The organism is Algoriphagus jejuensis, from assembly GCF_039523455.1.
Classification (GTDB): domain Bacteria; phylum Bacteroidota; class Bacteroidia; order Cytophagales; family Cyclobacteriaceae; genus Algoriphagus; species Algoriphagus jejuensis.
Genome location: NZ_BAAAFI010000046.1, coordinates 57,672 through 115,342 on the forward strand (window position 1 = coordinate 57,672; position 57,671 = coordinate 115,342).

Annotated in this window: 52 protein-coding genes (2 of these 52 cut by a window edge); 21 read left to right on the forward strand and 31 right to left on the reverse strand. The window is 48.4% G+C overall.

Annotated features, from left to right (window positions below; genetic code table 11):
• A protein-coding gene (locus tag ABD031_RS18710) for a hypothetical protein (protein WP_343854189.1) crosses the window boundary here: on the reverse strand, positions 1-376 show its 5' portion. It extends 194 nt beyond the left edge of the window; the window shows 376 of its 570 coding nt (coding positions 1-376); the start codon lies at positions 374-376; its stop codon lies off the left edge, out of view.
• A gap of 230 nt (positions 377-606) precedes the next feature.
• On the opposite strand from ABD031_RS18710, the gene ABD031_RS18715 reads away from it, so the two are divergent.
• Both ABD031_RS18715 and ABD031_RS18720 read left to right on the forward strand, forming a co-directional pair.
• Positions 607-1,050, forward strand: a complete 444-nt coding sequence (locus ABD031_RS18715; protein WP_343854191.1) for a YybH family protein — start codon at positions 607-609, stop codon at positions 1,048-1,050.
• 21 nt (positions 1,051-1,071) lie between these two features.
• Entirely contained in the window at positions 1,072-2,751 is a 1,680-nt protein-coding gene (locus ABD031_RS18720) for an amidohydrolase (protein WP_343854193.1), read from the forward strand.
• 83 nt (positions 2,752-2,834) lie between these two features.
• Here ABD031_RS18720 and ABD031_RS18725 read toward each other — a convergent pair whose 3' ends face one another.
• Complete coding sequence (locus ABD031_RS18725; RefSeq protein WP_343854195.1) at positions 2,835-4,469, reverse strand: carboxylesterase/lipase family protein; 1,635 nt, start codon at positions 4,467-4,469, stop codon at positions 2,835-2,837.
• 96 nt (positions 4,470-4,565) lie between these two features.
• On the opposite strand from ABD031_RS18725, the gene ABD031_RS18730 reads away from it, so the two are divergent.
• Together ABD031_RS18730 and ABD031_RS18735 are read left to right on the forward strand one after the other, a co-directional pair.
• Positions 4,566-5,267, forward strand: coding sequence for an NUDIX hydrolase (locus tag ABD031_RS18730; protein WP_343854196.1), 702 nt, complete (start codon positions 4,566-4,568; stop codon positions 5,265-5,267).
• 26 nt (positions 5,268-5,293) lie between these two features.
• Positions 5,294-6,838 carry a carboxylesterase/lipase family protein gene (locus ABD031_RS18735; RefSeq protein WP_343854198.1) on the forward strand — a complete coding sequence of 515 codons (1,545 nt, stop codon included), beginning with the start codon at positions 5,294-5,296 and terminating at the stop codon, positions 6,836-6,838.
• Positions 6,839-6,986: 148 nt separating this feature from the next.
• Here the strand turns inward: ABD031_RS18735 and ABD031_RS18740 are convergent, their stop codons facing one another.
• The 4 genes from ABD031_RS18740 to ABD031_RS18755 form a co-directional block, all read right to left on the reverse strand.
• The gene (locus ABD031_RS18740; protein ID WP_343854200.1) at positions 6,987-8,324 is read right to left on the reverse strand and encodes an AGE family epimerase/isomerase; all 1,338 of its coding nucleotides are present in this window, start codon (positions 8,322-8,324) and stop codon (positions 6,987-6,989) included.
• 75 nt (positions 8,325-8,399) lie between these two features.
• Positions 8,400-10,283: a TIGR00341 family protein gene (locus ABD031_RS18745; RefSeq protein ID WP_343854201.1), complete on the reverse strand. Its 1,884-nt coding sequence runs from the start codon at positions 10,281-10,283 to the stop codon at positions 8,400-8,402.
• Between the two features lie 41 nt (positions 10,284-10,324).
• The gene (gene scpA / locus ABD031_RS18750; protein WP_343854202.1) at positions 10,325-12,445 is read right to left on the reverse strand and encodes a methylmalonyl-CoA mutase; all 2,121 of its coding nucleotides are present in this window, start codon (positions 12,443-12,445) and stop codon (positions 10,325-10,327) included.
• Positions 12,442-13,833 (reverse strand): methylmalonyl-CoA mutase family protein, encoded by a 1,392-nt coding sequence (locus ABD031_RS18755; RefSeq protein ID WP_343854204.1) that lies wholly within the window; start codon positions 13,831-13,833, stop codon positions 12,442-12,444. The genes scpA and ABD031_RS18755 overlap by 4 nt, the downstream gene beginning before the upstream one ends.
• A 366-nt stretch (positions 13,834-14,199) precedes the next feature.
• On the opposite strand from ABD031_RS18755, the gene dnaA reads away from it, so the two are divergent.
• A complete protein-coding gene (gene dnaA / locus ABD031_RS18760) occupies positions 14,200-15,615 on the forward strand; it encodes a chromosomal replication initiator protein DnaA (protein WP_343854205.1) in 1,416 nt (471 codons plus the stop codon).
• Between the two features lie 94 nt (positions 15,616-15,709).
• On the opposite strand, the gene ABD031_RS18765 is transcribed toward dnaA, so the two are convergent.
• Genes ABD031_RS18765 through ABD031_RS18775 form a run of 3 tightly spaced genes read right to left on the reverse strand, consistent with a single transcriptional unit; the run spans position 15,710 to position 17,857 of the window.
• A complete protein-coding gene (locus ABD031_RS18765) occupies positions 15,710-16,462 on the reverse strand; it encodes a DUF3298 and DUF4163 domain-containing protein (protein ID WP_343854206.1) in 753 nt (250 codons plus the stop codon).
• 4 nt (positions 16,463-16,466) lie between these two features.
• Positions 16,467-17,456 carry a methylmalonyl Co-A mutase-associated GTPase MeaB gene (gene meaB, locus ABD031_RS18770; RefSeq protein WP_343854208.1) on the reverse strand — a complete coding sequence of 330 codons (990 nt, stop codon included), beginning with the start codon at positions 17,454-17,456 and terminating at the stop codon, positions 16,467-16,469.
• The gene (locus tag ABD031_RS18775; protein WP_343854209.1) at positions 17,453-17,857 is read right to left on the reverse strand and encodes a hypothetical protein; all 405 of its coding nucleotides are present in this window, start codon (positions 17,855-17,857) and stop codon (positions 17,453-17,455) included. The genes meaB and ABD031_RS18775 overlap by 4 nt, the downstream gene beginning before the upstream one ends.
• A gap of 54 nt (positions 17,858-17,911) precedes the next feature.
• On the opposite strand from ABD031_RS18775, the gene ABD031_RS18780 reads away from it, so the two are divergent.
• Genes ABD031_RS18780 through ABD031_RS18790 form a run of 3 tightly spaced genes read left to right on the forward strand, consistent with a single transcriptional unit; the run spans position 17,912 to position 19,529 of the window.
• Positions 17,912-18,454, forward strand: coding sequence for a CopD family protein (locus ABD031_RS18780; RefSeq protein WP_343854210.1), 543 nt, complete (start codon positions 17,912-17,914; stop codon positions 18,452-18,454).
• A complete protein-coding gene (locus ABD031_RS18785) occupies positions 18,451-19,083 on the forward strand; it encodes an SCO family protein (RefSeq protein ID WP_343854212.1) in 633 nt (210 codons plus the stop codon). The genes ABD031_RS18780 and ABD031_RS18785 overlap by 4 nt, the downstream gene beginning before the upstream one ends.
• On the forward strand, positions 19,080-19,529 hold the full coding sequence (locus tag ABD031_RS18790) for a c-type cytochrome (protein WP_343854213.1): 450 nt from the start codon (positions 19,080-19,082) through the stop codon (positions 19,527-19,529). Before ABD031_RS18785 ends, ABD031_RS18790 begins: the two co-directional genes overlap by 4 nt.
• Here the strand turns inward: ABD031_RS18790 and ABD031_RS18795 are convergent.
• Positions 19,526-19,948, reverse strand: coding sequence for a hypothetical protein (locus tag ABD031_RS18795; RefSeq protein WP_343854214.1), 423 nt, complete (start codon positions 19,946-19,948; stop codon positions 19,526-19,528). The genes ABD031_RS18790 and ABD031_RS18795 overlap by 4 nt on opposite strands.
• 124 nt (positions 19,949-20,072) lie before the next feature.
• Between ABD031_RS18795 and ABD031_RS18800 the strand changes: the two genes are divergently transcribed.
• Positions 20,073-20,894: an aminotransferase class IV gene (locus ABD031_RS18800; protein WP_343854216.1), complete on the forward strand. Its 822-nt coding sequence runs from the start codon at positions 20,073-20,075 to the stop codon at positions 20,892-20,894.
• A 128-nt stretch (positions 20,895-21,022) separates the two neighbouring features.
• Here ABD031_RS18800 and ABD031_RS18805 read toward each other — a convergent pair whose 3' ends face one another.
• Genes ABD031_RS18805 through ABD031_RS18830 form a run of 6 tightly spaced genes read right to left on the reverse strand, consistent with a single transcriptional unit; the run spans position 21,023 to position 25,240 of the window.
• Positions 21,023-21,460 carry a hypothetical protein gene (locus ABD031_RS18805; protein WP_343854217.1) on the reverse strand — a complete coding sequence of 146 codons (438 nt, stop codon included), beginning with the start codon at positions 21,458-21,460 and terminating at the stop codon, positions 21,023-21,025.
• Positions 21,461-21,485: 25 nt separating this feature from the next.
• Positions 21,486-22,796, reverse strand: coding sequence for an ABC transporter permease (locus ABD031_RS18810; RefSeq protein ID WP_343854218.1), 1,311 nt, complete (start codon positions 22,794-22,796; stop codon positions 21,486-21,488).
• Positions 22,783-23,421 carry an ABC transporter ATP-binding protein gene (locus ABD031_RS18815; RefSeq protein ID WP_343854220.1) on the reverse strand — a complete coding sequence of 213 codons (639 nt, stop codon included), beginning with the start codon at positions 23,419-23,421 and terminating at the stop codon, positions 22,783-22,785. The genes ABD031_RS18810 and ABD031_RS18815 overlap by 14 nt, the downstream gene beginning before the upstream one ends.
• Before the next feature lie 3 nt (positions 23,422-23,424).
• On the reverse strand, positions 23,425-24,600 hold the full coding sequence (locus tag ABD031_RS18820) for a hybrid sensor histidine kinase/response regulator (RefSeq protein WP_343854221.1): 1,176 nt from the start codon (positions 24,598-24,600) through the stop codon (positions 23,425-23,427).
• Positions 24,601-24,652: 52 nt separating this feature from the next.
• Positions 24,653-24,898 carry an ATP-binding protein gene (locus tag ABD031_RS18825; RefSeq protein ID WP_343854222.1) on the reverse strand — a complete coding sequence of 82 codons (246 nt, stop codon included), beginning with the start codon at positions 24,896-24,898 and terminating at the stop codon, positions 24,653-24,655.
• Positions 24,899-24,955: 57 nt separating this feature from the next.
• A complete protein-coding gene (locus ABD031_RS18830) occupies positions 24,956-25,240 on the reverse strand; it encodes a hypothetical protein (RefSeq protein WP_343854223.1) in 285 nt (94 codons plus the stop codon).
• Between the two features lie 203 nt (positions 25,241-25,443).
• On the opposite strand from ABD031_RS18830, the gene sucD reads away from it, so the two are divergent.
• From sucD to ABD031_RS18860, 6 genes are all read left to right on the forward strand, one after another.
• On the forward strand, positions 25,444-26,325 hold the full coding sequence (gene sucD / locus ABD031_RS18835; protein ID WP_343854225.1) for a succinate--CoA ligase subunit alpha: 882 nt from the start codon (positions 25,444-25,446) through the stop codon (positions 26,323-26,325).
• 122 nt (positions 26,326-26,447) lie between these two features.
• Positions 26,448-27,902, forward strand: coding sequence for a DUF294 nucleotidyltransferase-like domain-containing protein (locus ABD031_RS18840; RefSeq protein WP_343854226.1), 1,455 nt, complete (start codon positions 26,448-26,450; stop codon positions 27,900-27,902).
• A 242-nt stretch (positions 27,903-28,144) separates the two neighbouring features.
• Positions 28,145-30,472, forward strand: a complete 2,328-nt coding sequence (locus tag ABD031_RS18845) for a glucosamine-6-phosphate isomerase (RefSeq protein ID WP_343854227.1) — start codon at positions 28,145-28,147, stop codon at positions 30,470-30,472.
• 99 nt (positions 30,473-30,571) lie between these two features.
• Positions 30,572-31,432 carry an ROK family protein gene (locus ABD031_RS18850; protein ID WP_343854229.1) on the forward strand — a complete coding sequence of 287 codons (861 nt, stop codon included), beginning with the start codon at positions 30,572-30,574 and terminating at the stop codon, positions 31,430-31,432.
• A gap of 738 nt (positions 31,433-32,170) precedes the next feature.
• Entirely contained in the window at positions 32,171-35,374 is a 3,204-nt protein-coding gene (locus ABD031_RS18855; protein WP_343854230.1) for an error-prone DNA polymerase, read from the forward strand.
• A gap of 186 nt (positions 35,375-35,560) precedes the next feature.
• Positions 35,561-36,019, forward strand: coding sequence for a hypothetical protein (locus tag ABD031_RS18860; protein WP_343854231.1), 459 nt, complete (start codon positions 35,561-35,563; stop codon positions 36,017-36,019).
• Positions 36,020-36,238: 219 nt separating this feature from the next.
• Here ABD031_RS18860 and ABD031_RS18865 read toward each other — a convergent pair whose 3' ends face one another.
• The gene (locus ABD031_RS18865; protein WP_343854233.1) at positions 36,239-38,761 is read right to left on the reverse strand and encodes an ABC transporter permease; all 2,523 of its coding nucleotides are present in this window, start codon (positions 38,759-38,761) and stop codon (positions 36,239-36,241) included.
• The gene (locus ABD031_RS18870; RefSeq protein WP_343854234.1) at positions 38,754-39,431 is read right to left on the reverse strand and encodes an ABC transporter ATP-binding protein; all 678 of its coding nucleotides are present in this window, start codon (positions 39,429-39,431) and stop codon (positions 38,754-38,756) included. Before ABD031_RS18870 ends, ABD031_RS18865 begins: the two co-directional genes overlap by 8 nt.
• Before the next feature lie 245 nt (positions 39,432-39,676).
• Between ABD031_RS18870 and ABD031_RS18875 the strand changes: the two genes are divergently transcribed.
• From ABD031_RS18875 to ABD031_RS18885, 3 genes are all read left to right on the forward strand, one after another.
• Positions 39,677-40,354 carry an arylesterase gene (locus tag ABD031_RS18875; RefSeq protein WP_343854235.1) on the forward strand — a complete coding sequence of 226 codons (678 nt, stop codon included), beginning with the start codon at positions 39,677-39,679 and terminating at the stop codon, positions 40,352-40,354.
• 198 nt (positions 40,355-40,552) lie between these two features.
• Positions 40,553-42,295: a GMC family oxidoreductase gene (locus ABD031_RS18880; protein ID WP_343854237.1), complete on the forward strand. Its 1,743-nt coding sequence runs from the start codon at positions 40,553-40,555 to the stop codon at positions 42,293-42,295.
• 3 nt (positions 42,296-42,298) lie between these two features.
• Complete coding sequence (locus tag ABD031_RS18885; RefSeq protein ID WP_343854238.1) at positions 42,299-43,003, forward strand: gluconate 2-dehydrogenase subunit 3 family protein; 705 nt, start codon at positions 42,299-42,301, stop codon at positions 43,001-43,003.
• 457 nt (positions 43,004-43,460) lie between these two features.
• On the opposite strand, the gene ABD031_RS18890 is transcribed toward ABD031_RS18885, so the two are convergent.
• The 12 genes from ABD031_RS18890 to ABD031_RS18945 all read right to left on the reverse strand — a co-directional run bounded on the left by ABD031_RS18890 (position 43,461) and on the right by ABD031_RS18945 (position 53,589).
• Positions 43,461-44,060 (reverse strand): porin family protein, encoded by a 600-nt coding sequence (locus ABD031_RS18890; RefSeq protein ID WP_343854239.1) that lies wholly within the window; start codon positions 44,058-44,060, stop codon positions 43,461-43,463.
• Positions 44,061-44,106: 46 nt separating this feature from the next.
• On the reverse strand, positions 44,107-44,502 hold the full coding sequence (locus ABD031_RS18895; RefSeq protein WP_343854241.1) for a response regulator: 396 nt from the start codon (positions 44,500-44,502) through the stop codon (positions 44,107-44,109).
• Positions 44,503-44,628: 126 nt separating this feature from the next.
• On the reverse strand, positions 44,629-46,017 hold the full coding sequence (locus ABD031_RS18900) for a sodium-dependent transporter (protein WP_343854242.1): 1,389 nt from the start codon (positions 46,015-46,017) through the stop codon (positions 44,629-44,631).
• 40 nt (positions 46,018-46,057) lie between these two features.
• Complete coding sequence (locus ABD031_RS18905; RefSeq protein ID WP_343854243.1) at positions 46,058-46,987, reverse strand: SDR family oxidoreductase; 930 nt, start codon at positions 46,985-46,987, stop codon at positions 46,058-46,060.
• Positions 46,965-47,813, reverse strand: a complete 849-nt coding sequence (locus ABD031_RS18910; protein WP_343854244.1) for a peptidylprolyl isomerase — start codon at positions 47,811-47,813, stop codon at positions 46,965-46,967. Before ABD031_RS18910 ends, ABD031_RS18905 begins: the two co-directional genes overlap by 23 nt.
• Positions 47,810-48,751, reverse strand: a complete 942-nt coding sequence (gene hemC / locus ABD031_RS18915) for a hydroxymethylbilane synthase (protein WP_343854246.1) — start codon at positions 48,749-48,751, stop codon at positions 47,810-47,812. Before hemC ends, ABD031_RS18910 begins: the two co-directional genes overlap by 4 nt.
• Positions 48,748-49,656, reverse strand: coding sequence for a 30S ribosomal protein S6--L-glutamate ligase (gene rimK, locus ABD031_RS18920; RefSeq protein ID WP_343854247.1), 909 nt, complete (start codon positions 49,654-49,656; stop codon positions 48,748-48,750). Before rimK ends, hemC begins: the two co-directional genes overlap by 4 nt.
• Positions 49,653-50,093 carry an ATP-dependent zinc protease family protein gene (locus tag ABD031_RS18925; protein ID WP_343854248.1) on the reverse strand — a complete coding sequence of 147 codons (441 nt, stop codon included), beginning with the start codon at positions 50,091-50,093 and terminating at the stop codon, positions 49,653-49,655. The genes rimK and ABD031_RS18925 overlap by 4 nt, the downstream gene beginning before the upstream one ends.
• A gap of 4 nt (positions 50,094-50,097) precedes the next feature.
• Positions 50,098-51,237 (reverse strand): DNA polymerase III subunit, encoded by a 1,140-nt coding sequence (locus tag ABD031_RS18930; RefSeq protein WP_343854250.1) that lies wholly within the window; start codon positions 51,235-51,237, stop codon positions 50,098-50,100.
• A 12-nt stretch (positions 51,238-51,249) separates the two neighbouring features.
• Positions 51,250-52,446 carry a GlmU family protein gene (locus ABD031_RS18935; protein WP_343854251.1) on the reverse strand — a complete coding sequence of 399 codons (1,197 nt, stop codon included), beginning with the start codon at positions 52,444-52,446 and terminating at the stop codon, positions 51,250-51,252.
• Between the two features lie 69 nt (positions 52,447-52,515).
• Positions 52,516-52,761, reverse strand: a complete 246-nt coding sequence (locus ABD031_RS18940; RefSeq protein WP_343854252.1) for a type B 50S ribosomal protein L31 — start codon at positions 52,759-52,761, stop codon at positions 52,516-52,518.
• Positions 52,762-52,977: 216 nt separating this feature from the next.
• On the reverse strand, positions 52,978-53,589 hold the full coding sequence (locus ABD031_RS18945) for a carboxypeptidase-like regulatory domain-containing protein (RefSeq protein WP_425542799.1): 612 nt from the start codon (positions 53,587-53,589) through the stop codon (positions 52,978-52,980).
• Positions 53,590-53,726: 137 nt separating this feature from the next.
• Here ABD031_RS18945 and ABD031_RS18950 point away from each other — a divergent pair, with 137 nt between their 5' ends.
• The 3 genes from ABD031_RS18950 to pruA all read left to right on the forward strand — a co-directional run bounded on the left by ABD031_RS18950 (position 53,727) and on the right by pruA (position 56,518).
• Complete coding sequence (locus tag ABD031_RS18950) at positions 53,727-54,110, forward strand: ArsR/SmtB family transcription factor (RefSeq protein ID WP_343854254.1); 384 nt, start codon at positions 53,727-53,729, stop codon at positions 54,108-54,110.
• Between the two features lie 8 nt (positions 54,111-54,118).
• On the forward strand, positions 54,119-54,814 hold the full coding sequence (locus ABD031_RS18955; protein WP_343854255.1) for a YjjG family noncanonical pyrimidine nucleotidase: 696 nt from the start codon (positions 54,119-54,121) through the stop codon (positions 54,812-54,814).
• Between the two features lie 69 nt (positions 54,815-54,883).
• Complete coding sequence (pruA, locus tag ABD031_RS18960) at positions 54,884-56,518, forward strand: L-glutamate gamma-semialdehyde dehydrogenase (protein ID WP_343854256.1); 1,635 nt, start codon at positions 54,884-54,886, stop codon at positions 56,516-56,518.
• A 311-nt stretch (positions 56,519-56,829) separates the two neighbouring features.
• Here pruA and ABD031_RS18965 read toward each other — a convergent pair whose 3' ends face one another.
• Positions 56,830-57,671, reverse strand: partial view of a CHRD domain-containing protein gene (locus ABD031_RS18965; protein ID WP_343854257.1) — the 3' portion only. Its footprint extends 127 nt past the window's final position; 842 of the gene's 969 nt are visible here — the last part of the coding sequence; its start codon lies beyond the right edge, outside the window; the stop codon is at positions 56,830-56,832.

The following is a 57,671-nucleotide window of genomic DNA, read 5'->3' on the forward strand; positions in this document are numbered from 1 at the left end:
TGTTTAGAACTCTTTCATCGAAATCCAATTCAATGGAACTAGATTTTGTTTCTCGATACCAGTAAGAAAATGAACTATAGGAAGGCTTTGGTTCGCTTGTTGAGAAACCACGTTGTATTCTCCACAAAGTGTCTTCAAGAAAAGGCTCGCTTGGATATACAAAATATTCAAATGCGCCTTGTACAATATTTGTATCCAATAAATCTTGAATATCAAATGAAGAATTGATATGCGGAGAGAAACTCAGCTCACGTTCATAGTCTAACTCCTTGGAAAGGATGATTCTGGCAGTTCGTTTTTCAAAATCAAGGAAGATTGATTGCCCACCCATTTTCTTATACCAATGCGAGAAAGGAATTGCTGTGAATACCTGCATTTTTTCCTAAATCAGTTTACCCAAGGTAGCAAAGAGATTCAAATTTAGTCTTCCATATTTCCTTTGGTCCCGTCATAACCAGCCTAATTTACATTTTTCAGGCAGCGAAAGGTTTTGTTTTGGAACGGTAAATCCATTTTGCCATCAACGTTTGACGGAGGAACCCGAGCACACCACACCAAAAAGATCATTTGATTTTTCTGTATATTTCTCCATACAATCGGCCGAAAATGAAAACCTTAATCCTCTTCCTTCTTCTATTGCCCACCCTTGCTTTCTCCCAAATCAAGCCCGATGAAAGAGAAGCCGGGGTAAAAATCCACACGTTAATCGAGCAGTACTCCCAAGCACGGGAAACCAGAGACACGGTTCTTTTAAAAAAAATCCTGACTGAAGATGTGGACCAATTGGTTTCGAACGGCGAATGGAGGAATGGCCTCCGAGCAGCGGTCGATGGGATGCTCAGAAGTTCTACTGCAAATCCGGGAATCCGAAAGCTTAATGTGGACAAAATCAAATTTCTCAGTGATGAAATCGCCTTGGTAGATTGCAAGTACATCATCACCGATCCGAGTGGAACCGAACGAAATCTTTGGAGCAGCTTTACGGTGATTTTTCAAAAGAAAAGCTGGAAAATCTCTGCAATCAGAAACATGAATCCCACAGGGGACTAGCCAGTCCGCATTCCTACTTTCATGAAAACACTCTTTCATTTCATTCTGGCTCTTGCCCTTTTTTCTTCCTGCAAGACCTCTACCGACCCGCCAACTTTAATCTTAACTAACGGAAAAATCTGGACAGGCGAGTCGGACTCCTCTTTTGTAGAAGCGATAGCAATCCGAGGAAACACCATCCTGGAAACCGGCGACTCGGAATCTATTTCAGCGCTTGCCGGATCTGAAACAGAAGTCATCGACTTACAGGGCAAATTGGTCACTGCAGGATTCAACGATGCCCACATCCACTTCTTGGGCGGTTCTATGGGACTGACGCAGGTTGAGCTATCGGCTGCGGAAACCTTCAAGGAAGCCATGACCAGTATCCTCCAATTTATCGAGAGCAATCCCGACAAACCCTGGATCACCGGTAGAGGTTGGCAATATACTTTTTTCGAATCAGGTCTTCCGGATCATGAATCGATGAAAGCGCTCGACATCGATCGACCCGTGTTCATTCGCGCGTACGACGGCCACTCCGCCTACGCCAATCCGAAAGCACTGGAACTTGCCGGGATCACTCCCAAAACGACGTTCGAAGGTTTTGGCGAAATCGTCAAGGACAGCAAAGGCAATCCGACCGGAGCGCTGAAAGAAAATGCAATGGGACTGGTCGGAGATCTGGTACCGGAAACCAGTTTTGAGGATCAGTTGAATGCCCTGCGAAAAGGGATGGCATACGCGGCATCTCTTGGGATCACATCCATCCAAAACGCCAGTGGATCAGAAAATGACCTGCGTCTTTTCCAGAAACTGCACGAAAACGGGGAACTAACCCTTCGGTATGCAGCTGCATTCTCTGTGCAAGAAAAAACGAGCGATGCAGACCTTGCCCGGTTCAGTTTTCTCAAAGACAGCGTCGGCACTGCCAATCCCTGGATCCGGGCCGATGCGATCAAGTTCATGATAGATGGCGTCATCGAAGGCCATACCGGCGCGATGCTGGAGCCGTATTTCGATATTCCCAACGATGATCCGCTGGCTCTCGGCCAGCTGAATTTCACCCTTCCCCGGTACCAAGAACTAGTCAAAATACTAGACGCAAAAGGCTTCCGACTTTATACCCACGCCATCGGCGATCGGGGCGTTCGTGAGGTTTTGAATGCCTACGAGCTGGTCAACTCAAACGGAAAAAGACACCGGATCGAGCATATAGAAACCATCCATCCTGACGACATCGCCCGCTTTGCGAAAGCTGGAATTCTGCCGAGTATGGAGCCAATCCATGCCGAACCCGGCACCACGACAGTTTGGTCAAAGGCTGTTGGGGAGGAGCGTTTGCCCTATTCTTTCGCCTGGAGGTCACTCTTGGATGCGGGAGCGGAGTTGGTATTCAGCAGCGACTGGCCAGCCTGCATCAGTCTCGATCCAATCCGCGGCATTCATGATGCTGTCAACCGTCGCAATCCCAAAGGCTACCCGGAAACCGGCTGGATACCCCAAGAGAAAATCACCATCTACGAAGCGATGAAAGCCTACACATCCATGGGCGCGTATTCTTCTTTCGAAGAAGAGCGAAAAGGCTTCCTCAAAAAAGGTCACCTCGCGGATTTGGTTGTCTTTTCTCAGGATCTATTCTCTATCGACCCGATGAAAATCGATGAAACCGAGATTGAAATGACGGTTGTGGACGGTAAAAAAGTCTTTGAGCGGAAATAGAAAAAGGCCGGTTTCCCGGCCTTTGAATTGAAAACTTAAAGAATTAAGCTACTGTAAATGGTGATTAACAACCGCTTCCCTTTTTACTTTTCGTTTTTATAATAACGGTCATGGAAAAGATATCTTGCATCATTTGGTGCTTTTATCTCCCTTGACTCGGTATCAATCACCATCACTGGAGGAGTCGGGTCACCGGACTTAGCAGCTGTCCAGACAGGAACTCCTTCGCCGTTTGGATTCCCTGTTTTCACAAAATTCGTGAAGAAATTCAGGAAAGTCTCGGAGGTTTTGAAGTCATCCTTTGTCCAGGCGTATTCCTTGACCAAGTGCAGATTTCCCATGGCATACTCGATCTCGGCAGCATGTGGCGCACCCACTGGCTTCGGTGCCGGAGGTGCAGAATCGGCACTTTGCGTACCTCCTGCCAATCCTGAAACCCGGCTTTTGTCAACGAGTTCCGGACGGATTTTACTGTACAGATAGCGGTAAACCGGCTGGCTGCTGTGATTGCGATGCAGGTCAAACCACCTCCAAGTGCTGTATACGATAAATCGATCTGCTGCCAATGCCGTCGCAGACAGCTCCACTTGCTCGGGCGACTCATGCGGATGAAGCGTCAAAACTTCCTCCCAGCCTTCAGGATAGGATTCTTTTACTTTTGCGATGAAAGCGTCTTTGGTATAAGGCTGCCCCTGCATAAAAGCCATCCCCGGTATCTCTGCCGAGTTCCATCCGAGCAACAAGGGAACCTGGGCCTGCTCTCCAGCTTTAAATGTCTCAGGCAGCGTCTTGGTCAAAAAGTAATTGTCAACGACGACCGGAAAACCGAATCTGCCATCTTCCTGATATATTTCCAGCAGGTCCTTTGCTGACATTTTTCTCGCTTCAGCGATAGATTTGACTCCAGCTTTCGACAGAAAATCCCTCCCCGACTTCTCAGCTTCAGCCAATGAAACCGGTGCTAAAGTCGGATTGATCCCCGCTCCGCTTTCCCCTATAGCGCCATGAATCAGATTCCTAGAAAGCGGCGAAGCCATCTGATAGGAAACCGAGATCGAACCTGCTGACTCTCCGGCAATGGTCACCTGACTAGGATTGCCGCCAAAAGCCGCAATATTGTCCTTCACCCACTGCAGGGCCAGCGCCTGATCCAGCAAACCATAATTGCCGGAGCCTTTGTAGCTCGCTTCGGCACTGAGTTCGGAATGCGCCAAAAAGCCAAAAATCCCCAGCCGATAATTTACCGTCACTACGACCACCCCTTTTTTGGCCATGGACTCGCCGTTGTATCGAGGTTCCGAAGCATCTCCGGCTACAAACCCTCCACCGTAGAAGTATACCAAGACCGGCAAATCTTTACTGTTTCGTTTGGCTGGCGACCACACATTCAGTGTCAAACAATCCTCGGACACACCATCCGACCAGCTGTTCATCTCTCCAAACACCAGTCCTTGTACAGGACGCGGGCCAAACTTCTTGGTTTCCTTCACACCTGTCCAAGAAGCCGGAGGCACGGGCGCTTTCCAGCGGAGTTCACCCACGGGCGGCTTCGCAAAAGGAATCCCGAAATAGGTTGAAATCCCGTTGGTGACGTTGTAATTCCCTTCAATAACTCCATCTTTAATGGTAGCTTGGACGGGGAGGGAATTATCCGTTTGGGAAAAAGCCAGCGACGTCCCAAAAAAGAAAAGTAAAACGGCCTTTAGGTATTTTTTCATGGTTTGCAGGTTTTGGATTCTATTGTTACAAATGGAGACAATAATAGTTGCTTCTCCAGAAAAATCCTAGTTACTTAGACCGGAATTAGATCAAACATGCCCTTACCAGACTCATCCCAATACATTCCCCATCTCGCTTTTGACTCTGTAATCTTTGGTTTTTCCAAAGGAAAACTCAAGATCCTCCTCATGGAATACCACGCTACCGGCTGGCTGGCGCTACCAGGCGGATTCGTCAAAAAGGACGAAGATCTGGAAAATGCTGTCAAAAGAGGACTCTTCGAACGAACCGGATTGACAGACATTTATCTGGAGCAATTTCACACGTTTGGATCGATGGAACGGGCGCAGCCGAATTATATGAAGACCATCCTTCAGGCTAACGGTCATCCCGTACCGGACGACTATTGGATGCTGGACCGATTTTTCTCTATCGGCTACTATGCGCTGTTGGATTACGAGAAAGTCAACCTCACCCCCGATGCGCTCTCAGATTCCATTGCTTGGTATGAAGTCGAAACACTTCCCGAGTTGATCTTCGATCACGATAAGATTGTCCAAAAAGCACTTCAAACGCTTCGGGAAAACCTAGATCGAAAACTCATTGGTGGTAATCTTCTTCCGGAAAGGTTCACCATGAACGAGCTCCAATCGGTCTATGAGGCGATCTTGGGAGAAAAGCTGCGCCGTACCAGTTTTCAACGTAAATTACTCAGCCTAAACATCTTGGAAAGGCACGAAAAACTCTACACCGGCAAGAGCCATAAGGCTCCGTATCTCTATAGTTTCAAGCGTTGAAAATACGTTGATCAAACCCAAAAGCCATGAAAAACGCCATGTTACTTTTGATAGTATCCGCAGGACTCCTCTTTTTTTCCTGCGAAAGTAAAGTCGACAATCTCTTGATTTCTGTCGAATCGGTACCTATCGAGGGTGGTCTGATTTCCGGCAAAACCGACTCCAGCGGACAGGTCAAGATCTTCAAGGGAATCCCGTTTGCAGCTCCTCCAGTCGGTGACTTGCGTTGGAAAGCTCCTCAATCAGTCCTTCCGTGGAAAGGCATCAAAGCTTGTGTCGATAACCCTCCGGCACCGATGCAGAATCCCCCCGTTCCGTTTTTTGCTTGGTCTGAGGAGTTTCTCATCCCAAAAGAGCCCATCTCTGAAGATTGTCTCTACCTAAATATTTGGACCGCTCCGGAAAAATCCGGTGAAAAGCGTCCCGTCATGGTGTGGATCTATGGGGGTGGGTTTAACTCCGGAGGCAATTCCGTCCCGCTTTACGACGGAGAGGATCTGGCCAAAGAAGGCATCGTGGTCGTCAATCTCAATTACCGAGTCGGCATGTTGGGCTTCTTTGCCCATCCCGAACTCAGCTCAGAAAGCCCCGATCAAACCTCCGGCAACTACGGCATATTGGATCAGATTGCGGCTTTGGAATGGGTGAAGAAAAACATCAGCGCTTTTGGCGGAGATCCGGACAACGTCACCATCGCCGGACAGTCCGCCGGTGCTTTCAGTGTGAATGCATTGGTCGTGTCCCCTAAAGCAAAGGGACTTTTTCACAAAGCTATCGCCCAAAGTGGAGGGATGTTCAACCGAGGAACAGGATTGGTTTCCGGATTAGCAGGTGCGGAAGAAAGTGGCAAAAAATTGCTCGACACGCTGGGAATCTCGTCCATCGCTGCGCTGCGGGAGATTGCTGCAGACAGCATCCTGAAAATCCGAGGCAGATTCAGTGTTGTCATCGACGGCAAAGTCGTGCCGGGTGTAAAGCAAAGTTTTGAAGAGGGCACTTTCTCAGATGTCCCGCTGCTGACGGGTTGGAATGCAGACGACCGGGTCTCCGGAAATCTCCCAGTGACGCCGCAAGAGTTTAAAGCCAATGCAAAAAAACAATATGGCGGCCGTGCCGGAGAGTATTTGGAGCTTTTCCCAGCGGACAGCCCCGAGATCCTAGCTGAAACCCAAAACATGATGGGCGGACTTTTCTTTGGCATGCAAAACTACACCTGGGCCAAGATGCAAAGCGAAAAAGGCCAAAAGGACGCGTACATGTACTATTTTACCCGTATTCCCCCAGGCGAGCCCAGCTTTGGGGCGTTCCACTCGGCAGAGTTCAGCTATGCCCTCCACACGCTGAGAAACTGGAACAAGCCCTTTGAACCAACCGATTACGATCTGGAAAAGACCATGTCAGGGTACTGGCTCAACTTCGTGAAAACCGGCAATCCAAATGGAGAAGGCTTGCCAGAGTGGCCAGTCTTTGACCCAGAAAACCCAATGGTCAATGAACTTGGCGCTGAAGTCAAAACACGCGCTTTGCCATTTTGGCCACAGATGAAGTTTATGGAGAGTTTGAATAGGTAGCTCACCGGGTAATCCTGTTTCTCGAAAAGTATCATAGCACACCGCTTTCTCCACTGTGGTGCTTCCACGAAGCTCGACTTGCGCTTCCAAAATAAATCCGGAAATACAGGAAGCTTGCCCGCCTCTGACTACTTACAATTATTACTATTTATTCTTCCTCCATTTTCCTCAGTCGCTCAATCACCGCATCTAGAGATCGATAATGGTGATAGATTCCTTTCCAGATATGGCCCTTGTTGGCGGTCTTGAGCTCAGGTTGTTGATCTAGCCCACCTGCATACCAATCTCCGTATTCGTGGTCGATCAAACAGGCATCGGTGTAGCCCCAGAGCTGGAGAAACTTCCCATAGTAGTCGTTGGGGTCCTTGGGATATAGCTCGTGAAACAATAGGAGAGAATTTAAACCTTCTGCCTGAGCCCACCAGTTTTTGGTAGACCGAGTCACTCGATAGCCGTCTTTGAAATAATAGCCTTCATCGTAAAACCCGCCTTTTTCATCATCCCATCCCAGCTTCAAAGCCTGATCCACCATCTTTTTGGCGACTTCCAAAGTCCGCAGGTCGTCCTTTAAGCCGAGAACATGGGAAGCTTCCAACATCAAAAACGCCGTCTCCACGTCATGCCCAAAAGATACATGGTCCAGCTGGTGATGCGCCTCAATCACCGCTTCAGCCGAATCGGCAAAGCTCACCGGCTTCCAGTCCGGATACAGAAACAAAGTCAAATGCCCCTGATCGGTCACAATGCTATCCCGGATCAAGATCAGCATTTCCTCCAATCTACTTCGGAGCATATCATCCGGCCAAACCTGGTATAACTCTGCGAATGCCTCCAACAAATGAATCGAAGAGTTCTGATCCTTGTAGCCCAAGTCAGAAGAACTTGGCGTGTCCGCAGGCCGAACTCTGGGCTTCCCGTACCGATCCAAATGCTGGAAATATCCCTTATGCACGGGATCGTGTGCTCCCGAGTCCAACCAATAGAATGCCTTTTTGGCAAGATCCAAGGCTTCTGGATCGCCGCTTTGATTGTAGTAAGCAGCCAGGGCAAAGATGCCGAAAGCGTTGCCATAGGCGGTTTTAGCAGAGTCGCCTTTGACATTTCCTTTTTTATCCAAAAGCCAAAAGAATCCGCCGTTTTCCGCATCCCAAAATTTGTCCCTGAGGAAAACAAAGCCGTGCTTGGCTCCTTCGGAATAATGCGCTACCTCAGGATAGCGCTCAGCCGCTTTGGCATTGGTCCAGACATGGCGGGATTGGGTCACGATCATCTTTTCCTGATCGCCGACGGGCTTGAAGTCATAGGAAAAAGCGCTCAAAAACCCTCCATCCGCAATATCCATTGCCTGGGGATACCACTTATCCAGCACTTCCGTACGGAGATGATGCTCAATTTGATCGGCTAGGTGGGCATTGGTATCTTCCTTTTGGCAGGAAAAATGAATGACTACCAATGCGAGTATTACCGGAAAAGTAAGATTTTTCATAAGGTGTCTTTTTCTAATCTAGTACTGACCACCTCCGTATCCGTCAACTGCGGAAACAGAGCCAAGTCCAATTCACTATTTGATCCGAATCCCAAGGGTAAGCTCCAGATCGGCCGAACGACCGATCTCCTCTTCAATCTCCCGCTTGATTTCCTTGTAGTCGATGGCTTTCAATTCCCTTTCTGACAGGATGGTTGCGGAGATGCGCAGGGGATTCAGCGTAATGACCTTGACCTCACGAAGAAGGCCGTGCGGAATGCGCTTGCCGCTGAGTTCTTGAATTAGCTTATTTTCCAGCACCATGTTCCTAAAGCTGAAGCCCAGGGGAGTAGTCACCAAAACGAAGAAAACCAAGCTGATCAACAGGCCTTTTTTAGCAACGCGAAAAGGACTAAAACCCAACACCAGAAAGGTCAAGGCGGCAGCCATCACTATCCCCGCGAGGTTGGTCGCCAGCAGCAGAGCAGCTCCCCCAAAGACATTCCATTCGCCCCAGCCGAGACCTATACCAGCCACTGCCAGCGGCGGCACCAAAGCAACCGAAATAGCGACTCCAGCTAGCGTCTTTGCAATCTCCTCCTTGGCATGGGCATAGGCGCCCGCTACACCCGACACCAACGCGATGCCCAAGTCGAGTAAGTTTGGCCTGATCCGCGACAGGATCTCCGAGTTGACACCGTCCAAGGGAGTGAGCCAGGTAATGAACACCGCGAAAAACAAACCGATCAAAATCCCCCAAAACAGTGTAATCAAGCTCGATTTGACCAGAATCCCATCTTGACGGAGCGCTCCCATGGCCAGGGAAATAATCGGCCCCATCAGAGGAGCCAAGATCATCGCACCGATCACGACTGGCGAAGAATCGGCAAACAATCCGAAAGTCGCAATCAGCGTGGACAGCGCCATCAAGACCAGGTAATTGGACGAAGTCTGGGCGTTTTGCTTCAGAAGGGTAAAGAGACCCTTGAATTCGTCGGTAGTGGCGTGTCCTACCCAGGGCAGGTAGCTGCGGGTCAGTTCCTCCCGAGATCTTCCGGTCGGCAACTTACCTAGATTGAGTTCTTTCCGCTTTGGGGTCTCGCTCTTTTCGTCCGAGAAGCCCGTCTTGACCCGGGGCTTTTGCTCGGAAATCTTAATCGAAAGCTTCGACGCACTCCCCTCTTGTCCATCGAGCCCATAGCTGAGCTCCGAGTCCATGCCCTCGATTTCCATCGCTTCTGCCGACCAGTAGCTGACAAACTCAGGGATGCTGCCACCCTTGATGGGAAAGAAGAGATTTTGCAAGCCAAAGCCAATGATGGAGAAAAGGCTGCGCGGGGCAAAAGCGATCACATGCAGGTAACCGTCACTCAAACCGGAGTCTTTGATCAACCTCTTGAATACCAAGCTGGACTCGTTGTGCCCCACCACCAATACCCCCATCGCGGCGACTTCCAACTTCTTTTCCTCCTCTTGATTTTTGATGGTGATGCGATAGTTCTGAAGCTTCACCCTTCGGAAAAGATTCAAAAAGCGGGAAAGCCGGTTTTTGAAGGCACTGAAGAAATGATAGTCGCCGGGATCGTAGAGGACACTGAGCGACTTGCCGATCACCAACGAGTTGATACATACCTTCCCGTCCACTTCCAGGACATCCATCGAATCCGCGTCCTGCTTTTCCAAAAACAACTTAAATGCATCAGACTTGGAAGAGGGGATCCCCAGCGCTTTTCGTACTTGGACAAGTTTGGGATGGGGGAGAAAACCGAGTACGGGAGTTGAGCTGTCCGCCTCCTCGATGACCTGCATAGCCTGCTCGTCCGACACCCAAAATAAGAGGCAATCCTCTTCTCCAAAATCCCCCAAAGTAAATTCCGAAAAGGTCAGGGTTCGACTGGGGCTGGGATCCAGTTTTTCGGTGAATGAGTCGATCTCATCCTTTTCGAGTTCCTGGTCATATACCAACACGTAGTCTTGCATCAAAAATCAATTTAGAAAAAACGAAAAAATAGATTTGGCGTCTAGGATTTCATCAACTTATCCAAAATCTCCGTCGCCGCTTCTGAAAGTACTGTCCCGGGGCCAAATACGGCAATAACACCGGCATCAAACAAAAACTCATAGTCCTTTTGGGGAATCACGCCGCCGGCGACAACTTGAATATCCTCCCGTCCGAGTTCTTTCAAAGCTCCTATCAACTGCGGCACCAAAGTCTTGTGCCCGGCAGCCAAAGAAGAAACACCAACCAAATGCACGTCATTTTCGACAGCCTGCTCGGCAACTTCCTGAGGGGTCTGAAAGAGCGGCCCAATATCCACGTCAAAGCCCAGATCCGCAAACCCCGTGGCAATCACCTTGGCACCACGATCGTGTCCGTCTTGACCCATCTTGGCGACCAAGATACGGGGACGGCGCCCCTCCATCTCGGCAAATCGGTCAGATAATTCTTGTGCCTTCTTGAACGAATCCTGATTTTTCACCTCTGCTGAATATACGCCCGAGATGGTTTGGGTCTGGGCTTTGTGCCTACCAAAAGCTTTTTCCATCGCCAGGGAGATTTCACCTAAAGTAGCTCTTTTTCGAGCTGCATCTACTGCCAAGTCCAATAGATTACCGTGTCCGTTGTGTGCTGCGTCGGTGAGCAAGTTGAGACTTTTGTCCACTTCAGCTTGATTTCTGCTGGATTTGACTTGGTTCAAGCTTAGGATTTGAGCTTCCCTCACAGACTGATTGTCTACGTCTCTGACCTCGATTTGACTCTCCTCATCCACTTGATAGCGATTGACTCCGACGATGACATCCTTCCCGCTATCGATCCGAGCCTGTTTTTTTGCCGCTGCCTCTTCGATGCGAAGCTTCGGGAGCCCTGCTTCAATTGCCTTGGCCATTCCACCCAATTTCTCCACCTCTTCAATCAGTGTCCAGGCTTTTCGCGCCAATTGATCTGTTAGATATTCCACATAGTAAGAACCTCCCCAAGGATCCACCACTTGGGTGATTCCTGTTTCCTCTTGAAGCACCAACTGCGTATTTCTGGCAATTCGAGCAGAGAAGTCCGTCGGCAAAGCAATCGCCTCATCCAGGGAATTGGTATGGAGAGATTGGGTATGTCCCATGACCGCTGCCAGGGCCTCAACCGCAGTACGGGTCACATTGTTGAAAGGATCTTGCTCAGTGAGCGACCAGCCTGAGGTCTGACAGTGCGTACGCAAGGCCATAGATTTCGAATCTTTGGGCTCAAATTGCTTGACAATCTTAGACCAGAGCAATCTTCCAGCGCGCATCTTGGCGATCTCCATGAAGTAATTTATCCCAATCCCCCAAAAAAAGGAAAGTCTCGGAGCAAAACCATCGATATCTAATCCCGCCTTGATCCCTGCTTTTAAGTATTCCAGCCCGTCCGCCAGGGTGTAGGCCAACTCCAAATCCGCTGTTGCACCGGCCTCCTGCATGTGATAGCCGGAGATTGAGATCGAGTTGAACTTCGGCATATTTCTGGACGTGAATTCAAAGATATCGCCGATGATGCGCATGCTTGGTTGCGGTGGATAGATGTAGGTGTTCCGCACCATAAATTCCTTCAGAATGTCATTCTGGATAGTCCCCGAAAGCTGTGCTGGCTTTACCCCCTGCTCTTCTGCCGCCACGATGTAAAACGCCAATATCGGGATCACCGCGCCGTTCATCGTCATGGAGACAGACATCTCACCCAATGGAATTTGATCAAAAAGCAGCTTCATGTCCTCCACCGTATCAATGGCCACCCCAGCTTTGCCCACGTCTCCCTGCACTCTCGGATGATCCGAGTCGTAGCCCCGATGCGTCGCCAAGTCGAAAGCGACAGATAGGCCTTTTTGCCCGGCCGCCAGATTTTTCCGGTAAAATGCATTGGACTCCTCTGCAGTGGAAAAGCCCGCATACTGCCGGATCGTCCATGGCCGCTCAATGTACATGGTCGCATATGGCCCGCGAAGATAGGGCGGCTCGCCTGCGGAAAAGCTCATATGACTGAGCGCGGCGATCTCTTCAGCGTCAAATTGGGCCGGAATCGAAATCTGCTCCGGTGCTTCCCATGCGGAAATCTGAACCCGATCGGAGTCGATGTGCGTCGCAGCCTTCCAGTTTTTCAAGTCAGGTCTCATCCGTCGGATTGGTTTTGCCATTCAGCCAAGTACGTCGCTCTTGTCGGCTTGAGTTCGTAGGATTTTTCTTCGAAAAACTCGAATTCCAAGTCATTTTTGAGATTGCCGGAGGCAACAAATTTATTGACTCCGATCTTTGAGATCTGCTTCTCGGAGACAGCATTCTGGATTTTCTCCCGGTGTGATTTCACCTTAGAGTGGATCTCTGTGGATTTCAAGACCGCAAGCCACCCGCCTTTTACCTCCAGATCTCTGAGGCCCTGCTGAATCTCAGCGAGGATTTCCGCCTGTATTTTTTCCAAAAAGAAAGATCCCGATGCCGGATCAATGACCTTGTCCAGATAAGCTTCTTCCCTCAAAATCGAAGAGACGTTTCTGGCGATTCTTCTTTCCAAATCATTTGCACTTTCTTCGTGTAGAGGGCTTGTCCAGAGCAAATTCACTCCACCAAGAACAGCCGCCATCGCTTCATACGTTTGTCGGATCAGGTTGGAATTCACATCCAAGATCGACTTTGACCAATGAGCCGTTTTGGCAAGCAAGATCAAATCACGCTCAGCCAACTCGATTGAATACAAGCTACCTAGCGCATCTGTCGCCATTCGAAATGCTTTCAACCGAGCGATCTCTCCGAAGTGGTGATCAGCAACCGCCACGTCCAGCAACATATTTTGAAATACTTTCGCTGGGCTTTCCCCGCTCAGATCAATCAGCTCGATCAATTCCCCCAAGCCGAAAACTACCGCATCGATTGGGTTTCCACCAGACTCGGAGTAGCGTGAAGTTTTTACCGCAAAGGATCTAAAATTGGGAAAGGACTCAGTCAACTCAAGTAACTCCTGAAATATCTCTATCGCCAGTTCGTATTCCCCATTATGATCAAACACCAGATCTGACGGACTCCATAGCAAGCCGCCCGTAACGTTATCAGAAGGTACATCGAGACTTTCTATCCAAGTAAAAAAAGTGTTTATCGCAGCTATCGGGTTCCCGATCGGTTGGATCAAAATCGGAATGTACTCCGGTTTTACCCCTTTCAGGATTTCCGATAGATCCTCAAATCCTGAAAGATGGAGCACCAGTCCTTCTGCTCCATTTTGGAGCGCACGCAGAACTGAATCCACCGAATCGCCGGGAAACACACTGACCATATTGGCCCATTGCCTGGGAGGCATGCCCGGAATCTCCGATTCCTTTTGAAATCTGTGCTGGACTGGCGCCTTTCCCTGCAAATCCTCCGAAGTATAGAAAGGCTCGACCTCAATTTTCTCCCAAAGCCTTGACTTCAGGCTAGAATCAAAATCCTTTCCGCGCAAATCCTGGACTACGCGTTTTTCCCAATCCCCTTTCGCTGAAACAGAAAACTCATTGAACAAATTTTTGGTCATAGTGGGTTGGTAAGAGTCTATTTTCAGGTAGAATCAAAAATAACGAATGCCCTGAGAATTGCCTTTGGAAAATCAAATGAAAATCCAACTAGGTGTTCTAAATCCCAACTTCCTGATTTTCAAACGAAAATTAAATCAGTAGAATTTCACAGAATATACCACAGGAAGTTTGCTTACAACAATCTACTACAGTAGTATAAAATCGGAATAAAATTAGCAGCCAAATATAATTTCGAACCGCGCTAAAATTCTCCTATTTTTGACTTTTTCAAGTCTTTGGCGATTTTTTATTTAGGTTAAATTTCCACAAATTTGACACCCTGCTTTCGCTCAGGGTTTACCAAAATACAAGCAAATCTTTTCTAAATGAGTTTGGAAGCTAGCGCCGTATGGAATGAGTGTCTGCGTGTTATAGAACAACATGTCAACGAGCAGAGCTTTTCAACTTGGTTTAAACCCATCAATCCCGTCAAACTGGAAGGGTCGAGTCTCACGATCCAGGTTCCCAGTCAATTTTTCTACGAATGGCTGGAGGATAACTACGTGCACGTACTCAAGCTGGCGATCAAGCACACCCTCGGGCCTGCCGGTCGTCTGGAGTATGCGGTAGTAGTGGACAAGGGGAACTCATCCAACCAACCCATAGCTGTTTCGTACCCGCAGGGTAATTCCAACTCAAAGAAAGCACCAGTACAGCAGGAAGTGAAGACACCTTTTGAGATGCAATCGCTGGATGCGGAAATGCTGACCAAAAGTAACCTGAACCAAAACTATACCTTTGGCACCTATATAGAAGGGGACTGCAACCGACTCGCCCGCTCGGCAGGTTTTGCTGTGGCAAGCAAGCCCGGCATCACGTCTTTTAATCCGCTGATGGTTTACGGAGGAGTGGGTTTGGGAAAAACCCACCTGGTGCAGGCAATCGGCAATGAGATAAAAAACGGGCCGGAAGATAAGTTTGTGCTTTATGTTTCTTCCGAAAAATTTGTAAACCAATTCATGGACTCCATCAAAGATGGTAACGTGAAGAGCTTCACTAATTTCTACATGCAGGTGGACGTCTTGATCATCGACGACATCCAGTTTTTGGCAGGAAAAGACCGAACCCAGGAGATGTTTTTCCACATCTTCAATCACCTGCATCAGAACAAGAAGCAGATCATCATGACCTCAGATTGTCCGCCAAGAGATCTGAAAGGGCTTGAGGAGCGTCTGCTTTCCCGTTTCAAATGGGGTCTGACAGCTGATCTTCAGATGCCGGATTTCGAAACCCGAGTGGCGATTATTCGGAAAAAAATGCAGTCCGAGGGAATCATCATACCTGACGATGTGGTCGAATACCTCGCTTACTCTGTGGACACCAACGTCCGGGAACTCGAAGGAATTCTGATTTCCCTGATTGCGCACGCGTCTCTGAATCGCGTCGAAATCAGCCTCGAGCTTTCAAAAACGGTGATCAAAAACTTCATCAAGGACATCGAAACGGAAGTTGGGATCGAGTTCATCCAGAAATCTGTCTCCGAATACTACAGCATCCACCTCGACGACCTTAAGGCAAAAACGCGGAAGAAAGAAATCGTGATCGCACGTCAGGTGGCGATGTATTTTTCGAAAGAATTCACCAACCACTCTCTCAAATCCATCGGTTACCACTTTGGAGGTCGTGATCACAGTACCGTCATCCACGCCGTCCAGACAGTCAATGATATGATCGAAACGGACTCCGGATTTCGCAATTCAGTCAATGAACTGAAGAAGAAGTTTAAGATGAGATCCTATTAAGGTCAAAAGATCGGAGACCGAAGAATCCCAGTCAAAGGCTAATTTCATTTTTTTTGCTGAGCGGAGTCGAAGCATCTAACTTCAGATCTACCCCCTACCAGCGGACAATATCACCCAACTCTTGTTTGGTAAACTCCAGGTGGGTATCTCCCATCGCATAGGGCCCGATCTCATACGGCACGTAAACGATCCAAAATTTGTCGTCATCAAATCCCATCGCGTTGGCCAAGAAAAAACCAGTTTCGGGAAGAAAAAAACGTCCGTCATCGGTTAGGCTCACTCCATCTGCCATTTGGTGGAATTCGCGAAATTTCTGCTCTGCTACGGCTTTCAGTTTCTCCTGATCCCGAATCAACAGGTCTTGTGACAGATAGGCTCCGGTGACTGCATTCAGATTTACAAAATCCTCTCCGTGATTGGGATGTGCTCCTCCCATATACGACATCCATCCAAAGTGTATGCTAACGGTACTGTCGGATTCGTAGGAAACCTTGCCCTCCACGTCTATTTCATAGCCCCAAGGAGTATCGGGAAATTCCCGCATCTGCTCCTCAAACATCCCGAAATATCCGGCAATCAGCGAGTCTCTACTCATCGTAGGATCGTCGCCAAACATAATATACTTGCTGACTTCGTCGTGGATTGTTTGATTTACCTGATCCGAATTTTGACCCCTTGCCACCGGCCAAACAATCCTTAACGTAGCACAATTGTCTCCGATACATTTCTCCGTGTTTAGCGAGTCCAGACCAAAAGACAGTGGATCCTGCGGCGGTTCAGACACCACATTCTCCTTTTGAGCGCAGGAAAAAACGGGAAGCAGAAGAAAAAAAAGCAGAATTCTCATAAAATCAATTTTTGGAAAATAGCAGTTGGATTAGTCTTTTGGCGAGGGTACCGGGATTGAGTTCGCCCGACTGAACCTTAGGACGCTGTAGAGTTAACTCATTTTTGACATCGGGGTTTCCCAAAAAAGCCAAGCCCAACAAAACCCGAACCTGATCATCCAGCCAGTCAAGCCGTTGCTTCGCGCGGTTATTTTCCCAGAAACCACTGGCCTTCATCTTACTTTCGAACTCGTTGATCATATTCCATACCTCCTCAAGTCCAGTGCCAGCAACAGAGGAAGCCAAGATTACCGGTGGTGACCAAGAGTTTTCTGACAAAGGAAAAAGATGAAGTGCGTTTTGATAAGCTGACTTGGCTTTTTTGGCTGACTCCAGATTATCTCCGTCGGCCTTGTGTATCACCAGACCGTCGGCCATCTCCATGATTCCTTTTTTGATTCCCTGCAGTTCGTCCCCGGCACCGGCGAGCATCAGCAGGAGAAAAAAGTCGACCATATTTTTCACGGCTGTTTCACTCTGCCCCACCCCGACTGTCTCAACCAAGATCAGGTCAAAGCCTGCCGCTTCACAAAGTAGCATTGCTTCACGGGTGTGGCCGCTGACACCACCCAGTATGGTCCCGGTGGGACTCGGCCGGATAAATGCCCGCTTGTCGGAGGCCAGATTTTCCATACGGGTCTTGTCGCCCAAGATGCTCCCCTTGGTCAGTTGACTGCTGGGATCGACGGCGAGTACGGCGACTTTTTTGCCCTGATCCAAAAGCAATCTCCCGAAGGCCTGGATAAAGGTGCTTTTGCCTACGCCCGGCACGCCCGTGATACCAACTCGGATCGATTTTCCAGTAGCAGCCATCAAGGATTGAATCAGCTCCGAGGCCAAAGCCTGATCAGTCTCCAGGGAACTCTCTACCAAAGTGATCGCCTGACTTAGGATCACGCGGTTACCGGATAATATTCCGCTTCGGTACTCCTGTAGCTCCAGTCTTTTTTTCATTGGACTTCGGAGGTAAATCGGCCTTCGCCCATGGGTGTTTTTTCAAACTTTGCAAGCAGATAGGGCTGCAGTTCCTCCGGAAAAAACGGCTCTTGAGGACTGAGAGAAACCTTTTCGTCTATGTCAGAAGTAAAGAAAAAAACCAATGTTCTTCCGTACTTGGTGTGCGGCTGGGCGTCGGCAAACTCCCGCATCCATTGTATGTCCGTATCCAGCGCCCGGATCGCATACACCCTAAGCACGGGCCCGGTGTTGTTTTCATTTCTGTAAAAACCCAACTCCTCAAACTTCCCTTCGAAAGCTTTAGTGCCGGGATTTGAAAAACTGGATCGGACGATTTGCACCAGCAAGATCAGTACGATGAATCCAAGGAGATAGAAAATGACTCGGTTGCTTTTCAAAAACTTTAGCGGGTTTGTGGGCTTTAGGCCTTAATTTAGCCCAAAATTCTGACAATGGGTTTCGAGTACGTCAAGGCACTTCATATCATCTTTGTAGTCACCTGGTTTGCAGGGCTTTTTTACATCGTCAGACTGTTTATCTACCAGACCGAAGCGCTACAAAAACCGGAGGCGGAACGAAACATCCTCAAGCCACAGCTTGACCTGATGGCAAGCCGGCTATGGTACATCATCACTTGGCCATCGGCGGCGCTAACGCTGATTTTTGGAACTTGGGTACTTAGCTACCGTTGGGGCTATATGGAGTTGGGCTTTATGCATGCCAAACTTGGATTTGTGTTTTTGCTGTACTGCTACCACGGTTTCTGCCACGTGCTTTTCAGAGAACTTCAGGCAGGAAAAGCCCGCTGGACTTCTACCCAACTCCGGATTTGGAACGAAGCCTCGACGATCTTGCTTTTTGCAATTGTCTTTCTGATCGTTCTCAAAAGTACACTGAGCATGATCTGGGGGCTGGCCGGATTGATCGGATTAGGCATCACGCTGATGCTCGGTATCCGGCTTTACAAAAAATATCGACTTAAAAAAGAACAATGAAAACACCTAGCATTTTTCTTGGACTGGTACTTCTGGGGGCCATTTCCTGCAAACCCGCGTCGGAAAACTCAATCGGATCGTCCGAGCTTCCCATCTTGGGCGAGCGGTATGCGGATGAAAACCAAGACACCGTTTATCATGAGATCGCAGACTTTGCTTTTGTCAACCAGATGGGCGACACAGTCACCAAAGCCGACATGGCTGGAAAGATCTACGTAGCGGATTTCTTTTTCACTTCCTGTCCGACCATCTGCCCTATCATGAAAAAAGAGATGCTTAGGGTATATGAGGACTACAAATCCGACCCAAACTTCAAGATCCTGAGTCATTCGCTCGACCCCACGTTTGATACACAAGCAGTGCTGAAAGACTATGCTGAAAAGCTTGGAGTTTCGGACGCCTCCACCTGGAACTTCCTGACCGGCGATCAGGAGAAAATATTCGAGATCGGCCAAACCAGCTATCTGACCACAGCGATGGCTGATCAGCTGGAACCGGGAGGATTTCTGCACAGTGGAGCGTTTCTTTTGGTAGATGGCAATGGCAGAATCCGGGGAGTCTATGACGGCACCAAGTCCGATCAAGTCGATCGGCTGATCTCTGACATTCCAAAACTGCTGGAAAAATGAGAATCCCGATTTACCTGACCAGCTTGCTGTTGGCCTTTTCCTGTGCTCCAAAAGCCAGTAGTGAAGAAAACACCCTGGCACAAATATCAGATCCAGCTGTGATGCAATATGCGATTCCCGGTAAGGCGCTCTATGAATCCCATTGTGGGAATTGTCATCAGGCGAATGGAGAAGGCTTGGCAAAACTGATACCGCCAATCAGGGATGCGGACTATTTCAAAGCGAGCATTCCCCGCACCGCTTGGATCATCCGCCACGGTCAAACGGGAGAAATCAATGTAAATGGCGAAAAATACAATCAAGCCATGCCTCCGAATCCCAACTTGAAACCGCTGGAAATAGCACAAATCACGACTTATCTATATAATATCTGGGGAATGGAAGAAGGAGTCATCTCGGGAAATGACATTGAATCCTATCTGAAAAATAGGCCTGACAGTTACTAATCCGCCAAGAGCGAGTCCGCTTTAGCTAAAGCATCTTTGATGTCCTTATTGACCTTTGCTATCAAGACCATCTGCGCTTCCAAGTAAGCCTTGACCTCTTCGGGGGTCTTTCCGTCATCCTCGATTTCATACTGGCGCATCCAGACAAACATGTTCTCGTAGGCCTGGTTTAGCTCAAGAGCTAGCCCTTCGAGATTCTTTACCTGATCGCCATCTACTGAATCCATCATGCTCAGCTCCCCGGCTTTTTGAAGTGCCTTTTTCTCAAAGGTCTTGAGCTGTCCGAGCTTGGGCATCACTTCATCGTGTACCGCGATCACCTCAGCCCTCTTTTCCTTGTTCAAATCAATCTGACTTGGTCCACAGGCGGAGAAAAAAATCAACAAACTAAAAACCAAACCAATACGAGTATACTTCATCAAAGTAGAATTTACTTCTCAAATATACAATTTTATCTTGTTATAGTTAAAAGCGTGAATCCTTTTTTGTTTCTCTAAATAAAACAGTTTTTGATGTTATTTTTGAGTACTAAAATCTTCCAAAATGAAACCATTCTGCTTTGCTGATGGAAACATCATTCCAACCGAATCGGCCACCATCCATCCTATGGATCTTGGCATGATTAGAGGATTCGGGATTTTTGATTTCTTTCGAACAACTGGTCACAGCCCCCTTTTCCTCGAGGATTATCTAAACCGGTTTACCACATCGGCGGAAAAAACCCACCTACCTTTATCCTACAGCCGGGAGCAGCTTCGTACCATCGTCAAGGAACTGATCGACAAAAACAATTTGCTGAACGGTGGATTGAGGATGCTCCTGAGCGGCGGAGTATCTGAAAACCACTTTTCGCCGGCAAAGGGAAAGCTTTTCATCTTCGCAGAGTCGCTCTCGATGCCCTCGGAGGAAAAATACCAAGAAGGCGTCAAATTACTTACCTTGGAATATGTAAGACCGATAGCCGACATCAAAACCACCAATTACACACTCCCTGTCTGGCACAGTGTCCATTGGAATCGACTTGGCGCAGAGGACGTCCTGTATCACTGGAACGGTGTGGTCAGCGAAAGCTCCCGCAGCAATTTTTTCATTGTAAAAAATGGGGTAATCCACACCCCAGACCAGCATATCCTGTTAGGTATCACGCGGAAAAAGATTTTGGAAATCGCAGGAAATGTAATAATCCGACCGATCTCCCTAGCGGAAGTCTGGGAGGCAGACGAAGCCTTTATCTCCAGCACCACCAAGGTACTCTTGCCGGTCACTCAATTGGACGACCGAAAAATCGGTAGTGGTAAGCCAGGATCGGTCACCATGGGAATATTGGAGAAATTCAGAAAGCTGGAAAAAGAAACAGTAGTCTAGAAAACAAAAAAACAGGTTAAATACCTTAGGCGAAAGTACAAATCTGTGCATCCTTGGCTTTCATTCCTGTCGGTACTTTATCAATCCATCCTTTGCGCAGCATTAGACTAGTACGGTAATCCCTGCGCCTACTCCAAAATCAGCCTCGCGTCTTTGAGAATATACATGAGTTTCTCCGGATCCTTGGCATTCAAAGTCAGCTTGCCACGAACTTTGACCCGCTTGGAGGTGTACTTGATCGGGTTGGTCAGCATGACTTCCATCACCGTCTCAGGCCCCCCGGATCCGCAAAAAAAACATTCTGCCAAAGGAAGACTCGAAAGGATAATATGTTCAGGTTTAAACATCCCTTCGAACGGTATGATATAGCCATCTGCCTCGACTTCTTTGCCTTCAAGTTTCTTAATATTGTCAGAGAAAACCGGAACATACAATTCCCCAAACTGATCTTCGCTGATCTTGTAGGACACTTCAGTAAGGCTTTTCCAAACTCCCTGAGCCTTAGATACAGAGCCAAACAAGCTCACTATCAATCCAAAAACCAGAATAAACCCCCACTTTTTCATATCATTTTCCAATTTTGCCTGCTAGTTACGCCTTTGTCAGTTGCTTTGCAATACTTGTTTGATAGGCCGACCAGGCAGGGATCAGGGACGCCACTATCCCTACACACAACGCATAAGTGATGATCCAAAGTTCTTCTTTGAGAAAAATCCAAGGCTGAATCGCCGCTATTACGCTTTGTTCATTTTGGCTGACCAGCAGCCAGAGAAAGCTGTGTCCCAAGACTATGCCAAGAACCGCTCCCAGAAAGGTCAACATCAATCCTTCCAGAAAAATCAAAACCAAAAGTTGAACTCTGGATGCGCCTAAGGCTCTCAGAATTGCCAAATCATATTTACGCTCTTTCAGTGAATTGTAAAGCGCAATGAATATCCCCAATCCCGCGACTACAATCAGCACGATCGCCAGCCCCTGAAGCAATCCGATACCTACACCCAGCAGCTCAAACAAGCGCGACATCTCAAAAGACGGGGAAGCCGCCTGCATGGAAGTCCCCGAATTGATCATCCTTGGCAACTGAATCGCAGCCATAGGATTGCGATATTGAATAAGTAAAGTCGTCACTTCCCTGTCCTCATCGGAGACTGGAAATCCGGTTTTTGAGACTGGCTGATCGAATTTCCCATCGTGATCCATTTCATCGGATTGATCAGACTCAAGCGAATCAGAATCAATCTCTGCAATCGCTACCGAGTCTACGGTGGCCGTGGATTCCTCCGTTTCCTCGTCATGTGAATACCAAACCGACTCGATGCTGGTCAGGATCAGTCTATCCACTACATTGCCTCGGGGAGCTAGAATCCCGGACACTACAAAGTTGTGCTCATCATGCTCGTGGCTGCCGACGCTGATCCCGTGGCTTGAGGCAAATTCATCACCGATCTTCAATCCTGTTTTGACCGCTGCAGCTGCACCCAATACAACTTCAAAGGGCAACTCCCAGGTCTTTCCCTGGGAAAAAGTGACGCCATTCATTTCCAAATAATCCTGATTGGTACCGACGATACGGAGCCCTTCGAGATTGTCTCCCAAAGCCATTGGAATAATATTTTTTATCAGTCGGTTTCTGGACAGTTTTTTTGCCTCTTCGATCTTGATATTTCCCGTAGGAAAATCAATGTGGTAGACGGAAGAAAGAATCAATTGAAGCGGGCTGCCTTTGGCCCCCACCACCAGATCGATTCCTGCGGCATCCTGGGTCATCTTCTTCTCAAACTGATCCTGGATCAAGAGCAAAACAGTGATAATCGCCAAGCCCAAGGCCAGTAAAAATATATTCATCCCGGTGGAAAGCGGTCTAAAAGTCAGGTATTTCCAGCTGATCTTAAACAGATTCATGGGCTTTGACTTCGATAAAGTTGGAGATGTGATTTCTGACGCGCTGGTCGTGTGTAACGATGACCAGGGCCGCGCCGATCTTGGTCGCCTGGGTTTTGAGTAGGTGGATTACCTTTTCGGTATTTTCATCATCCAGGCTGGAGGTAGGTTCGTCAGCGAGGATCAGTTTCGGGCTATTGGCCAAGGCCCGGGCGATGGACACTCGCTGGCCTTCGCCCTCACTCAGGGTCTGTACGGCGGATTCCGCTTTACTGTCAATCCCCAATTCTGAAAGTAAACATCTAATATCCTGCCCTTTCTTTTTGCTGAAAAAATGGGCCAGCTCTAGATTTTCCCGGACATTGAGTGCCGCGATAAGATGCGGTTTTTGAAACACGATTCCGATATTTTTCCCCCGAAACAAATCCATCTCCTGACCAGAAAGCGCAGAAAGGCTAGTACCATCCAGGTTAACTTCTCCCTTCAGTGGGATATGCAACCCCGCCAAGAGATTGAGTAAAGTAGTCTTCCCGCTGCCGGATCTACCGAGAACCAGCAACGCTTCGCCTGCGTCTAGCTTGAATTCCGGAAAAGCAATCTGAGCCTGCCCTGGATGAGCAAAGTGCAAAACGCTGGTCTTTAACATAGGCTAATTTACTGGAATCGTGACAAAGAAGGTCGTCCCTTTATCCACCTCGCTTTCGAACATAACTTCTCCACCGAGCACATCTAGACACTTTTTAACGATGGAAAGACCAAGCCCGGAGCCTTCGACGATGCCCACATTTTTGGCACGAAAAAAACGGTCAAACAACTTGTTCTGCTCCGATTTGGGGATTCCAATGCCCTTGTCGACGATCTCGGCAATAATTCTATTCTCGCAAAAACGGATATTAAACTCTACCACTCCTCTTTCTTTTGAATATTTAACTGCGTTGGAAAGTAAGTTTTCAAAAACCTGGTAAAGGAGTTCGGGATCAGAGGTGATAGTTTTCGGCATTTCCCCAATCTTGGATCGGATGGTTACCTCGTTTTCGATGCCGGCGTTGACCGTATCTATAAGTTCCTTCACAAAAGCCCCCGTGAACATCTTCTTGGGCCTGTATTCCAGCTTATTTTCATCCGCTTTGCCAAAGAAGAGAACGCTGGTCAGCAGATTGTTCAAGGCCCGGACAGAATGCTCGATCTTAAAAGCATGCTTGCTAATCTTCATTTTCAAAGGATGCTCTTTTTCAGCATAGATCTGCAATAGCTGAGCTGAACTAAGAATCGAAGTAAGCGGTGTCTTAAAACCATGAGAGACGTTCAATACAATCCGAGACTTGAGCTCATTAATCTCGCGTTCCTTTTCCAATGCTTTTATGAGCTCTTTATTCGATTCATAAAGCTCCGCGGTTCGCTGTTTTACTTTCTCTTCGAGTTCGTTATTAAGTTTCTGGAGTTCTTTTTCCTTGCGATCCTTGAAAATCGCCAGCTCAATCACCATGTTTAGCTCCCTGATATTGAAGGGCTTAATGACATAGGCACTGGGATTGGTACCGACGACCTTGTTGAGCGTCTCGGCATCTGAGCTCGCACTCAGGTACACGACTGGGATATCATACTTTTCGTTGATGATCTCGGTCGTCTTGATCCCGTCGAGTTCACCCGCCAGATTGATATCCATCATGACGATATCCACGAAGTTTTCTTTCAGTAATTCGAGTGCTTGCTCTCCAGTGTCCGCAATACCCACGATCTGGTGGGAATTTTTTTCAAGGGCTCGCTGGAGTAATAGTGCGGAAACTGAATCGTCCTCGACTATGAGGATTTTTAGTGTAAACATGAGCTAAGTCGAAGAAAGGGATGGCGGCATATAGGGTTTGAAATTACAAAAATTACGCATCGGGCAATGGAATTTCGACTAAGACTTTTGCACCCTCGTCTTTCGCGCTCCAAATCCGGATTTCTCCATCCATGAGTTCCACTGGCATTCTGGTGATGCTAAGACCAAGCCCAGTACCCTCAATTAATCGATCATTTCCTTTGCGCTCTTGCTCAAAAGGGTCAAACATCTTGCGTTGAAACTCTGTCGAAATCCCGATTCCGGAATCGATCACTTCCAGCAACAGGTAACTTATCACTCCGCTGAGATATCACTGAAATTTCGTCCGCTTCCGTGTATCTGGTCTAGTTGCTGATCAGGTCGATGAGGGCCATTTCAAGAAGTCTCCGATCCAAATTGGCTCGAAAGGAAGGCCCAGAAATCTGAATTCCAAGTTCAGGGTTTTTCTCCTTGCGGCCAATTTGAGTGGCAGGATGATCGACTCCAAGTACTCCCTCATCCCGGTTTGAGTGTATAGTACCGGCATTTTGTTAGCTTCAATTTTTGCGATATCCAGGAGATAATTGATCGTCAACAGCCGCCGCTCGCCGCATTGGAGGATAACATCCAATTGGGAAGAAGTTCTAAATACGGGTTCCATTCATCTTGATGTGTTGGGCCCCACCTTGTGCGGATTTTAATGATTGACATTTTGGTAGCGAAGAAAGTCTTCATCATCCTCTCCAGTCTATATCGAAAGGAGGAAAAGATTTTTCCCGGCAAATTACCCTTGAGATTGTTTCGCATTTCTTTTGTCGGCGGGTGGTTTCTTTTATTTTTGTGCCAAACTTTAAAAATCGAAGCATGAGTGTACTAGTCAATAAATATTCCAAGGTAATCGTTCAGGGGTTCACCGGGTCTGAGGGCTCATTCCACGCACAGCAAATGATCGAATACGGCACTAACGTAGTCGGCGGCGTGACTCCGGGCAAAGGCGGTTCTACCCATTTGGAAAGACCTGTTTTCAATTCCGTAGAAGAAGCAGTTCAAAAGACCGGTGCTGATGTTTCCATTATTTTTGTTCCGCCTGCCTTTGCAGCTGATGCGATCATGGAAGCAGCAGACGCAGGCATCAAGGTGATCATCACAATCACGGAGGGAATCCCAGTCGCTGACATGATGATCGCCAAGCCGTATATCAAAGAAAGAGGCTGCGTATTGGTCGGACCAAACTGCCCTGGAGTCATCACTCCTGGAGAAGCCAAAGTAGGGATCATGCCTGGTTTCGTCTTCAAAACAGGCCGCATTGGTATTGTATCCAAGTCAGGAACATTAACCTACGAAGCTGCGGACCAAGTGGCCAAAGCCGGAATGGGTGTATCTACTGCCATCGGTATCGGTGGAGACCCGATCATCGGTACTTCCACCAAACAAGCCGTTGAAATGCTGATGAACGATCCAGAAACTGACGCAATCGTCATGATCGGCGAGATTGGCGGTAATTACGAAGCGGAAGCAGCCCGTTGGATTCGTGAGACTGGAAACAAAAAACCTGTAGTAGGCTTCATCGCTGGACAGACTGCTCCGGCTGGCCGTAGAATGGGTCATGCCGGTGCGATCATCGGAGGAGCGGACGACACTGCTGCAGCCAAGATGCGCATCATGAGAGAAAATGGGATACACGTCGTGGACTCTCCTGCTGAGATCGGAGTGACCATGGCCAAAGCAATTGGTGTGATCGCCTAATCAAAAAAATCTCTTGAGTTACTGAAAAACTCTTCATACCAGATAAGCCGCCTCGGATCAAAAGTCCGGGGCGGTTTTGTTTTGTCGAATAGAATCATCATCACTTTTTGTATTTTCAATTTATGCAGGAGCCAAGCCATTTCGTTTCCGATCAGTTTTATTCTAAAAAAGTTCGGGAATTAAATGTCCGAAGCATCCGGGTCGCTGCACCAGAGGCTTCGATCCGGAGTTGCGCAGAAAGGATGGCCAAGGAACAGGTCAGCTGTCTATTCATTGGGCCGTCCGAAAAAGAAATCATTGGGTACATTACTGATCTCACACTTCGTGATCAGGTGTTGGCCAGAGGACTTTCCCCGGATCTCGCCGTCAGTCAAATCATGGAGAGCGACCTGCTCAGCATCTCCCCGGAAGCGTCTCTGGTCGAAGCGCTCCTATTGATGTTTCAGACCAAAGCCCGCTACCTTTTGGTGGAAAACCAAACCGGATACCTAGGCTGGATCAGCAGAACCAAAGTCCTGACAGAGCAGAGTCAGGGGCCTTTTATGTTTATCCAATCGGTCAAAGAGGCGCGACAAATCTCGGAGCTGGCCGACAAATGGGCCAGAATGCCCCAGATCATTCACCTCCTCATCAGTCGGGGAATGAAAGCCGCCCTGGTCAATCAGATTATCACAACAGTAGCCGACACGATCACTCAACGCGTAATCGAGCGGGTAATAAAAGAGATCGGCCCGGCGCCGGCCAAGTTTGTCTTTTTTGTGCTTGGCAGTGAAGGCCGTGGTGAACTCACCCTCAAGACTGATCAGGACAATGCTATCATCTACGAAGACAAGGCCAACGAACATCGCGAGGAGGTTCGTGCCTACTTTCTGAATTTTGCCACCCGGGTCTCTACTGCTTTGGACCTCATCGGAATCGTCTTTTGCGAAGGTGAATTGATGGCGATGAACCCCAAGTGGACGCACTCACTTTCTCATTGGAAACGAAACTACGACTCCTGGATCTCGGATGCGTCACAGGAGACAGCCATGAACTATTCGACTTTCTTCGATTGCCGGGCAATTTATGGGGAGCTGTCGATCCTGAATGAACTTAAAAATTACATGGGTGAACTGCTGGTGAATGCTCCCGAGCGATTTTTCATCAACCTGGGCCACAATGCACTGCAGTATCAAGCACCCCTGACTTTTTTCCGAAGGATCAGATCCGAAGAAATCGACGGCGAAAAACAACTGAACCTGAAACAGACCATGCGACCCATCGTAGATCTCGCCCGAGTCTATGCATTGAAATACCGAATAGGAGAAACCAATACAAATTCCCGGATCAATTTACTTCGGGAAAAAGGCGTTTTTACCGCTAAGGAAGCACAAGAACTCACCCATGCTTTTGACTATCTGATGGCATTACGACTGGAGAATCAGTCACGCTACATCCTTGACCAGCACCAGAAACCAAAGAATTACCTCAAGTTGAAAGACCTCACGAAAGTTCAGCAGGTAACGCTAATTGAGATTTTTAAAGTTATCGAAGAATTCCAAGCACGGATAAAAATTTCATTTACCCGAAGTCTATAATTTCTTTCTTCCTGATTTACTTTCTTAAATTTTTTATGAAAGTTGTTTTTTATTCACCAAAGATTTTTATTTTTGTTCGAACGAATAATTTACCGATCAGGCTAAGAGGATTTGATGAATATTTGGAAAATTTATTCTTTATAAATTTTAATTTGGAAAAACACAGAATCAATTCGTCATAAATTTTGAAATAGGCAATTCCCAGAATAATAAATCTCACATCACTAAACGGTCTCACCAGTATGCTCAGTAAGTATCCTCTCTCCGAAGTAGAAAAAGCATTTCTTGCAGAATCCGGAGTAGACAAAATCTCTACCCTGATCCCCTATCTCACCGTTGACAATTTCCCAAAGCTTGGGTTACTCACGGCGTGCCGCTTTTTGGAGTGGGCTGCAGCAAACCCTGAAGGAGTCATCAGCTTGCCGACGGGAAAGTCCCCTGAGTTTTTTATCAAGTGGACTCAATTCCTACTTGAGAACTGGGATACTAAAAAAGGAAAAGACGTTCGTGAAAAATACGGACTCGGAGCTACCAAAAAGCCTGTTTTGAAAGACCTGACCTTCGTGCAGATTGACGAGTTTTATCCTATTTCTTCTAAGCAGCACAACAGCTTCTACGATTACGTCAACAAATTTTACATCCAGGGTTTTGGACTTTCGAAGGAAAACGCCATCCTGATCAATTCAGATGAGATTCCTTTGGCTGATGGACTTCATTTCAGTCAGGTATTCCCGGATCTGAAAGTCGACCTTTCGTTAAGATTCCGCGATCCGATCAATGCTCAGGAGAAACTGCAGCAGCAGTCAATCTATATGATCGATCAGTGGTGCGGAGAGTACGAGCAGCGCATCCGCGACAAGGGCGGCATCGGCTTCTTCCTCGGCGGCATCGGCCCCGATGGACACATCGCATTCAACACCCGCGGGTCACATATTTTCTCAGTCACTCGGCTGACCGACACCAATTTTGAAACTCAGGCAGTCGCTGCCGGTGATCTAGGCGGTATTGAAGTATCTGCCAACAGACTGGTGATCACGATCGGCTTGGACACGATCGTCTACAATCCGGAGGCTGTTGCGATCATTATTGCAGCAGGAGAAGCGAAAGCGGGCATCGTGAGAGATTCACTGGAGACGCCCCTCAACAACGTTTTTCCCGGCACAGTCCTTCAAAAACTGAAAAATGGTCGATTCTACCTCACAAAAGGCGCTGCGGTCAAACTCACCGACTCCCTCTACGCTTACTATCAAAAGGGAGAATGGACCTTTGAAAAGACAGAGCGCGCAGTATTGGAGCTTTGCAAAAAGCTGAACAAATACGGACACAGAATCAAAATCGAAGACCTCAAGGCCGACAAATACACCAAGATGATCCCGGGACTCAACGAGGACACGGTCAATCAGGTGATGAAAGCGGCAGACGCCAAGCTTGCCAAAGGCCTGGAGCAGGAAAGAAACGAGGTGCTCCTACATACTGGACCTCACCACGACGATATTTCTTTGGGCATTTTGCCACATATCACCAATCAACTCAACGAGCCAAGCAACGAAGCCCATTTCTCGGTATTGACCTCTGGTTTCACGGCCGTGACCAACACGTTCATCATTGACACGCTGCAGACGACCAAAAAGCTACTCGACGAAGACAAGATCCAAATGGTCAACTTCGAAGATTTCTTCGAGGTAGGCTATAGCCTCAAGACCGACAAGGACGTCTACCACTTTCTGACCAACGTAGCTTCGGAAAATCCTTATGCCCGCAAGCGCGGACTTTGCCACCGCCTGGTACGCGCGCTCGTGATCGTCTACGGGGTAAAAAACAAAACCCAGCTCCGAGAAACCATCAATGAAGTCATCAGTGTCTTGAAAAACTCGTACGACGGGGAGAAAAACCCAGCCAAGATCCAAAAGCTGAAAGGCATGATCCGCGAGTTTGAAGAAGAATTGGTGTGGGCGCACTTTGGCGTACAGGTGAAAAACGTACACCATCTCAGACTGGGCTTCTATACAGGAGATATTTTCACCGAGCAGCCGGACAAAAACCGCGACGTTGAACCGATCGTTGATATGTTCCGCAAGATCAAGCCTACCAAAATCAGCTTGACACTCGATCCTGAAGGATCCGGCCCAGACACGCACTACAAGGTACTCCAAGCTACTGCAGAAGCAGTAAAAAAATGGAGCACAGAACACGACACAAGCAATCTGCGCATCATCGGCTATAGGAACGTCTGGTTCAAGTTTGAGCCACACGAAGCCAACGTAATCGTGCCGGTCTCTCTTGGTGACATGTCTGTGATGGAAGATTCCTTCGCAGACTGCTACATGAGCCAAGTCAATGCGTCTTTCCCAAGCTACTCCCACAACGGTAAGTTCAGCACGGTAGCCAAGCGCACTTGGGTCGGTCAGCTCAACGACATTCAGCTTTTGCTGGGCAAAAACTACTTCTACCAGCACGATCGGGCAAAAGTACGTGCTAGCCACGGCCTGATTTTCTTTAGAGACATGAGCGTAGAAGAGTTTTTGGCTACTGCCAGAGAGCTAGAAAAATCGATCGAGGGAATGCTCTAATCCCTTCGGAAGATTAACAACTTATGCAGAAAGCCTCCGAGATGTTTTGGTGGATTTCTGTCTTGACTTATCAAATAACTGATCTATAGACTTTAGCGAATGGAAAAAGCCATTTTAGGACTAGATATCGGCGGAACTGGCATCAAAGGCGGGATTCTAATCAAAGGACATCTTGAAGACATTCGCTCTATCCCCACTCCTGCGAGAGAAAGCAAGGAGTTTATCCTGGAGACCATTGCTACATTCATTGAATCCTATGCTCACTACGATTTCGTAGGAATCGGAATTGGCATTCCCGGCCTAGTGGACTCGAGAGAAGGAATTGTCCTTGGACTGGCAAATATCCCGTCTTTTCAGCATGTGGAGCTAAAAAGCTTTCTCATGGAGCGCTTTTCGAAACCGGTGTTTGTCAACAACGACGCCAACTGTTTTGCGATTGGCGTGCATAAATACGGCGTAGGCAAGCCTTACAAAAACTTGGTTGGCATCACGCTTGGCACCGGTGTCGGCGGAGGGATTGTCATCAATGGACAACTATATTCCGGTGTGTTTTCCGCAGCAGGTGAGTGGTGCAGTGCACCGTACTTAGAGCACAATTTTGAATATTATTGCAGCGGAAAATTCTTCCATAATGTCTACGATAGCAAGCCAAAAGCGTTGGCAAAGCAGGCATTGGCAGGTGATCTGATTGCGCTGCAAGCTTTCGAAGAGTTTGGCCAGCATCTCGGCGAACTCCTCAAGATGATCATGTACTCACTCGCTCCCGAGGCAATTGTACTTGGAGGGTCAATCCGCAAAACCTATCCCCTATTCAAGAAATCTCTTTTCAAAAGCTTGGAGACGTTCGCATATCCTACTGTCTTGGCCAATGTGAGTATCCTAATCTCCGAACTGGACGAGACTGCTATCCACGGGGCAGTTGCTCTGGTCGACGTACAAAAAGATATGGTAGAAGTCTAAAAATTATTAAAGTTGGTTTAGTTAGTCAAAAAGGGCGGTTTCTCAGAGACCGCTTTTTTTTGCATTTTTTTTTAAAGCAAACACAAGGCTTACACCAAACGAACTTCAGGAGTACACCTACGGGAAATAAAAATAGAGCTCCCTAAAAATCAGAAACGTCTGATCGGATAGCGACAATCTGGTTTACCTGCGGCACCACATGGAATTTGGAAACGACAAAAGGAATTCGGAAACTACGTAGTTTGCCACCGCATAGGTAAGGTGGAGCCTCACTCCAAGGGTACGTGACAATGACAGTCTCATTCATACCTCGTTAATGATTCTGACACCCTGTCCATTGAAACCCTTTTTGCCAATCAATAAAAGAATTCTTGATTTTTCTTTTGTCCCCGTTAGTCTTCCAGTTAACTTCCTGATGCCTGTTTTGTGCTTGTTTCTAAGCCCTTTCTCTTAGCGCTCAACTCCCAGCTTTATGGCTTTTGCAGCTTGGATGATTTGGTAATTCCGCCGGAATGGTTCTGCCAATATTTCGAAAAGCAGTTAACGGTTTTTATCATTTCAATTGCAAAATGCCACAGTCTTCTTGGTAACTGTAACTTCACCGCGTAAACAACGATTCGAAAAGGGCCAGGGTAAAAGTGTCCAAAAAAGGTTGAATTACGCTTCCCACCTTGAAATCATCAATTACCTCTCTTTAGCGTACAAAAAAAGCTGAAGCTCTGCGGTTAAAATAAAAACATGGATTACACCGAGCTACAAGTCACCTCCAATTTCACCTTTCTCCGGGGAGGCTCCCATCCCGAGGAGCTGATTGCACATGCGCTTGAGTTGGGGTACAAAAGCGTTGCCATCACCGACCGCAATACTCTGGCGGGGATAGTCCGTGCGCATGCCGCAGCCCGAGGCAAAGACATCCGCTTCATCCCCGCCTGCCGACTAGACCTCCTCGATGGCCCCAGCTTGCTCGCCTACCCAACCAACCAAGCCAGTTACAGTCAGTTATCCGCGCTGCTTACCAAAGGGAATCTCCGAGCCGAAAAGGGCGAATGCCATCTCTACAAGAAAGACCTCTACGAACATGCAGAAGGGATCAAGTTCATCGCCTTGGCTCCAGACCTGCTGGAAGAGGACTTTTCTTTTCCGCAGGATTGCATCACGGCTTTGGAAGAATACCGGGAAGCTTTGGGACAAAATCTCTACCTCGGCGCAAGCTTTTCCTACTCTGGAGAAGACCAGAAGCGGCTCTTCCAACTTTCCAAACTTTCCTCCAGACTGGACCTCCCGCTCGTAGCCACCAACGACGTGCACTATCACGCTCCCGAGCGCCGGGAGCTTCAGGATGTCCTCACCTGCATCCGCGAGAAATGCACCATCCCCACGGCAGGTTTTCGTCTCCACTCCAACGCCGAGCGCTACCTCAAACCCCAAGAGGAGATGAACCGGCTCTTTCGGGACTATCCCGAGGCCATCGAGCGAACTCAGGAAATCGCCGAGGCTTGCCATTTTTCCCTCGACCAGCTGAAATATGTCTATCCTGAGGAAATCACCACGGAAGGACGCACACCCCAGGAAGAGCTCATTCATCTAACTTGGGAGGGAGCTAGAGCACATTTCGGAGAAAAGATCCCCGAGAAAATCCGGGAGACGATCCTCTTTGAGCTCGACTTCATGGAGAAAAAGAACTACGCCTCCTACTTCCTCACCGTGCATGACTTTGTACGCTTTGCCCGGGAAAGGGAAATCCTCTGCCAAGGCCGAGGCTCCGCCGCCAACTCTGTGGTCTGCTACTGCCTTGGCATCACTTCGGTCGACCCCTCAAAGTTCAAGCTGCTCTTTGCCCGCTTCATGTCCGACGCCCGGGACGAGCCACCGGATATCGACGTGGACTTTGAGCATGAGCGCAGGGAGGAGGTGATGCAGTATATCTACGAAAAATACGGGCGGGATCGCGCGGGCATCGTCGCCACCGTCACTCAGGTACACTTCAAAGGAGCAATCCGTGACGTAGGAAAAGCCATGGGCTTGTCCGTGGATGCGATTGATCGTCTTTCAAAATCGGGCTATGAATTGACTGAGGAATGGTACAGTGGCACTTCTCCCTCGTCAGAAGGGTTTGATTCCCGAGACAAGCACCTGCTCAAAACGCTGGAACTTACCGGACAATACATCGGATTTCCCCGACAACTCGGACAGCATACCGGAGGCTTTGTCATCACGCAAAATAAGCTCTCCGACCTCTGTCCCATCCTCAATGCCCGGATGGAAAACCGTACCTGCATTGAATGGAACAAAGATGACGTGGATGCGCTCGGTTTCCTGAAAGTGGATGTACTGGCGCTGGGGATGCTCACCTGCATCCGCAAGGGGTTTGACCTCGCCCGCCAGCACTACGGACTTGAATGGACTCTCGCAAACATCCCTCAGGACGATGAGAAAGTCTACGAAATGATCTGCCATGCGGATACCCTGGGAGTATTCCAGATCGAGAGCCGGGCGCAGATGTCCATGCTGCCACGGCTTCGTCCACAAAAGTTCTATGACTTGGTCATCGAAGTAGCCATCGTGCGGCCCGGGCCCATCCAGGGAGACATGGTACATCCCTACCTCAAGCGACGCAATGGAGAAGAGCCGGTCGAATACCCTTCGAAAGAACTGGAGGAAATCCTGGGAAGAACGTTGGGGGTGCCACTTTTCCAAGAGCAGGCCATGGAGATCGCCATCGTCGCGGCAGGTTTTACGCCGGCGGAAGCGGATGGACTTAGACGCAGCATGGCGACTTTCAAGGCCAAGGGCCTGGTGAGTCAATGGGAAGAAAAGCTGGTCAGTGGCATGGTGGCCAAAGGCTACACAGAGGACTTTGCGAAGCGAGTCTTTCGTCAGCTGGAGGGCTTTGGGAGCTATGGGTTCCCGGAAAGCCACGCCGCCAGCTTTGCCCTGCTGGTGTATATCTCCTCTTGGATCAAATGCTACTATCCCGACATCTTTGCGGCGTCCTTGCTCAACAGCCAACCTATGGGTTTCTATCAACCTGCCCAGATCGTGATCGACGCGCGCAAGCATGGAGTGGAAGTTCGGGCTATCGACATCAACCATTCCTTTTGGGACAATATGCTGGAGAAAACCTCCGCGCAATGGCATGCACTCAGGCTGGGTTTTAGACAGATCAAAGGCTTTCCCGAGGAAGAGGCGCAGCGTCTCGTCTCCGCCAGGACTCAGGATTTCACCCGCATCATAGATCTCGCCAACGCGGGCATTTCCCAAGCCGCTCTGGAAAGGCTCGCCGATGCGGATGCTTTTCGCTCCCTCGGCTTGGACCGAAGACAAGCACTTTGGGAGATTTCCGCCCTGCAAAGCCGTTTTCCGGGGATATTCCGCGAGGAAGCCGTGGAAAGCCCTTCGGATCCCGCTCCCGTCCTTCCAAGTATCTCGCCCATGGAGCATGTCATCCGGGACTATTCCGCCACCACTTTGTCCCTGAAAGCCCATCCGGTGAGTTTTGCCCGTCCGCATCTCGACCAACTCGGCATCCTGCCCACCGCTCGACTGAAGGAGCTGAAAAACGGCTGGTCGGTAAAAGTCTGTGGACTGATCACCGTGCGCCAGCGTCCCGGCACCGCCAAAGGGGTACTCTTCGTAACCATCGAGGACGAAACCGGTTTTGCCAATCTGGTAATCTGGGCTAAGACTTTTGAGAAATACCGCAAGATCATCGTCCAGTCAAAACTCTTCATGGTCACCGGCAAAGTCCAGATCGAGGGCGAGGTCATCCACGTAGTCGTGCACACCTGCCGCAACCTCACCGCACTGATGAACCTCGAGGCCGAAGCGAGAGACCTTGGCACCGTCCAGCCTAGGGTCTCCAAAAAGATGCTGGAAGAAAACTCCAAAAAGCCACCCAAGGCAATGCAGGGGGAGTTGTTTCCTTCGAGGGATTTTAAGTAAGAAGATGGGAGACGGAAGACTGGAGATGGAAGAATTTCAGCAGCAATGGTAAATGCATCATTTTGCCGTAAAGTCTTCCCTCATAAAAATTTCTCGCCATGTTTGACTCTATATCCGAAATGATTAATTTGAAGAGGTAAACATCGATTTGAACTATTGGAAATAAGAACAGCGACTTCCTAGGAAATGCACTCAATCACACTTACAATAGACTCAATCGACGACATCCTCAGCCTTTTCGACCCCTCGGCTCCACATTTCTTTGTCCATAGATTTGATCCACAGCCAGCGATCGGCTGGTTCAAAGCCGATCTAGACACCAGCAGCGGCCTCAATCTCAAAGATGCCGAGGTACGCGGTATGCAGTTTGACCTTCAGACCGACATAGAGGGAATCAGGAAGATTTTAGTGCTAAACACTTCTCAGCTGAGTATCTACCAGTTTGCGCGAAAGGTGCCGGATACGCTGGTGTTGGAGTATTTGCCTGCCCAGTCGAGAGACAAGATCCTCCAAAGCAATGGACTCAGGCACTTTTTTGGGATTGACTTTGAGTTTCTCACTGTAGAAAGCTTCGACCCGGATTTCATTCAAGCCATCTCCGAAAACCCGATGGTTCGGGATAGGATCACTAGAAAAGAGAGCTAGACCTCACGTTGTTGGTCTAGCTCCCCTCTATACTTTTTCAGAAGCTCTTCAGAGCTCGCAATTAGCTCGGGAATCAAGGGGGAGTTGGCCCAGCATCAGTTTCTATACAAAGATTGCTTCAGGGGATTTATTGCTCTTTCTAGCATTTTTGCAATAAAACCCCTTCGCAATGACGTGTTGTCTAGCGTCTTGACACTAGCTACCATATACTCAAACCTCTTAATTCCCCCTCAAAATCTCCATCGGCGGCTGGTTGATGATCTTGCGGCCATTGAGCCAACCCAGCACAATCGTCAGCCCAGTGATCGCCAGATACATGATCAGGCCTTCTTTCCACGCCAGATAGAAGCTCATATTGAATACAAACTCACCGAGCAGGAAAGTTGCCAGGAAGGATAGTAAAATCCCTGAAAGCGAAGCCAAACTGCCCAAGAAGAAGTATTCCAGCGTATTGATCTGCGTCACGATAGACGAGCTCGCGCCGAGCGTTCGGAGCAAGATGCTCTCCCGCATCCGCTGGTATTTGCTGATGATCAAGGAACTGATCAGCACGAGTATGCCCGTAGCGATGGAGAAAAACGCCATAAACTGGATCACAAAACTGATCTTGCCCAAGATCTCTTCCAGCGTGGCCACGATGGTGCCAAGGTTGATAATCGAGATATTCGGATAAGCCCGCACGATCTCCGCCTGCACGTCCGCTGCTTCCCGGTCATTCTTGGTCTTGGTGATGATCACATGGAATTTTGGAGCTTGCTCCAAAACCCCATTGGGGAAAAGCACCAGAAAATTGGTCGAAACTTGATTGAACTTCACGTCCCGGAAGCTTCCTATGTAGGTTTTGATCGGGCGGCCTTGGACGTTAAACTCCAGCTCATCGCCGATTTTAAGCCCATTTCCTTCCCCAAAGCCTTTTTCCAAAGAGACGAAAACGCTATCTCCTCTAGCTCCGAGCGGGATCAACTCACCTCCCGTCAAGGTCTCTGACGAGATCAAAGTATCCCGATAGGTCACCCGAAACTCCCGATTATAAAGCCATCGAGAATAATCCTCCTCATCCGGCAATTCTTCATTCTCCTTTTTGTCCACGCCATTGATCTCGTTGAGATTCATGGTCACGATCGCGACCTCCTGCATGATCGGAAGGTCTCGGCTTTTCACTTTGCTCCGCACCTCATCCAACTGCGCCGATTGGATGTCAAACATCAGCATATTGGGCTGGTCTTCTTTGTCGGCAAACTTGGCTTCTTCGAGGAGTTGGTTTTGGAGAAAAAAGAGCGTCGCGATCATCGCCGTCCCCAATCCTATCGTCGCGATGAGGGAGATGGTTTGGTTGTTTGGGCGATAGAGATTGGCCAAAGCCTGTCTCCAGGTATAGCGCAGCGAGATCGGCAGAAACTTTCGTACCGCCCACATGATCAGCTGGCCTACGCCCCATAGGGCGCCAAACGCCACCAGTACAAATCCAGTGAATCCCAGAGCGAGATTCCAGCTACCCAAAAGGTAAAAGCTAAAACCCCATATAAACAGCAGAATCCCTAAGATCACCAGCCAGCGAAGCGGGTCTTTCATCAGCATAGTGTCGGCCGTGTCCGGACGAAGTGTGGCCATCGGCGAGACGTTTCTCACTTTTAGCAAAGGCAAAAGTGCAAAGAGGATCGACACAAATAGACCGGTGATGATGCCGAAGCCAACCGAAATCCAGGAAACTCCCACATTGACCTCCACTGGCAAAAAGTCCGCAAACACTGCCGGCAACACATATTGAAGAGCCGTTCCGAGTGCTGCTCCCAGGATCGCTCCCACCAAGCCCATGACTTTGATCTCTGCTAGGTAGATGAGCAAAACGTCTCGGGAGGAAACACCCAAACACCGCAACACCGCAACCGAAGCCAGTTTTTCTTTCACAAACACATTGACTGCGGAAGCCACTCCAACGCATCCGAGCAGTAAGGCAATAAACGCCACCAGACTCAGAAAATTTGAGAGATTCTCAAAGGATCGGCCAGTAGATCGCTTTTGGTCTTCCACTGTGTCGGCGTCGACCCGATCCAACTCCCATTGGTCTTCGTAGGGCTTGATCAACTCGTCCACGTTGGTGCCCGGAGTAAACATCAGGTAGCGTCTGTACTCCACCCGGCTTCCATACTGGACGAGCCCTGTTTCTTGAAGAAAAGCCATCGGAATATACACCGCTGGAGCGACCGTAGCGGTAATCCCGGTCTGTCCGGGCACTTTTTGAAGCTCTCCGGCTATCTGGAAAGTAACTGCTCCGACCTTGATCGAGTCGCCCACTTGGGCGTTAAACTGCGCCATGAGGGTCTTTTCGACCAAAGCCTTCTTGCCTCCGCTTCGAAAGTTCGCATCTCCGTCGGCCGGGATGGTTTCGAGTTTCCCATAGAAAGGATAGTCGCCCTCCAAAGCCCTAACCTGTGTCAGTCGGCTGGCACCAGTCTGGGGGAAAGCCACCATCGAGGCGAAATTCACCTCGGCTGCGTTCGCGATAGCTATCGAGTCTATTGTCTGATCGCCGATTGGCTTGTTGTTGTCCAGCACCAAGTCAGCGCCCAAAAGCTCCTTGGCTTGGTTGTCGATATCCTGGGTGAGATTTTCACCAAAGCTGCTGATCGCCACCAAGGCGGCAATCCCCACCACGATGGAGGAGACAAAAAGCAGGAGACGGGAGAGGTTCTTCCGGAAGTCCCGGAGAGCCATTTTCAAGATCCAGGCAAAATCAGGCATGGGCGTCCTCCTGTATTTTTCCGCCCTTGATGTGGATGATCCGCTGGGTTTTGGCAGCCAAGTCCAGGTCGTGCGTCACCAATACGAGCGTCGTTCCTTTTTCTTTGTTGAGATCAAAGATTAGTTTCTCGATCATCTCGCCTGTTTCTGTATCCAGATTACCGGTTGGCTCATCTGCGAAAAGGATCTTGGGTTCATTGGCGAAAGCCCGGGCAATGGAGACCCGCTGCTGCTCACCGCCGGAAAGCTGGGTCGGATAGTGCGTGGCACGGTCTTTCAGGCCGACTTTCTCCAGCAGATCCATTGCCTTAGTCCGAGCGTCCTTCCTCTTTTTCAACTCAAGCGGCACCATCACGTTTTCCAAGGCAGTCAAAGTGGGAAGCAGCTGGAAGTTTTGGAAGATAAACCCCACGTCCTTGTTGCGCACGGCGGCGCGCTGATCCTCGTTGAGTCTTTCGAGCGCACTGCCATTGAGCACCACCGAGCCCAGGGAACCGGAATCGAGTCCGGCGCAGAGGCCCAGAAGTGTGGTTTTCCCGCTGCCGGAAGGCCCCACGATCGAGATGGTCTCTCCGGCTTGGATTTCAAAATTCACGTTTTCAAGTACGGTGAGCTTGCGGCTGCCGCTTTGGTAAGTCTTACTAAGATTCTGGATGGATAATATGGCCATGAAATGCTTCGGGTTAGGCAATAGGAAAGTCAAACGGCTAGTCGCGGGAGTTGTTTGGAAAATCGCCTCTGACTGTGTTTCAACTTTAAAGAAAGAAAAATTCGACAGGATCGCCAAGGCTACTCGACGGAAGCGGGATATTGATCGACCAACTCGGAAAAAACATTTTTGGGTTTAAATTTGAAACCTTCGGCGGGATTTCGAACCTTTTCGGCCGGAATCCTTTTGAATCTAAAAACCCAAGCATGAATTCCCGTACCCTCCCCTCCTATCTCGTTCTTTTTGCTTTCGTCGCCTTTTTTTCCTGCAGCCAAAAGGCCGAACAGAAAGCGGAAGCACCTGAATCCCGTGAAGCGAGCCAAACCGAAACTACACAAAAAACCATCCTCTTCTTTGGTAATAGCCTGACTGCAGCCTACGGGATCGATCCGGAAGATGGCTTCGCAGGACTAACCCAATCTCGGATTGACAGCCTTGGACTTGACTATAAGGTGATCAACGGAGGCCTCAGCGGAGAAACCACCGCCGGAGGATTGAGTCGCTTGGATTGGTTTCTGGAGGATGAACCCGCTATTTTCATCTTGGAACTGGGCGGAAATGATGGGCTGAGGGGCATTCAGATCAGCGAAACCAAAAACAACCTCCTGGCGATCGTCGACAAGGTACGCTCCAAATATCCCGACACCAAGATCATCCTAGCCGGCATGCAGATTCCACCTAATATGGGTCAGGAATATTCCAAGGAGTTTAGCGAACTCTATCCAGCAGTAGCAAAAGAGAAAAACGTCACCCTGATTCCCTTCCTGCTGGATCGTGTTGGCGGGATTCCGGAGTTGAATCTGCCTGATGGCATCCACCCAACCGAAGAAGGTCATAAGATTGTGGCGGAGACGATTTGGCCGTTTATTGAAGCAGAATTATAAAGCCTTGGTTAAAGACTTGCCGAACCATCCAGTGCTTAGGTTTGTGTGATACCTCAAACCTAAGCACTTCTATTTTTAATGGATTTAAATAAGGCCTTTCACGACCCCTATATCCCCAAATTCCCCCTTCAAAGGAAATAGAATTTCTATCCACATTTTTTTTAGCTTAAATTTTCAACTTCATTGAAAATTTTAAAGATGAGCTTTCAGATACAAGAAAAACCTGACGTATACGATGTGATCATCGTCGGATCCGGAGCGGGCGGAGGCATGGCCTCCAAGATCCTCTCCGAGGCGGGCTTGAGCGTCGCGGTGGTCGAAGCAGGTGGTGATTTTGACCCTGCCAAAGACGAGGACAGAACGCAACTCCGCCCACCTTGGGAATCTCCAAGACGTGGAGCAGGCACGCGAATCCGACCTTTCGGTGACTTCGACCAAGCCATCGGTGGCTGGGATATCGAGGGTGAACCCTACACCAGAAAAGACGGCACTAAGTTCGACTGGTTCCGCTCCCGAATGGTCGGCGGCCGTACCAACCACTGGGGCAGGATTTCCCTGCGTTTTGGTCCCAACGACTTCAAGCGTGCGGGCATCGATGGATTGGGCGACAACTGGCCGATTGGCTACGATGACGTCAAGCCCTATTATGACAAAGTCGATAAATTGATCGGAGTCTTTGGCTCCAAAGAAGGGATCTACAACGAACCTGATGGATTTTTTCTACCGCCTCCAAAACCCCGACTTCATGAGCTCTTCCTAAAAAAGGGTGCGGATAAAGCTGGAATGCCGATGATCCCGGGTCGTCTGTCCATGCTAACCCGCCCCGTGAACAACGAACGCGGAGCTTGCTTCTTTTGCGCCCAGTGTAACCGAGCCTGCCAAGCCTATGCAGATTTCTCAGCAGGAACCTGTTTGGTTCACCCGGCGATGAAAAAGGGGAAAGTTGAGCTTTTCACCTACTCTATGGTCAGAAAAGTAACCACAGACGACAGCGGCAAGGCGACGGGTGTTTCATTCATCTCCAAGATGGACATGAAAGAATACAAGCTGCGCTCCAACGTCGTGGTCTTGGGCGCCTCTGCCTGTGAATCTGCACGGATCATGATGAACTCCAAATCCAAAAGCCACCCTAACGGCATCGGCGGAGATTCAGACGCACTGGGTCGCTACCTACACGACTCAACAGGAGCTGACCGAATGGGTATCATCCCAGATCTTATCGACCGCGAACGATACAACGAAGACGGAGTCGGCGGCATGCACATGTATACCCCTTGGTGGCTGGACAACAAAAAATTGGATTTTGCCCGTGGATATCACATCGAATACTGGGGCGGAATGGGCCAACCAAGCTATGGCGCGGGTGGTGGCATGGACACCATGCGGAAGTTCATCAAGGATGAATTTGGCAATCCAAGCCCGAACGGCGGATATGGAGAAGGTCTGAAAAAAGACATCAAGCGAATCTACGGTTCGACCTTGGGTATGTCCGGTCGGGGAGAAAGTATCCCCCGCCATGAAAACTACTGCGAAATAGACCCCACTACGGTGGACAAATACGGTATCCCGGTCCTTCGATTCAACTATAGTTGGACGGATCAAGAGCTCAAGCAAGCGAAGCACATGCACGATACCTTTGAGGAAATCCTAACTAATGCTGGCGCAATCCTTTTAGGAAACAAACCAGGAGCTGAATCTCAATATGGACTTCATGCTCCAGGACGGATCATCCACGAGGTGGGTACAACCCGAATGGGCAACGACCCAAAAACGTCTGTACTAAACTCCAATTGCCAGGCACACGACTGCAAAAACCTCTTTGTGGTGGATGCAGGATCCTTTGTGTCCCAGGCAGACAAAAACCCGACTTGGACGATTCTTGCGTTGTCCTGGAGAACTTCCGAATACATCGTGGATCAACTGAAACAAAAAAACATCTAAGCCATGAACAGAAGAGAAAACCTAAAACTCCTCTTTACAGGCTCCGTGGGAGCGGGCTTGCTGTTGACAGGATGCGAGCCAGAACAGGTCGCGGTGCAAAATCAGCTTCTCACTGGAGGAACGATCGGCGGCAGAACCGAGGAAGAAAAACTCCGAGATGCACAGCTCCTTTCAGAGACCTTCTTCACAGAAGCGGAAGTGAAAAAGCTGAATACACTCGTGGACATCATCATGCCAGCTGGCGAGGATTCTCCCTCTGCTACCGAACTGAAAGTTCCTGACTTCATGGAGTTCATGATGAAAGATCAGCCGGGCAACCAGACTCCGATGCGAGGTGGATTGATGTGGCTGGATTTCGAAGCAGACGAACTGTTTGGAAAGCCTTTCAACGACCTGAGCAAAGACGAAGTCATCCAGATCGTAGAACTGGTCGCTTGGCCAGACAAAGCCGCTCCGGAATATGCGGGCGCTGTTCGTTGGTTCAACATGCTTCGAAACCTGACTTGCTCGGGATACTTCTCGACCCAAGCTGGTTGGAAATACATGGACTACCGAGGCAACACTCCCAACGTATGGGACGGCGTGCCACAGGCTGTTTTGGACAAGCACGGCCTAGCCAATCCTGACAAATACAAAGACCTCTACCTGAAACCTGAAGACCGGGGCATCGTCGCCCAATGGGATGCGGAAGGAAATCTGATCGGGTAGACCAAAAAGAAAAATTAAAAGCCTCTGAGTCATATGATTCAGAGGCTTTTTAATTCCGACAATATGAAATCGCCCAGAAATTCAAAAAACCTAGCCCCAGGCCCTGTTTGAAAAAAAGTTCCGTCCCCAAATGGGACTCTAAAGGCATATTCACACATTTTTTTTTAAAAAATGTCGCTCTCATGGAGCTGTTGTCTCATCAACAGATCTCCTCGATTAATGCCCAGTGGGCCGATAGCCTCGTGGTCAATCCAAACGTCTTTATCAAGAATCCCAGCGGAACGAAGCCAAAAAACAGTCGACGAAAACCCCATATCAAATACACCAAAAAGCCGAGGAAGAAAACCTCCCCCGGCCAATTTACTACCTTAAACCTGTCAACCTATTTTAGGACGGGTCAGATTCATATCGAAACGTTCAGATTTTTAAAAAATCGTGTTTCCTTTTTTTTCCCTACCTAGAAAATCCGAAACCCGACCGACAACACCCATTGATTGAGTCTGTTATCTGTACTATAAGCGCCGATGTTATCGGTCACTTTACTCAGTCCTCCCTCATATCTTCCATCAATCGAAAGGTTGCCAATATCAAATCCAAGGCCCGCCTGATAGCCAAACGTAGCACTGCTGAAGTCGGCATCGTCGACAGTCTCCACTGAATTCTCCAGGTTAGAATTAATATTTATACTGGCAATCGGTCCAGCCATCACGCGGACGACTTTGAAAAGCCGATACCCAAACATGACCGGAATGTCCAAGCGGTTAAACTCCGCCTTATAATCCTCCGGCTCCTCACCGCCAGCTACACCATTGGGGACGAACGCAAACTCGCCCTTGGTCTGGGTAAACAACAGTTCGGGTTGAACGAAAAAACCAGCCCCTCCAAACCTCCCAAATAACCCCACATGATACCCAGTTTGCGCATCGGCAGGGACAAATTGTTTGTTTTCAAAGTCCAGCTTAGTACTGCTAAGCCCGGCTTTGATTCCGATTCCGTTTTGTGAAAATGCCTGCGATGCACCCAGTACAAGCAGCAAGGCGAAAAGGATTTTTCTCATGTCAATAGCGGTTTAGTTTAGTGGAAGTCTATTCTAAACGCTCTTTTTACAATTCTCTTGCCAAAAATCCCTCATCTATTTGAGCTTGCGCGGTGACTTTGGCAAGGTGACACAATTCATCAAAATCCATGGGCTTGGAAATTAGGCAGTTGAATTGGTGTTCTCCCTCGATTCGAAAGCTGTCGACATCCCCCGTAGTCAGTCCAATGGTGGGAATTTCGGAGGTTCGAGTACTGACTTTAAGATGTTCCAAAAATTCGAACCCACCCATCACCGGCATTATGATTTCGGTGACAATGACATGAAAAGTAGCGTCAAATTCTAAAATTTGTAGTGCCTCTTTCCCATTTCGGGCTACTACTACTTCATCGTTAGACTTTTCAAAAATTTTCTTCAGAATAAATAGATGTACAGAATCGTCATCGACGAGAAGAACTCTCATTGGCTGTAAAATGCTTTTTCAAGTATATAAAAAGCATTTCATATAAAAAACAATAATTTCGCTTTCGCCTAAAAAATAGAAAAAGGGAGCCTTTTGAGCTCCCTTTCAAGTTGAGACGTAAGAATATCAGCCCCCTTGCTGTGGAACTCCAAACACGCCCAAGAGATCAAGAATAACCAAGCCAATCACAATCGGACAAACCCACTTGATGAAGAAAATCCATCCAGAACGGAATGCCCCGGTAAAGCCAGGAGACCCTAGAGCCAATTCATCGGCAAAGACGGAGATTTTGCTCGCCCATCCGGTATAAAGTGCCAGCATCAGGCAGATCAAGATCACCGCGAAAGTACCGAAAATAAAGTCCATTATCCCGAAGAATCCAACGAGCTGAGTGCCGAGGAAATTCAAGGTCATCGTATTAAAGATCGAACCGTCAATTGAAGACATGGCCGAGGGCACTGATAGAATCATCGCTGCAATTCCGACCGTCCAAGTAGCCTGCTTCCTATTCCACTTCCGGTCATCGATCAAGTAGGACACAGGTACTTCGAGCATCGAAATTGTCGAGGTAAGCGCTGCGACCATCAACAGGATGAAGAACAGCCCTCCGATAATATTTCCTCCTGGCATGGCGTTGAAAACCTGCGGAAGCACATCAAATACCAATGCTGGACCACCTGCTGGATCTTTTCCCGGCAACAACGCAAACAGCGCAGGGAATACCATCAAACCACCCAACAAGGCTACCGAAGTATCCATGCCAGCGATCCAACTAGAAGCCTGAACAATATTGGAATTTTTAGGCAAATAAGATCCGAACGTAATCATCAAACCCCAGCCAACAGACATGGAGAAAAATGCCTGACCCAGAGCCTGGAGAACAACTTTGGTATTGATTTTGGAAAAATCCGGGTACAGGTAATACTCAATACCTGCCTGGGCTCCCTCCAGAGTAACGGATCTACCGGCGATAAAAATGATGATAATGAAAAGGATCGGCATTAAGAATTTGGCAGCTTTCTCAATACCTCCTGACACTCCACCCAGCACGATCAAAATGGTCATCAGGATAAATACAAAAGTCAGTGGAATCACGTAAATCGGAGTCTGCACGAATTCGGCAAAATCCACCGGAATATTTACAATCTCAGTAAAAATGTAACCGACCGTCCATCCTGCGATTACTGAATAATAACTGAAGACAAAGAAGCACATCAAGACGCAGAGTACGCCGGCCGATTGCCAAAACTTATTCCCCCCGGTCTCTCTAATGGCTCCAATAGGGTTTTTTCCGGATTTTCTTCCCAGTGCAATTTCATTGAACAACAAGGGCAAGCCGATCAACAGCACACAAATGATATAGACAAATACAAACGCCCCACCACCGTTTTCACCGGTCAAATATGGGAATCTCCAGATATTACCCAAACCTACCGCTGATCCGGCGGCGGCCATAATAAAGCCCAGACTGGATCCAAACTGACCTCGTTCTTCAGTATTAGGTTGCATTGCCATAAATTATATTAAAGTTAAATAGGGGTGTAAACTGCTTAGTTTAAGAGCTGGCTAAGATAATTTGTTTTGCTAATATACCTATCCCCGCTCGGAAAGTTTTGGGCTCATACCCGAGCTGTTTCCTAGCTTTCTCTATGCTAAAACCGGTTTTCAGCGGACGCTTTGCGGGCTGGGTAAAACGAGTAGAATCAGTCTTGTTGATTAACGTTTTGTCAAGTCCAAAATAGTCCGCGGTTTGCATCGCCATATCGTAGGCTGATAAAAGGTCAGAACCTGAAATATTAAAAATCCCTTCCGCTTTTTGCTTTGCGATCAGGATGCATCCCAGCGCCAAGTCTTCCGCCAAGGTCGGTGTACGCACCTGATCATCCACGACGTTGATCACTTTGCCAGCCTCTAGGGAGCTTTTCACCCACAGGATGATATTCGTTTTGCTCAGGTCGTTGGCGATGCCAAACACAAGCACCGTCCGGGCAATCGCCCAGGTAGTCTGCGCATTTTTGACGAGTTCCTCCCCTGTCAGCTTGGTTTCTCCATAAAAGTTGACCGGATCTGGCGTAGCTTCTTCATCGTAAGGGCCATCATTTCCAGAGAAAATAAAATCCGTGGAAACAAAGACGAAATGAGCCTTAACCTTTTCAGCCGCTCTGACCAGATACTCTGTGGCCTTGACGTTGACCTCGACGCAAGCCTCCTGATTAAGCTCACATTGATCGACATTGGTCATCGCCGCTCCGTGTATGATCGTGTCGGGGGCGATCTCACCGATCACCTGATCGACTTCCTCTCGATTGGTGATATCCAGACTTTGATACAAAAATCCTTCGGTACTCAGTCGGTTTGGGCCTTTGCCCGTAGCGATCACGACAAACTCCCCGCTCTCAACGAGCTGCTCGACCAGCTTTTGACCAAGCAATCCGTTTGCTCCTGTGATCAATATTTTTGGTTTACTTGGTTTCTGGGTAGACATAATTATATTCTTTTGTGATTTTGTTTTTCGAGACCCGCTCCACGGTGACATTCATATACACCGGATCATTGGGAATTTCATTGGTAGTGGGCTCAGCCGCGATCTTATCGACGACATCCAGCCCAGAGATCACCTCGCCGAATATCGTGTATTCAAAATCCAAGTGCGGCGTGCCACCCACCTCTGCATACATCCGAATCTGCTCGGGCGTATAATCCTTGGTCAGTTTTACGTTCAGCGTTTTGGCGATTTCATCGCGCTTGGACAAAACCAGACTGGTTAGACTATCATACATTCCCGCCTCATAGAGGCGCGTGTATTCCTGCTTAAACTGCTGCTGATCGCCATATTGCATGTATTGGAACACCGCTTTCTGCAGCGCAGTAAAATCGGTCACCAACTCTTCCTCCTCATAGGTTCGGCCCTCCACGATGAAAAACTGGGAGCCATTGCTGCGTTTTTGTGGATTGACGTTATCCCCCTGACGCGCGGCGGAGATCATTCCTTTTCGATGGACATACTTCGTCCTAATCTCTGCAGGCAAAGTCGGCCATTCGTTTGGTGGCAGCTTTTCTTTCCCAAAAACATCTCCGCCCTGCACCATGAAATCCGCGATGACGCGATGAAACTGTGTAGAGTCAAACCTGCCAGCCTCAGCCAGCGCAATGAAGTTGTTTTTGTGTTCGGGTATATCGTCGAAAAGGATCGCCTTGATCTCGCCGTGGCGGGTAGAAATAGTGACCACATAGTCTTTATTTTGTCCACAGGCCCAAGTGCTGCTCAGTAGTAAGCTGAGAAAAAGGAATTTCAATAGACTGCTGCTCATTGATGTGATTGTGTTTTTTTGATCTCTTCCAGGATGCCTTTCCCGCCTGCGGCAAAAACCAATTCGGCCAGTCGCTCTCCCAGATGCTCTGCTTCAGACTTTTCTCCTTCAACCTCCAAGGAAATCCGCTGCGTTCCGTCGAGGCTGATGATCCCACCGTTCAGCTTAAGTGTTTCTCCTTCAATTGTAGCCAAAGCAAAAACTGGAATACTGCATCCTCCCTCAAGCACGCGCAGGTAGGCGCGTTCCGCGTTCATTCTGTACTCCGTTTCGGGATCGTTGCATGCTTCACTAATTTGCTTGCGCAAAACCGGATCCAAAGACCTAGCTGCTTCGACAGCCACGGAACCCTGACCAACTGCCGGTGTAAATTCATTCAGATCCAGCTCTTGGGCGATCATCGAATCATAGCCCATGCGATGCACTCCGGCAAACGCCAACAACAAAGCGTCACAAAGTCCCTCTTCCATCTTCCGGATACGGGTCTGCAGATTGCCCCGCACATCGACGGTTTTCACATGGGGGTAAAAGTGCTTCAACGTCGCAACTCTCCGCGTAGACGAAGTTCCAAGTACAAGCTGTTTGGACTCGTCACTGAGATCTATGGCTGGTTTTGAAGAAAGCAGTACATCATTTTCTTTCTCCCGCTGGGTGAAAGCGATCAGTTCAAACTCATCCGGGAGGCTGGACTGCATGTCCTTGGCCGAGTGAACCGCTATATCGATTCTGCCGTCTAGTAGCTGATCTTCCAGCTCTTGGGTAAAAACTCCCTTGCTCCCGATCTTGGAAATAGAAACGTCCAAAATCTGATCGCCTTTGGTGTCGATGATTACGATTTCAGATTCTACTCCCTTGCTCTTAAGCAAATCGAAAACATGGTTCGCTTGCCAAAGTGCTAGCTTGCTTCCGCGCGTTCCTATCTTCACTTTTTTACTCATTGATTTTTTTGGTATTTGGAGGACTTCGATTTCACTCCAGCTTCGACGTATTTGATAATCGCTTCCGCCACATTCACTCCTGTGGCCTGCTCGATGCCCTCGAGTCCCGGCGAACTGTTCACTTCCAAGATCAGCGGTCCTCGCGCTGACTGCAGCAAATCCACGCCGGCAATATCCAGTCCCAAGGCTTTGGCCGCATTTAGGGCGGCTTGTTTTTCCTGACGGGAAAGTTTGATCACCGTAGCAACTCCGCCCCGGTGCAGGTTGGATCGAAATTCCCCCTCCGCACCCTGACGCTTCATGGCCCCCACAACTTTACCGTTCACCACAAATGCGCGAATGTCCGCCCCCTTGGCTTCCTTGATAAATTCCTGCACGATGACCCTCGCCTTGAGGCCATTAAAAGCCTCCACGACAGATTGCGCTGCTTTCTTGGTCTCTGCCAAAACTACACCCAAACCCTGCGTCCCTTCAAGCAATTTGATGATCAGCGGTGCACCGCCTACCTGCTCAACAAGGTGCTTTTCTCCGCCTTTGGAAAAATTGGTAAACGCAGTCTTCGGCATCCCCAATCCATTCTTAGAAAGAATCTGCAAGCTGCGGAGCTTGTCCCTGCTTCTGACAATCGCTTGGGAGCTCACTGCGGAAAACGCCCCCATCAACTCAAACTGGCGTACAACGGCCGTACCGTAAAAGGTGACCGAAGCTCCGATGCGTGGAATAATCGCATCGATACCTTCCAGCCTGTGGCCTTTGTAAATAATAGACGGTCCCTCTTGTTCGATAATCAGGTCACACAAACTGTGATTTACAATCACTAACTCATGTCCGGCTCTCGTTACTTCCTCAGCCAATCGACGGGTGGAGTACAAAGCGGTATTCCTCGAAAGGATAGCAATTTTCATTTTTTCTTGCGGTAAGCCTTGGAAAGATTGGATTCGTTCACATCCACCAGAAACTTGCCCTGGAGAACTTTTCTTCCCAGAAGTATGGAGTTTTTCATACTGGAACGATCCGAAAGCGTAAATTCTGCGGGATAAATCTCCCCGGCAATTCTGATTTTGGTCACGATCAGAAAACGGGTTTCTGCATGGCCAAAGGAGTTTTTTACTTTTTTTAGACGGTATTTTTCAAAAGTTAGCGTTTCGCCGGTAAAAGCCTTGTGACCAAACATCAGTGCTTCGAAGCGAAGGACCTTTTTGCCCTCGATGATTTCTTCCCGGATATGTTCTGCATGTAAGCTACTCGTGTAAGCCCCTGTGTCGATCTTGGCCCAGACCAGTTTTAGGCCTAGTTCTGGAAGGGAAATTTTCTCCTTTCTGCCAATTGTCTTATTTCTCATCCGCTTATCTTTTGGACATCATCAGTAAGATATCCATCGAAAGATCGGTAAAAATCATCTTCGCATTCCCGTTTCGTTCCAGATGATAGTGCGCTTGATTGAAGGAGTCGTAGAGCTTCACCACATGTTCTTCCCTAAGTACGGTTTTGCTGATGTTGTCGATGAATTTCCGGTCTTCTTCAGTCGTGCGAAGTAGCTGATCGAGGTTAAAGTTTTTCAACAAAATCTCCCGAGCCACATTGAGACCGGTGAGTAACAGTGACTTTTGCGCTTCCTTGTCCACTTTGTGAAAGCGATCCGCCTCTTCAAAGATTTCCTTCAGGTTTTTGGATGCACAAAGTCGAAACCAATCCCTGACCTGTGTCACCTGCTTATCCTCGACTTGGTCGATCATCCGGTACGCCTCTCGGAGGTTGCCGTCTGCAAGCATGGCGATTTGTTCGGCAGATTTGCTGTCGGAAACCCCGGTCTGCACCAAATGAGTTTTTATTTCTTCGTCGGAAAAAGCACGAACCAACACTTTCTGAGTTCTAGAGAGGATCGTCGTCAACAATTGGTCAGCCTGCGAAGTCACCAGCATAAACAGTGTTTTCGCCGGGGGCTCTTCGATGATTTTAAGCAGCGCATTGGCAGCAGAGGGATGGAGAAACTCCGGCGCCCAGATCAACATGATCTTGTAGCCGCCCTCAAATGACATCAGCGAAAGTGCCTGTATCATCTTCCGGGCTGCTCCTTTAGAAATATTTAGCTGCTTCTTTTCAAACCCATTGAAGTAGATGAAGTCGTGGACGTTGCCATACGGCTGTGCTGTCGCAAACTTCCTCCAGTTGGTCAGTACATCTGATTTATCGTCATCCTCTCCTCCATCGTCATCATCTTTGGATTTGGTAATAACCGGAAAGGCAAAATTCAGATCGGGCATGACCAACCGACTCATCCGCTGACATGAAGCGCAAGTCCCGCAGGAATCTGTCTCTGTCCTATTCTCACAATAAAGAAATGTGGACAGGGCGAGCGCCAAAGTCAAATTTGCCGAACCTTCGGGACCATGGAAAAGCAGGGCATGCGCCAAATGGTTGTGTTTGACAGCATTGATCAGCTTTTCTTTCGTTTCCGGCAAGCCGGGTATTTCTGCAAATTGCATAGTCTGGATTGATCAGGAAGTTTTATCCCAAATTCTGTAGCTTTTTGTCAATTCAAAAACCCGTTCCATTATTTCTTGGTCTTTTTCTTCCCATGCTCTTCCGCGACGTCCGAGGACGGCTTTAGCCGTATCGGCAAATTTGTCCAGGTTGAAGGTCGATAATCCTGTCGCGCCGCCCCATGAATAGGAAGGGATGAAGTTTCTGGGGTATCCTTCCCCAAAGATAACAGCACCGACACCGACTACCGTACCGGTATTAAACATCGTATTTATCCCGCACTTCGAATGGTCACCCATCATCAACCCGCAAAACTGCAGGCCCGTATTAGCATAGGCGCCCTTGGTGTAGTCCCAAAGCTTGACCGTAGAATAGTTATTTTTCAGGTTGGAAGTATTGGTATCGGCGCCGAGGTTGCACCATTCGCCAAGGACAGAATTGCCCATATAGCCCTCGTGTCCTTTATTGGAGTAGCCAAAAATCACCGAATTGGACACTTCACCGCCGATCTTGGAGAAAGGTCCCACGGTCGTATCTCCGCGAAGTTTCGCGCCCATGTTGACGATGGATCCCTCGCCGAGGGCAAAAGAACCACGGATCAGCGCTCCTTCCTGAACTTCGGCGTTTCGGCCGATATAGATGGGACCATTCTCTGCATTTAGTACTGCTGCTTTAATCTTTGCTCCTTCCTCGACAAAGATATTTTCAGGCGCATAGACGCGGGTATGGGGATCGTCAATCGGCTGAGAAACTCTACCCTTGGTGATCAGCGCAAAGTCCTTGCGGATTTCTGCGGCATTGAACTGGAAGATATTCCAGGTTTTCTGCACCAAAACAGGCTCCTTGTCAAGCTGTATCGACTCCCGGTCGGCTGCAAACGACAGGTTTTTTTCTGTTTCTCCAATATAGGTCGCCAGCAAAAGCTTTCCCCAATAGAGGGCTTGATTTGGCTTGATGTTTTTGAGGATTTCAAAAGTATCCACCTCAGGCAACCATGCTCCATTGACAGCCAGCGCAGGCTTCGCAGTACGGGAAAATTTTTTCTGTAAGTATTCCTGAGTCAGGAAGGAGACTTCGGCTGAGGTATATTTTTGCCATTTCTCGGAGATCTTTAATATCCCTACGCGAATATCTGCGACCGGTCTGGTAAAAGTAAAAGGCAGCAAAGAACCCCGCAGCGCAGGGTCGTCAAACAATACGATTTGATCCATGGGGCAAAAATAAAAAAGTCTCCCGGAATCCATGCTCCAGGAGACTTTTTCGGCGATCGCCGCTTAGAATTACTTCTTCGCGTATCTCTTGTTGAATTTCTCCACTCGTCCAGCCGTATCAAGAAGCATTTTCTTGCCAGTGTAGAATGGATGCGACTCTGAGCTTACTTCAATCTTGTAAACTGGATAAGAGTTGCCGTCTGTCCACTCGATAGTTTCGCTAGTCTCGATAGTAGACTTGGTCATAAACTTAAACTCGCTGGATGTGTCGTAGAATACTACGTCTCTGTAGTTAGGATGAATATCTTTTTTCATGTGTTTATATTTTGTTTTTTTTGATCACATGGAATTTCGCAGGTCTGATAATCGCCTAGCCCTATGAAGCTTGACTCCTGCTCGATTTCATGATATAGCTAGTTTTCTATTGCCTTCTCGAAATGAGGCACAAAGATACCCTTTTAAATAAATCTCACCAAATGTTTGTTCAGGATTTATTTTGGAATCAGTCTAACCTGAGACTAGGGTAAGCAATTATTTGCTTTTCAGGTCTCCGCGCTTAATGGATCGGATAAACTGAGACCAGGCAAACGGATCAAGAATCCGAAGCGGTCTTGGCCCGTAGAGATCCTGATTTTGAAGCATCTGTCCTTGCTGGAAGTATCGGAAATTCTCCCCGCCTGACGCCGGCATGGACTCTGCCCAACGCAACAGCATTTCGGGACTCATGTTTGCCCGGCTGATCGCCATAGGATCTACGACGTTCATCGCGACAATCGCCCTTTTAAACTCTTCCTCTGTAGGATAAGGCATGACCTCAATCTCCGCAAGAGCGATTTCGTCCACTTCCATCGTCAAAATCAGGCTGATCCGGTCGTTCTCCACCTTTTCAGGCACCTTGAAGGTCTGTTTTTTCAAACCGATAAACGTAAATACCACGCTGTCTCCCTCCAACACCGGCATGGAAAAATACCCGAAACGACCACTGGAAGTACCCCTTCCTTTTTTTGGAACATAGATATTCACACCGGGTACCGCGTCGGTACTGTCGGCATTAAGGATAATCCCAGAGAGCTGGATAACTTTTTTATCCCGATCATCTTGAGCAAAAGATCGGGATGGAGCAAGGAGAATCCCAACAACCAAAATCAAGACAAAAGGAAGAAGCTGAGTAATTTTCACGAATATTGAATCTGTTGATGGCTTCAGAAAGCCGTTGCGATTTTAGTATAATTTCGGCTGAAATTTTGTCATCACCCCTATTTCTAAGTTAAAACTTACTAATGAGACTCAAAAATATCAGTTTAAACTATGGATTGCGAATTTTTAAGGCGCTTTCCGAAGAACCACGAGTTAGAATTATCCATCTCCTAATGCTGAACAAAGAACTTAGTATTTCGGACTTGGAGCATATCCTGGACTTCACCCAGACCAAGACCAGCCGACATTTGATTTATTTGAAAAATGCCGGCCTGCTGGGAAGTCGCCGGGTAGACCAGTGGATGTTTTATTATATTTTGGAAGAGTATATTGAAATCATTCAGCAGATTTTCAAGTTTATCCAAAAAGATCCCAGCCTTATCAAAGATCAGGCAACCTATGAAATTCTCAAATCCAACCGGGAATTGGCCATCAACAAAATCCAAAACAATCAATACCGACGCTGATTGCCGCTGTGAAAACTTACCAACATCTCTTTTTCGATCTGGACCACACGCTGTGGGATTACGACCGAAATGTGTCCGAGTCCCTCTCCGAACTTTATCAGATCTATGAACTACACAATCTGGGAATACCGACCTTCGAAGGGTTCTTTGCTTCATTCCACCACATCAACTTCCAGCTTTGGGACTGGTACAATGTTGGAAAAATCGACAAACTCAACCTGAGAAAAGAGCGCTTCCCGAGGATTTTCACACATGCGGGAGGAAATGCAGAAACCATTCCGCTGGAGTTTGAGGAAGAATTCATGAGCAGAACTTCCTCCAAACCCCATGTTTTTCCCCACTCCAAGGAAATCCTGACCTATCTGAAAGCGAAATATCGCCTTCACGTCATCACCAACGGCTTCAATGAGTCGCAGGCAAAAAAACTGAAGTCCTCGGGCCTTGACGGCTTCTTTGAACTGGTCGTCACCTCAGAAACCACCGGACATAAAAAGCCGGATCCCAGAATTTTTCAACATGCCATGAAGCAGCTTTCGACCGACCCCGAACACTGCCTGATGATCGGTGACAATCCCAATTCTGACATTTTGGGTGCCCAGCGAGCAGAGATAGACCAGGTCTTTTTCAATCCTGAAGGAAAAACCATCGAACTCAAACCCACCTACACAATCAGCCATTTGCGGGAACTGGAAGACCTTTTGTAACTGAATGATTCCCCTTTCAGACGGGATGACTTATCTTTGATCTCAGAAACCATATAAACTCCAAATAGAATGTTAAAGGGATTTTTCAACGTACCTGTTCCAGTCAATGAGCCGGTAAAAACCTACGCGCCGGGAAGCACCGAGCGAAAAGAGCTTCAATCCATGCTTGCCGAACTCAGATCAAAACAGCTTGATGTACCCATGTACATCGGCAGTGACGAAGTGAGAACAGGCAACACCCATCCAATGTCTCCTCCCCATGACCACCAGCATATCTTGGGACACTTTCATGAGGGCGATGCCGCACATGTGGAGCAGGCAATCAATGCTGCTCTGGGAGCAAAGTATGCTTGGGAAAACCTCGCATGGGAACAGCGTGCTGCAATTTTCCTAAAAGCCGCAGATTTGATCGCAGGTCCTTACCGCGCGAAAATCAATGCAGCCACCATGCTCGGCCAATCCAAAAATGCCATGCAGGCGGAGATAGACGCAGCCTGCGAATTCATCGATTTTCTCCGCTTCAATGTCCAATACATGACCGAAATCTATGCGCAGCAGCCGCCTGTTTCTGGAGACGGCGTTTGGAATAGATTGGAACAGCGTCCGCTCGAAGGCTTTGTGTTTGCTTTGACTCCGTTCAACTTCACGGCTATCGCCGGAAATCTCCCGACTTCAGCGGCTCTGATGGGAAATACGGTCGTGTGGAAGCCTGCTTACACCCAGATCTACTCCGCAAATGTCCTGATGGAGATCTTCAAAAAAGCGGGCGTGCCGGATGGCGTGATCAACCTGATCTACGTCGATGGCCCTACTGCCGGAGACATTATCTTCAAACATCCCGATTTTGCTGGAATCCACTTCACTGGTTCGACAGGCGTATTCCAGCATATCTGGAAGACCATTGGAGAAAATATCCAAACCTATAAATCCTATCCACGCATCGTCGGCGAGACGGGCGGAAAAGACTTTGTAATCGCTCACAAATCCGCTGACGCAAAAGCAGTGGCCGTTGGCCTGGTCAGAGGAGCTTTTGAGTACCAAGGTCAAAAATGCTCTGCAGCCTCACGTGCTTACATCCCGTCAAATATCTGGGAGGATGTGAAAAAATACATGCTCGATGATCTGGCCACCATCAAGATGGGTGGAACCGAAGACTTCACCAACTTCGTCAATGCCGTGATTGATGAGAAGTCGTTTGACAAAATCTCCAAGTTCATTGACAACGCGAAATCAGCTCCTGGAGTGGAAATCATCGCGGGTGGAAACTGTGACAAATCCAAAGGCTACTTTGTCGAACCAACTTTGATTGTCACTCAAGACCCGATGTACACGACCATGTGCGAGGAGATCTTTGGTCCGGTGCTGACTATCTATGTTTACCACTCTGAGCATTTCGAAGAAGCATTGGAGCTGGTCGATCAGACTTCGCCTTACGCCTTGACCGGAGCGATATTTTCTCAGGATCGTTACGCGGTGGAGTTTGCTACGCAAAAGCTGAAAAATGCAGCCGGTAACTTCTACATCAACGACAAACCAACAGGAGCAGTCGTCGGCCAGCAGCCATTCGGAGGAGCGCGAGCTTCCGGCACCAATGACAAAGCCGGCTCCATGATCAATCTCCTTCGTTGGGTATCTCCTAGAACGATCAAAGAGACCTTTGTGTCACCGAAGGACTATCGATACCCTTTCCTTGAAAAAAACTAAAATCTCAAAAGCCTCGGACATTCCGGGCTTTTTTCTTTTCAATCGGCTTTTCCACTTCGGATCAGCTAAGATTTGATATTCCTTTTCGCGTGTTTGCTCACCTTCCCACTTATTTCGAGGTAAGATCTTTTTTTGACTTAGTGTCCGGACATCAAGGTTTGCTCCGGGATTTGACATTAAGTTCGGAGCTTTCAACAATTAGATTTAGAAAAAAGCGTAAGTTAATAAAATGAGTGCCTCCAATTTTGAGCTAAACTCTGAAAAGCAAAAAGCCGGAAAAGTCCGGCTTTTTGTACGTAGAATTGAATTCCTCAATGAACCTGGCCTCTCAGTTCCCCGCTGGGCACCATGTCTGTATGCACATTTACATACGCATTGCCAGTTCTGAAGGCCTCCCGCAAGATCATAAGGTCTCCTCCTAGAAGCAGACCTGAAAAATTGGTCGGATCGATACCTCCTTTCGCATAAACTCCTGAAACCGGCCCTTCGACTTTATCCATTCTCAGGGTAAAAACCACTCCGCCATTTGCACCCGCTTTTGCAAAATGAATATGAGCAAACCTCACGTTTTCCAGCCCCGCTACGTTCACTTGGAAGGAAAGGGAGCTTCCGTCGTTTGAAAAATTGAACTTCGCTACTCCTGCACCTTTCGAACTTACGGCCGGGACCTCATTCTCTCCGGCCAGCTTGGCTCCATAGTTTTTGTTATCGTTAGGCTCAATTTTACTAACCTGTCCTCGAATCGCGCCACCGGGATTTGTCGTAGTGTGAACGTTGACATAAATCATACCTTCTCCCATTTCCCAAAGCAAATCTGAAATGGTCTCCCCAGCTAAAACGCCTGACAAATCGGAAGAATCGATAGTCCCCTCAGCAATGAATCCATTTGGAAGGTTGGTCACGCTTAGATTGTTGAGCAAATTAACGACAACACCGCCGTTGGTACCTGCAGGTGCTTTGTGAAAATGTGCAGCCGTAATATTCGCGAGATTAGTCACTCTTAGGACGATTTTCAAAGTGTTCGCATCTACCTGCACAACACTAGTCGCGCCGGATCCGGTGGCCACTACTGCCGGAACTTCCTCAGTACCTGTCAGAAAGGCCCCAAATTCAACAGCCTTGCCCTTGCGGGCATTTGCATCAGAATCTGAGG

Bases quoted from the DNA above. Each gene is read 5' to 3' on its own strand.
- ABD031_RS18715 (WP_343854191.1), top strand. From the start codon at position 607: ATGAAAACCTTAATCCTCTTCCTTCTTCTATTGCCCACCCTTGCTTTC.
- ABD031_RS18720 (WP_343854193.1), top strand. From the start codon at position 1,072: ATGAAAACACTCTTTCATTTCATTCTGGCTCTTGCCCTTTTTTCTTCC.
- ABD031_RS18725 (WP_343854195.1), bottom strand. From the start codon at position 4,469: ATGAAAAAATACCTAAAGGCCGTTTTACTTTTCTTTTTTGGGACGTCG.
- ABD031_RS18730 (WP_343854196.1), top strand. From the start codon at position 4,566: ATGCCCTTACCAGACTCATCCCAATACATTCCCCATCTCGCTTTTGAC.
- ABD031_RS18735 (WP_343854198.1), top strand. From the start codon at position 5,294: ATGAAAAACGCCATGTTACTTTTGATAGTATCCGCAGGACTCCTCTTT.
- ABD031_RS18740 (WP_343854200.1), bottom strand. From the start codon at position 8,324: ATGAAAAATCTTACTTTTCCGGTAATACTCGCATTGGTAGTCATTCAT.
- ABD031_RS18745 (WP_343854201.1), bottom strand. From the start codon at position 10,283: ATGCAAGACTACGTGTTGGTATATGACCAGGAACTCGAAAAGGATGAG.
- scpA (WP_343854202.1), bottom strand. From the start codon at position 12,445: ATGAGACCTGACTTGAAAAACTGGAAGGCTGCGACGCACATCGACTCC.
- ABD031_RS18755 (WP_343854204.1), bottom strand. From the start codon at position 13,833: ATGACCAAAAATTTGTTCAATGAGTTTTCTGTTTCAGCGAAAGGGGAT.
- dnaA (WP_343854205.1), top strand. From the start codon at position 14,200: ATGAGTTTGGAAGCTAGCGCCGTATGGAATGAGTGTCTGCGTGTTATA.
- ABD031_RS18765 (WP_343854206.1), bottom strand. From the start codon at position 16,462: ATGAGAATTCTGCTTTTTTTTCTTCTGCTTCCCGTTTTTTCCTGCGCT.
- meaB (WP_343854208.1), bottom strand. From the start codon at position 17,456: ATGAAAAAAAGACTGGAGCTACAGGAGTACCGAAGCGGAATATTATCC.
- ABD031_RS18780 (WP_343854210.1), top strand. From the start codon at position 17,912: ATGGGTTTCGAGTACGTCAAGGCACTTCATATCATCTTTGTAGTCACC.
- ABD031_RS18785 (WP_343854212.1), top strand. From the start codon at position 18,451: ATGAAAACACCTAGCATTTTTCTTGGACTGGTACTTCTGGGGGCCATT.
- ABD031_RS18790 (WP_343854213.1), top strand. From the start codon at position 19,080: ATGAGAATCCCGATTTACCTGACCAGCTTGCTGTTGGCCTTTTCCTGT.
- ABD031_RS18795 (WP_343854214.1), bottom strand. From the start codon at position 19,948: ATGAAGTATACTCGTATTGGTTTGGTTTTTAGTTTGTTGATTTTTTTC.
- ABD031_RS18800 (WP_343854216.1), top strand. From the start codon at position 20,073: ATGAAACCATTCTGCTTTGCTGATGGAAACATCATTCCAACCGAATCG.
- ABD031_RS18805 (WP_343854217.1), bottom strand. From the start codon at position 21,460: ATGAAAAAGTGGGGGTTTATTCTGGTTTTTGGATTGATAGTGAGCTTG.
- ABD031_RS18810 (WP_343854218.1), bottom strand. From the start codon at position 22,796: ATGAATCTGTTTAAGATCAGCTGGAAATACCTGACTTTTAGACCGCTT.
- ABD031_RS18815 (WP_343854220.1), bottom strand. From the start codon at position 23,421: ATGTTAAAGACCAGCGTTTTGCACTTTGCTCATCCAGGGCAGGCTCAG.
- ABD031_RS18820 (WP_343854221.1), bottom strand. From the start codon at position 24,600: ATGTTTACACTAAAAATCCTCATAGTCGAGGACGATTCAGTTTCCGCA.
- ABD031_RS18830 (WP_343854223.1), bottom strand. From the start codon at position 25,240: ATGGAACCCGTATTTAGAACTTCTTCCCAATTGGATGTTATCCTCCAA.
- sucD (WP_343854225.1), top strand. From the start codon at position 25,444: ATGAGTGTACTAGTCAATAAATATTCCAAGGTAATCGTTCAGGGGTTC.
- ABD031_RS18840 (WP_343854226.1), top strand. From the start codon at position 26,448: ATGCAGGAGCCAAGCCATTTCGTTTCCGATCAGTTTTATTCTAAAAAA.
- ABD031_RS18845 (WP_343854227.1), top strand. From the start codon at position 28,145: ATGCTCAGTAAGTATCCTCTCTCCGAAGTAGAAAAAGCATTTCTTGCA.
- ABD031_RS18850 (WP_343854229.1), top strand. From the start codon at position 30,572: ATGGAAAAAGCCATTTTAGGACTAGATATCGGCGGAACTGGCATCAAA.
- ABD031_RS18855 (WP_343854230.1), top strand. From the start codon at position 32,171: ATGGATTACACCGAGCTACAAGTCACCTCCAATTTCACCTTTCTCCGG.
- ABD031_RS18860 (WP_343854231.1), top strand. From the start codon at position 35,561: ATGCACTCAATCACACTTACAATAGACTCAATCGACGACATCCTCAGC.
- ABD031_RS18865 (WP_343854233.1), bottom strand. From the start codon at position 38,761: ATGCCTGATTTTGCCTGGATCTTGAAAATGGCTCTCCGGGACTTCCGG.
- ABD031_RS18870 (WP_343854234.1), bottom strand. From the start codon at position 39,431: ATGGCCATATTATCCATCCAGAATCTTAGTAAGACTTACCAAAGCGGC.
- ABD031_RS18875 (WP_343854235.1), top strand. From the start codon at position 39,677: ATGAATTCCCGTACCCTCCCCTCCTATCTCGTTCTTTTTGCTTTCGTC.
- ABD031_RS18880 (WP_343854237.1), top strand. From the start codon at position 40,553: ATGAGCTTTCAGATACAAGAAAAACCTGACGTATACGATGTGATCATC.
- ABD031_RS18885 (WP_343854238.1), top strand. From the start codon at position 42,299: ATGAACAGAAGAGAAAACCTAAAACTCCTCTTTACAGGCTCCGTGGGA.
- ABD031_RS18890 (WP_343854239.1), bottom strand. From the start codon at position 44,060: ATGAGAAAAATCCTTTTCGCCTTGCTGCTTGTACTGGGTGCATCGCAG.
- ABD031_RS18895 (WP_343854241.1), bottom strand. From the start codon at position 44,502: ATGAGAGTTCTTCTCGTCGATGACGATTCTGTACATCTATTTATTCTG.
- ABD031_RS18900 (WP_343854242.1), bottom strand. From the start codon at position 46,017: ATGGCAATGCAACCTAATACTGAAGAACGAGGTCAGTTTGGATCCAGT.
- ABD031_RS18905 (WP_343854243.1), bottom strand. From the start codon at position 46,987: ATGTCTACCCAGAAACCAAGTAAACCAAAAATATTGATCACAGGAGCA.
- ABD031_RS18910 (WP_343854244.1), bottom strand. From the start codon at position 47,813: ATGAGCAGCAGTCTATTGAAATTCCTTTTTCTCAGCTTACTACTGAGC.
- hemC (WP_343854246.1), bottom strand. From the start codon at position 48,751: ATGAGTAAAAAAGTGAAGATAGGAACGCGCGGAAGCAAGCTAGCACTT.
- rimK (WP_343854247.1), bottom strand. From the start codon at position 49,656: ATGAAAATTGCTATCCTTTCGAGGAATACCGCTTTGTACTCCACCCGT.
- ABD031_RS18925 (WP_343854248.1), bottom strand. From the start codon at position 50,093: ATGAGAAATAAGACAATTGGCAGAAAGGAGAAAATTTCCCTTCCAGAA.
- ABD031_RS18930 (WP_343854250.1), bottom strand. From the start codon at position 51,237: ATGCAATTTGCAGAAATACCCGGCTTGCCGGAAACGAAAGAAAAGCTG.
- ABD031_RS18935 (WP_343854251.1), bottom strand. From the start codon at position 52,446: ATGGATCAAATCGTATTGTTTGACGACCCTGCGCTGCGGGGTTCTTTG.
- ABD031_RS18940 (WP_343854252.1), bottom strand. From the start codon at position 52,761: ATGAAAAAAGATATTCATCCTAACTACAGAGACGTAGTATTCTACGAC.
- ABD031_RS18950 (WP_343854254.1), top strand. From the start codon at position 53,727: ATGAGACTCAAAAATATCAGTTTAAACTATGGATTGCGAATTTTTAAG.
- pruA (WP_343854256.1), top strand. From the start codon at position 54,884: ATGTTAAAGGGATTTTTCAACGTACCTGTTCCAGTCAATGAGCCGGTA.